This window comes from Gilliamella sp. CG13, from assembly GCF_046635805.1.
GTDB lineage: Bacteria > Pseudomonadota > Gammaproteobacteria > Enterobacterales > Orbaceae > Gilliamella > Gilliamella apicola_I.
Genome location: NZ_JBIDFM010000001.1, coordinates 711,369 through 769,039, shown reverse-complemented (window position 1 = coordinate 769,039; position 57,671 = coordinate 711,369). Strand labels below are relative to the sequence as shown.

General features: G+C 34.5%; 63 protein-coding genes and 1 tRNA gene (1 of these 64 only partly in view). 21 read left to right on the top strand and 43 right to left on the bottom strand.

What is annotated here, in order from left to right; translation table 11 throughout:
* From ACGH6R_RS03525 to ACGH6R_RS03490, 8 genes are all read right to left on the bottom strand, one after another.
* On the bottom strand, nt 1–15 hold the 5' portion of the coding sequence (locus ACGH6R_RS03525) for a glycosyltransferase family 2 protein (protein ID WP_411598915.1). Its footprint begins 1,737 nt before the window's first position; only the first 15 of its 1,752 coding nucleotides appear in the window; it begins with the start codon at nt 13–15; the stop codon falls past the left edge of the window.
* Nucleotides 6–383, bottom strand: coding sequence for a 3-hydroxyacyl-ACP dehydratase FabZ family protein (locus ACGH6R_RS03520; RefSeq protein WP_411598914.1), 378 nt, complete (start codon nt 381–383; stop codon nt 6–8). Before ACGH6R_RS03520 ends, ACGH6R_RS03525 begins: the two co-directional genes overlap by 10 nt.
* Entirely contained in the window at nt 376–1,761 is a 1,386-nt protein-coding gene (locus ACGH6R_RS03515) for an AMP-binding protein (RefSeq protein WP_411598913.1), read from the bottom strand. The genes ACGH6R_RS03520 and ACGH6R_RS03515 overlap by 8 nt, the downstream gene beginning before the upstream one ends.
* Complete coding sequence (locus ACGH6R_RS03510; RefSeq protein WP_267351637.1) at nt 1,731–2,084, bottom strand: hypothetical protein; 354 nt, start codon at nt 2,082–2,084, stop codon at nt 1,731–1,733. The genes ACGH6R_RS03515 and ACGH6R_RS03510 overlap by 31 nt, the downstream gene beginning before the upstream one ends.
* Before the next feature lie 222 nt (nt 2,085–2,306).
* A complete protein-coding gene (locus tag ACGH6R_RS03505) occupies nt 2,307–2,555 on the bottom strand; it encodes an acyl carrier protein (RefSeq protein WP_267351635.1) in 249 nt (82 codons plus the stop codon).
* 4 nt (nt 2,556–2,559) lie between these two features.
* Complete coding sequence (locus ACGH6R_RS03500) at nt 2,560–2,823, bottom strand: phosphopantetheine-binding protein (protein WP_065559113.1); 264 nt, start codon at nt 2,821–2,823, stop codon at nt 2,560–2,562.
* A 26-nt stretch (nt 2,824–2,849) separates the two neighbouring features.
* Nucleotides 2,850–3,644, bottom strand: a complete 795-nt coding sequence (locus tag ACGH6R_RS03495) for a lysophospholipid acyltransferase family protein (RefSeq protein ID WP_267351631.1) — start codon at nt 3,642–3,644, stop codon at nt 2,850–2,852.
* On the bottom strand, nt 3,626–4,345 hold the full coding sequence (locus ACGH6R_RS03490; protein WP_267351630.1) for a beta-ketoacyl synthase chain length factor: 720 nt from the start codon (nt 4,343–4,345) through the stop codon (nt 3,626–3,628). The genes ACGH6R_RS03495 and ACGH6R_RS03490 overlap by 19 nt, the downstream gene beginning before the upstream one ends.
* Before the next feature lie 152 nt (nt 4,346–4,497).
* Here ACGH6R_RS03490 and ACGH6R_RS03485 point away from each other — a divergent pair, with 152 nt between their 5' ends.
* From ACGH6R_RS03485 to ACGH6R_RS03470, 4 genes are all read left to right on the top strand, one after another.
* Nucleotides 4,498–5,565, top strand: a complete 1,068-nt coding sequence (locus tag ACGH6R_RS03485) for a class I SAM-dependent methyltransferase (protein ID WP_411598967.1) — start codon at nt 4,498–4,500, stop codon at nt 5,563–5,565.
* Between the two features lie 37 nt (nt 5,566–5,602).
* On the top strand, nt 5,603–6,001 hold the full coding sequence (locus tag ACGH6R_RS03480; protein ID WP_267351626.1) for a hypothetical protein: 399 nt from the start codon (nt 5,603–5,605) through the stop codon (nt 5,999–6,001).
* A 387-nt stretch (nt 6,002–6,388) separates the two neighbouring features.
* On the top strand, nt 6,389–8,089 hold the full coding sequence (aspT, locus tag ACGH6R_RS03475) for an aspartate-alanine antiporter (protein ID WP_267359133.1): 1,701 nt from the start codon (nt 6,389–6,391) through the stop codon (nt 8,087–8,089).
* Between the two features lie 29 nt (nt 8,090–8,118).
* A complete protein-coding gene (locus ACGH6R_RS03470; protein ID WP_411598912.1) occupies nt 8,119–9,714 on the top strand; it encodes a bifunctional aspartate transaminase/aspartate 4-decarboxylase in 1,596 nt (531 codons plus the stop codon).
* A gap of 282 nt (nt 9,715–9,996) precedes the next feature.
* Here ACGH6R_RS03470 and ACGH6R_RS03465 read toward each other — a convergent pair whose 3' ends face one another.
* The 9 genes from ACGH6R_RS03465 to ACGH6R_RS03425 all read right to left on the bottom strand — a co-directional run bounded on the left by ACGH6R_RS03465 (nt 9,997) and on the right by ACGH6R_RS03425 (nt 17,767).
* Nucleotides 9,997–11,001, bottom strand: coding sequence for an aldo/keto reductase (locus ACGH6R_RS03465; RefSeq protein WP_411598911.1), 1,005 nt, complete (start codon nt 10,999–11,001; stop codon nt 9,997–9,999).
* A 29-nt stretch (nt 11,002–11,030) separates the two neighbouring features.
* On the bottom strand, nt 11,031–11,822 hold the full coding sequence (locus ACGH6R_RS03460) for a serine/threonine protein kinase (RefSeq protein ID WP_411598910.1): 792 nt from the start codon (nt 11,820–11,822) through the stop codon (nt 11,031–11,033).
* A 25-nt stretch (nt 11,823–11,847) separates the two neighbouring features.
* Nucleotides 11,848–11,943 (bottom strand): hypothetical protein, encoded by a 96-nt coding sequence (locus ACGH6R_RS03455; protein WP_411598966.1) that lies wholly within the window; start codon nt 11,941–11,943, stop codon nt 11,848–11,850.
* A gap of 482 nt (nt 11,944–12,425) precedes the next feature.
* On the bottom strand, nt 12,426–13,607 hold the full coding sequence (locus ACGH6R_RS03450; protein ID WP_411598909.1) for an acetyl-CoA C-acetyltransferase: 1,182 nt from the start codon (nt 13,605–13,607) through the stop codon (nt 12,426–12,428).
* Nucleotides 13,608–13,661: 54 nt separating this feature from the next.
* Nucleotides 13,662–14,339, bottom strand: a complete 678-nt coding sequence (locus ACGH6R_RS03445; RefSeq protein ID WP_411598908.1) for an HAD family hydrolase — start codon at nt 14,337–14,339, stop codon at nt 13,662–13,664.
* Nucleotides 14,320–14,568: a tautomerase family protein gene (locus ACGH6R_RS03440; protein ID WP_411598907.1), complete on the bottom strand. Its 249-nt coding sequence runs from the start codon at nt 14,566–14,568 to the stop codon at nt 14,320–14,322. Before ACGH6R_RS03440 ends, ACGH6R_RS03445 begins: the two co-directional genes overlap by 20 nt.
* A gap of 1 nt (nt 14,569) precedes the next feature.
* Complete coding sequence (locus ACGH6R_RS03435) at nt 14,570–15,391, bottom strand: hypothetical protein (RefSeq protein WP_411598906.1); 822 nt, start codon at nt 15,389–15,391, stop codon at nt 14,570–14,572.
* A 15-nt stretch (nt 15,392–15,406) separates the two neighbouring features.
* Entirely contained in the window at nt 15,407–16,156 is a 750-nt protein-coding gene (locus tag ACGH6R_RS03430; protein WP_411598905.1) for an AfsA-related hotdog domain-containing protein, read from the bottom strand.
* 705 nt (nt 16,157–16,861) lie between these two features.
* Nucleotides 16,862–17,767 carry a DMT family transporter gene (locus tag ACGH6R_RS03425; RefSeq protein WP_267377996.1) on the bottom strand — a complete coding sequence of 302 codons (906 nt, stop codon included), beginning with the start codon at nt 17,765–17,767 and terminating at the stop codon, nt 16,862–16,864.
* A 337-nt stretch (nt 17,768–18,104) separates the two neighbouring features.
* On the opposite strand from ACGH6R_RS03425, the gene ACGH6R_RS03420 reads away from it, so the two are divergent.
* Together ACGH6R_RS03420 and ACGH6R_RS03415 are read left to right on the top strand one after the other, a co-directional pair.
* Nucleotides 18,105–18,995 carry a LysR family transcriptional regulator gene (locus tag ACGH6R_RS03420; protein ID WP_411598904.1) on the top strand — a complete coding sequence of 297 codons (891 nt, stop codon included), beginning with the start codon at nt 18,105–18,107 and terminating at the stop codon, nt 18,993–18,995.
* Nucleotides 18,996–19,009: 14 nt separating this feature from the next.
* Nucleotides 19,010–19,918, top strand: a complete 909-nt coding sequence (locus ACGH6R_RS03415; RefSeq protein ID WP_411598903.1) for a LysR family transcriptional regulator — start codon at nt 19,010–19,012, stop codon at nt 19,916–19,918.
* 66 nt (nt 19,919–19,984) lie between these two features.
* On the opposite strand, the gene ACGH6R_RS03410 is transcribed toward ACGH6R_RS03415, so the two are convergent.
* Nucleotides 19,985–20,072, bottom strand: a tRNA-Ser gene (locus tag ACGH6R_RS03410).
* A gap of 192 nt (nt 20,073–20,264) precedes the next feature.
* On the opposite strand from ACGH6R_RS03410, the gene ACGH6R_RS03405 reads away from it, so the two are divergent.
* From ACGH6R_RS03405 to ACGH6R_RS03380, 6 genes are read left to right on the top strand one after another with little or no spacing between them, the layout of a single operon-like run.
* Nucleotides 20,265–20,582, top strand: coding sequence for a TusE/DsrC/DsvC family sulfur relay protein (locus ACGH6R_RS03405; protein ID WP_411598902.1), 318 nt, complete (start codon nt 20,265–20,267; stop codon nt 20,580–20,582).
* Between the two features lie 21 nt (nt 20,583–20,603).
* On the top strand, nt 20,604–20,897 hold the full coding sequence (gene ftsB, locus ACGH6R_RS03400; RefSeq protein ID WP_267351592.1) for a cell division protein FtsB: 294 nt from the start codon (nt 20,604–20,606) through the stop codon (nt 20,895–20,897).
* Between the two features lie 11 nt (nt 20,898–20,908).
* Complete coding sequence (gene ispD / locus ACGH6R_RS03395) at nt 20,909–21,625, top strand: 2-C-methyl-D-erythritol 4-phosphate cytidylyltransferase (RefSeq protein ID WP_267351590.1); 717 nt, start codon at nt 20,909–20,911, stop codon at nt 21,623–21,625.
* Entirely contained in the window at nt 21,616–22,092 is a 477-nt protein-coding gene (ispF, locus tag ACGH6R_RS03390; protein WP_267359168.1) for a 2-C-methyl-D-erythritol 2,4-cyclodiphosphate synthase, read from the top strand. The genes ispD and ispF overlap by 10 nt, the downstream gene beginning before the upstream one ends.
* 30 nt (nt 22,093–22,122) lie before the next feature.
* Nucleotides 22,123–23,145: a tRNA pseudouridine(13) synthase TruD gene (gene truD, locus ACGH6R_RS03385; RefSeq protein ID WP_411598901.1), complete on the top strand. Its 1,023-nt coding sequence runs from the start codon at nt 22,123–22,125 to the stop codon at nt 23,143–23,145.
* A 5-nt stretch (nt 23,146–23,150) separates the two neighbouring features.
* Nucleotides 23,151–23,777, top strand: coding sequence for a protein-L-isoaspartate(D-aspartate) O-methyltransferase (locus tag ACGH6R_RS03380; RefSeq protein WP_267351587.1), 627 nt, complete (start codon nt 23,151–23,153; stop codon nt 23,775–23,777).
* A 175-nt stretch (nt 23,778–23,952) separates the two neighbouring features.
* Here the strand turns inward: ACGH6R_RS03380 and pnuC are convergent, their stop codons facing one another.
* Together pnuC and nadR are read right to left on the bottom strand one after the other, a co-directional pair.
* Complete coding sequence (gene pnuC, locus ACGH6R_RS03375; RefSeq protein WP_267351585.1) at nt 23,953–24,648, bottom strand: nicotinamide riboside transporter PnuC; 696 nt, start codon at nt 24,646–24,648, stop codon at nt 23,953–23,955.
* A gap of 2 nt (nt 24,649–24,650) precedes the next feature.
* Nucleotides 24,651–25,886: a multifunctional transcriptional regulator/nicotinamide-nucleotide adenylyltransferase/ribosylnicotinamide kinase NadR gene (gene nadR, locus ACGH6R_RS03370; protein WP_267378015.1), complete on the bottom strand. Its 1,236-nt coding sequence runs from the start codon at nt 25,884–25,886 to the stop codon at nt 24,651–24,653.
* A gap of 195 nt (nt 25,887–26,081) precedes the next feature.
* Here nadR and ACGH6R_RS03365 point away from each other — a divergent pair, with 195 nt between their 5' ends.
* Together ACGH6R_RS03365 and recD are read left to right on the top strand one after the other, a co-directional pair.
* Nucleotides 26,082–27,662 (top strand): DUF4139 domain-containing protein, encoded by a 1,581-nt coding sequence (locus ACGH6R_RS03365; protein WP_411598900.1) that lies wholly within the window; start codon nt 26,082–26,084, stop codon nt 27,660–27,662.
* A 23-nt stretch (nt 27,663–27,685) separates the two neighbouring features.
* Nucleotides 27,686–29,542, top strand: a complete 1,857-nt coding sequence (gene recD / locus ACGH6R_RS03360; RefSeq protein WP_411598899.1) for an exodeoxyribonuclease V subunit alpha — start codon at nt 27,686–27,688, stop codon at nt 29,540–29,542.
* 213 nt (nt 29,543–29,755) lie between these two features.
* Here the strand turns inward: recD and ACGH6R_RS03355 are convergent, their stop codons facing one another.
* From ACGH6R_RS03355 to trxB, 12 genes are all read right to left on the bottom strand, one after another.
* On the bottom strand, nt 29,756–30,481 hold the full coding sequence (locus tag ACGH6R_RS03355) for an amino acid ABC transporter ATP-binding protein (RefSeq protein ID WP_065559141.1): 726 nt from the start codon (nt 30,479–30,481) through the stop codon (nt 29,756–29,758).
* Nucleotides 30,478–31,179: an ABC transporter permease subunit gene (locus tag ACGH6R_RS03350; RefSeq protein ID WP_411598898.1), complete on the bottom strand. Its 702-nt coding sequence runs from the start codon at nt 31,177–31,179 to the stop codon at nt 30,478–30,480. Before ACGH6R_RS03350 ends, ACGH6R_RS03355 begins: the two co-directional genes overlap by 4 nt.
* A 1-nt stretch (nt 31,180) precedes the next feature.
* Nucleotides 31,181–31,915 carry an amino acid ABC transporter permease gene (locus ACGH6R_RS03345; RefSeq protein WP_411598897.1) on the bottom strand — a complete coding sequence of 245 codons (735 nt, stop codon included), beginning with the start codon at nt 31,913–31,915 and terminating at the stop codon, nt 31,181–31,183.
* A gap of 151 nt (nt 31,916–32,066) precedes the next feature.
* Nucleotides 32,067–32,975, bottom strand: coding sequence for a glutamate/aspartate ABC transporter substrate-binding protein (locus ACGH6R_RS03340; RefSeq protein WP_411598896.1), 909 nt, complete (start codon nt 32,973–32,975; stop codon nt 32,067–32,069).
* 225 nt (nt 32,976–33,200) lie between these two features.
* Entirely contained in the window at nt 33,201–34,742 is a 1,542-nt protein-coding gene (lnt, locus tag ACGH6R_RS03335; protein WP_411598895.1) for an apolipoprotein N-acyltransferase, read from the bottom strand.
* On the bottom strand, nt 34,735–35,607 hold the full coding sequence (corC, locus tag ACGH6R_RS03330) for a CNNM family magnesium/cobalt transport protein CorC (RefSeq protein WP_411598894.1): 873 nt from the start codon (nt 35,605–35,607) through the stop codon (nt 34,735–34,737). Before corC ends, lnt begins: the two co-directional genes overlap by 8 nt.
* A gap of 105 nt (nt 35,608–35,712) precedes the next feature.
* A complete protein-coding gene (ybeY, locus tag ACGH6R_RS03325) occupies nt 35,713–36,177 on the bottom strand; it encodes an rRNA maturation RNase YbeY (RefSeq protein WP_411598893.1) in 465 nt (154 codons plus the stop codon).
* 14 nt (nt 36,178–36,191) lie between these two features.
* Nucleotides 36,192–36,662: a 23S rRNA (pseudouridine(1915)-N(3))-methyltransferase RlmH gene (gene rlmH / locus ACGH6R_RS03320; protein ID WP_267351570.1), complete on the bottom strand. Its 471-nt coding sequence runs from the start codon at nt 36,660–36,662 to the stop codon at nt 36,192–36,194.
* A gap of 4 nt (nt 36,663–36,666) precedes the next feature.
* The gene (rsfS, locus tag ACGH6R_RS03315; RefSeq protein WP_220217275.1) at nt 36,667–36,984 is read right to left on the bottom strand and encodes a ribosome silencing factor; all 318 of its coding nucleotides are present in this window, start codon (nt 36,982–36,984) and stop codon (nt 36,667–36,669) included.
* A gap of 178 nt (nt 36,985–37,162) precedes the next feature.
* Nucleotides 37,163–38,794: a heme ABC transporter ATP-binding protein/permease CydC gene (gene cydC / locus ACGH6R_RS03310; protein WP_267378030.1), complete on the bottom strand. Its 1,632-nt coding sequence runs from the start codon at nt 38,792–38,794 to the stop codon at nt 37,163–37,165.
* Nucleotides 38,788–40,503: a heme ABC transporter permease/ATP-binding protein CydD gene (cydD, locus tag ACGH6R_RS03305; protein ID WP_411598892.1), complete on the bottom strand. Its 1,716-nt coding sequence runs from the start codon at nt 40,501–40,503 to the stop codon at nt 38,788–38,790. The genes cydC and cydD overlap by 7 nt, the downstream gene beginning before the upstream one ends.
* Before the next feature lie 16 nt (nt 40,504–40,519).
* Nucleotides 40,520–41,473 (bottom strand): thioredoxin-disulfide reductase, encoded by a 954-nt coding sequence (trxB, locus tag ACGH6R_RS03300; protein ID WP_267378033.1) that lies wholly within the window; start codon nt 41,471–41,473, stop codon nt 40,520–40,522.
* A 398-nt stretch (nt 41,474–41,871) separates the two neighbouring features.
* Between trxB and ACGH6R_RS03295 the strand changes: the two genes are divergently transcribed.
* Entirely contained in the window at nt 41,872–42,057 is a 186-nt protein-coding gene (locus ACGH6R_RS03295; RefSeq protein WP_267359188.1) for a hypothetical protein, read from the top strand.
* Between the two features lie 65 nt (nt 42,058–42,122).
* Here the strand turns inward: ACGH6R_RS03295 and ACGH6R_RS03290 are convergent, their stop codons facing one another.
* Together ACGH6R_RS03290 and ACGH6R_RS03285 are read right to left on the bottom strand one after the other, a co-directional pair.
* Nucleotides 42,123–42,773, bottom strand: coding sequence for an NAD(P)H-dependent oxidoreductase (locus ACGH6R_RS03290; RefSeq protein WP_411596901.1), 651 nt, complete (start codon nt 42,771–42,773; stop codon nt 42,123–42,125).
* 8 nt (nt 42,774–42,781) lie between these two features.
* The gene (locus ACGH6R_RS03285) at nt 42,782–44,032 is read right to left on the bottom strand and encodes an AmpG family muropeptide MFS transporter (RefSeq protein ID WP_220216675.1); all 1,251 of its coding nucleotides are present in this window, start codon (nt 44,030–44,032) and stop codon (nt 42,782–42,784) included.
* A 226-nt stretch (nt 44,033–44,258) separates the two neighbouring features.
* Here ACGH6R_RS03285 and ACGH6R_RS03280 point away from each other — a divergent pair, with 226 nt between their 5' ends.
* The 6 genes from ACGH6R_RS03280 (at nt 44,259) to rplI (ending at nt 48,100) form a co-directional block, all read left to right on the top strand.
* Nucleotides 44,259–45,248 carry a 2-hydroxyacid dehydrogenase gene (locus tag ACGH6R_RS03280; RefSeq protein WP_267351759.1) on the top strand — a complete coding sequence of 330 codons (990 nt, stop codon included), beginning with the start codon at nt 44,259–44,261 and terminating at the stop codon, nt 45,246–45,248.
* A 55-nt stretch (nt 45,249–45,303) separates the two neighbouring features.
* Nucleotides 45,304–46,377, top strand: a complete 1,074-nt coding sequence (gene mltB, locus ACGH6R_RS03275) for a lytic murein transglycosylase B (RefSeq protein WP_411598891.1) — start codon at nt 45,304–45,306, stop codon at nt 46,375–46,377.
* 343 nt (nt 46,378–46,720) lie between these two features.
* Nucleotides 46,721–47,104: a 30S ribosomal protein S6 gene (gene rpsF, locus ACGH6R_RS03270; RefSeq protein ID WP_065559156.1), complete on the top strand. Its 384-nt coding sequence runs from the start codon at nt 46,721–46,723 to the stop codon at nt 47,102–47,104.
* Entirely contained in the window at nt 47,091–47,396 is a 306-nt protein-coding gene (gene priB, locus ACGH6R_RS03265) for a primosomal replication protein N (protein WP_411596968.1), read from the top strand. The genes rpsF and priB overlap by 14 nt, the downstream gene beginning before the upstream one ends.
* Before the next feature lie 4 nt (nt 47,397–47,400).
* Complete coding sequence (gene rpsR / locus ACGH6R_RS03260; RefSeq protein ID WP_025314965.1) at nt 47,401–47,628, top strand: 30S ribosomal protein S18; 228 nt, start codon at nt 47,401–47,403, stop codon at nt 47,626–47,628.
* A gap of 22 nt (nt 47,629–47,650) precedes the next feature.
* The gene (rplI, locus tag ACGH6R_RS03255; protein WP_267351555.1) at nt 47,651–48,100 is read left to right on the top strand and encodes a 50S ribosomal protein L9; all 450 of its coding nucleotides are present in this window, start codon (nt 47,651–47,653) and stop codon (nt 48,098–48,100) included.
* A gap of 155 nt (nt 48,101–48,255) precedes the next feature.
* Here the strand turns inward: rplI and ggt are convergent, their stop codons facing one another.
* The 9 genes from ggt to ACGH6R_RS03210 all read right to left on the bottom strand — a co-directional run bounded on the left by ggt (nt 48,256) and on the right by ACGH6R_RS03210 (nt 57,356).
* Nucleotides 48,256–49,959, bottom strand: coding sequence for a gamma-glutamyltransferase (gene ggt / locus ACGH6R_RS03250; RefSeq protein ID WP_267378040.1), 1,704 nt, complete (start codon nt 49,957–49,959; stop codon nt 48,256–48,258).
* Between the two features lie 290 nt (nt 49,960–50,249).
* Nucleotides 50,250–51,611 carry a PTS cellobiose transporter subunit IIC gene (celB, locus tag ACGH6R_RS03245; protein WP_411598890.1) on the bottom strand — a complete coding sequence of 454 codons (1,362 nt, stop codon included), beginning with the start codon at nt 51,609–51,611 and terminating at the stop codon, nt 50,250–50,252.
* Nucleotides 51,612–51,625: 14 nt separating this feature from the next.
* Entirely contained in the window at nt 51,626–52,117 is a 492-nt protein-coding gene (locus ACGH6R_RS03240; protein WP_411598889.1) for a hypothetical protein, read from the bottom strand.
* A gap of 12 nt (nt 52,118–52,129) precedes the next feature.
* Complete coding sequence (locus ACGH6R_RS03235; protein WP_411598888.1) at nt 52,130–52,471, bottom strand: PTS cellobiose transporter subunit IIA; 342 nt, start codon at nt 52,469–52,471, stop codon at nt 52,130–52,132.
* A 2-nt stretch (nt 52,472–52,473) separates the two neighbouring features.
* Complete coding sequence (locus ACGH6R_RS03230; RefSeq protein WP_411598887.1) at nt 52,474–54,483, bottom strand: BglG family transcription antiterminator; 2,010 nt, start codon at nt 54,481–54,483, stop codon at nt 52,474–52,476.
* Between the two features lie 150 nt (nt 54,484–54,633).
* Entirely contained in the window at nt 54,634–54,951 is a 318-nt protein-coding gene (locus ACGH6R_RS03225) for a PTS cellobiose transporter subunit IIB (protein WP_220216684.1), read from the bottom strand.
* Nucleotides 54,952–55,002: 51 nt separating this feature from the next.
* Nucleotides 55,003–56,439 (bottom strand): 6-phospho-beta-glucosidase, encoded by a 1,437-nt coding sequence (locus ACGH6R_RS03220; RefSeq protein WP_411598886.1) that lies wholly within the window; start codon nt 56,437–56,439, stop codon nt 55,003–55,005.
* Between the two features lie 278 nt (nt 56,440–56,717).
* Nucleotides 56,718–57,002 carry a YciI family protein gene (locus ACGH6R_RS03215; RefSeq protein ID WP_411598885.1) on the bottom strand — a complete coding sequence of 95 codons (285 nt, stop codon included), beginning with the start codon at nt 57,000–57,002 and terminating at the stop codon, nt 56,718–56,720.
* A 126-nt stretch (nt 57,003–57,128) separates the two neighbouring features.
* Entirely contained in the window at nt 57,129–57,356 is a 228-nt protein-coding gene (locus tag ACGH6R_RS03210; RefSeq protein WP_220216686.1) for a ChaB family protein, read from the bottom strand.
* Nucleotides 57,357–57,671 lie beyond the last annotated feature (315 nt).

Sequence of the window (57,671 nt, the reverse complement as noted above, 5' to 3'; positions counted from 1 at the left end):
TGACGCTACTGACATAAGGTTAGCTTTCCTGAACTAGCAACTTTATGACTATTATTGTTGGTAATAGTATAGTTAAATTCAAGTTTATTGGATTGTTTATGCCAAACTAAATTTAAAATAATAGGATCATTAGGCAAAACAGGGCATTGAAATTTGACAAGATCGATTGATATTAGATTAAATTTTCTACCAAAGATTTGATTAGCATAATAAATCGCCCAGTTTAGTTGAACAACGCCCGGTAATAATGGTTGAGACGGAAAGTGTCCTTTAAACCAGAAAAGATCATCTGGAACAGTAAATTCAATGCTTGCTTCAGTTTTAGTCAAATGATCTATTTCGCTAACATTGGTTATTATTTCATTTACATATTTTTTATTCATTATTCTTCTTTAACGCATTAAACAATGCTTTTAATTCAATGTAACTGGATTTTCCTTGAGAATTCTTAGGAAGAAACTCAACAAATCGCCATCTTTTGGGCATTTCAATTAATGATAATGTATCTTTCAATAAAAGTCGAAAATATTGTGTTAATTTTAAATGACTGTAGGTTTGCAAAAGTTTTTTATGGCTTGGCGTTAATTGAATAACGGCACCAAGTATTGTTCGATTATTTTGTTCTAATGGAATAATTATTACCTGTTCAACTTCGTTAAGTTGATTAATTTTATTTTCTATATGGGTAAGTGAAACTCGATTTTCAGAGATCTTAATTATTTTGTCTTTCCGTCCCGATAGATGAAAGTACTTATTACTGACTATTTTAATTTTATCATTCAGAACTTCAGGTTGATCTAATAATGGCGTGTATAAAATGGCTTGTTGCCAACGTTGATCATACTCAATTAGCATAGAAGAAAAAAGCGTCCATGGCGTATTCGGCTGGGTTTGTTGTCGAGTAGCGATAATACCGGTTTCACTTGAACCATAGATTTCATTTGGTAAAACGCCTAAATTTTCGAAACAAAATTGTGATTCTTGATAACTTAATTTACCTGCGGATGAAATCACTTTATCACAGTTTATCACGGGTAAATGATTATCTAACGTTTTAATAATCGATGGAGTTGTGATGTAAATAATACGTTTATTCTTGAATGTTGCCAAATGTTCTTGATAAAGCACGGGTTCACAAACAAAGGGTATTTTACAGCACAGTGATAACATGATTTTAAACGTTAATCCGTACATGTGTTCATGTGACACAGATGCAATGACAAGATCAGAAGTTGATTTTCCCCAATCTTTATTAAGTATTTCAATTTCATGTTGTAACTGATAAACCGATTTTTCAATAGGTTTTGGCAGACCCGTTGAGCCAGAGGTAAAGAGCGTTAATGTCTGTTGTTTAAAATCATAAGTTAATTGCTGTTTTTCATTGCAAAAATTTGCTAATGGTAATTGATTAATATTGATGATCTTCTTATCGATAAATTGACTGCTATTCAGCTCGTTATCGGTTAAAAGAGCGGTGTAGTATTGGTGCATCTCTTGATGAGATGGATTAAGGAGTAGAGGCTGTTTTCCTGAATAAAATAATGCCAATAATCCCGCTACGAAATTAAAACTATCATGCATTGATAATGCCCATAATTGGTTATTATCGTGTTTTAATGCATGGCAAATTTCGAATACTTTGGTTTTAAGATCCGCAACGGTTAAAGGTTGTTTGTGTCTAAATGCGATAACTTCTTGTTCTGATCGCAGTAACTGCTGTGATAATAGATTTAACGTTGAAATTTTTGACGGATTAGCCATTCCATTCCCATACAAATTCCGATTAAAAGGTAGCTAATTAAGCCATTATAAATTGTCCACCAATACATGTTTTCAAGTAAGCATGTTATTAAGGCGACAGAGCCATTAAAAATAAAAAATAGACTCCAAAAAATAGTCACATTACGTTTATAACGTATAGCCTGATCGGGTAATTGTGGATTGTTCATTCTGGCAAATTTTTCAATTATTGTTTGTGGTTGAGTTAATGAGTAACTAAATACAATAAAAAATATCAAATTAACGGCTACCGGATAAAACAGTAGGAGTTGATATTTTGAAAATAGCCAGCTAATTACGGTCAACAATAACCCAAAACATGTTACAACTATGCTTAGCCATTTAATATTTGAAAATAGTTTTGGTAATGTAATTAACCTAAAAACAAATAAAAATATCAAATAAAAAATAGCTAATTCAACATGTTGGTAGTGTAGTGATAAGTAAATAATAAATGGATAAAAGACAAATAAAATATTGGTTATCTTGTTTATTATTGACTTAACTTTGTTCATATTATTATTTTATTATTGATTATTAACTAGTTTGTTTACTGCTTCAACAACATCTTGGACTGTTCTTACCGATTTGAATGTCTCAGGATCAACTTTTTTACCAATCTTTTTTTGTAGATGAACGACTAAATCAACAGCATCAATACTATCAAGATCTAACTCTTCAAAAAGTTTTGATTCGGGTTTAATATCGTCTGGCGATAATTCGAAAAGTTGTACAAGTGCAGATTGAACTTGTTCAAAAATTTGTTGCTTGTCCATATATTTAGGCTCCTTGTTGTTGAGACACGATAAAATCAGCTAATGTTTTAACAGAATAAAACATTTTTTTGGTATCATCACTTTCAGCGGATAATACAATACCAAATTGGTTTTTGATTGCTAAACCCAGTTCTAACGCATCAATAGAGTCTAAGCCTAAGCCTTCACCAAATAGGGGGGCTTCAGTATCTATATCCTCAGGAGTGATGTCTTCTAAATTTAATACATTAATTATTAACGTTTTAATTTCATTGTGTAGTTGTTCCATTAAAGTACCTTTATCTTTGCTATAACTTAACTATTCTCAGCCTTAATCAGGACAGAGGTTAAATATCGTGTTAATTTTCTTGCTGCGACGGTTGTATTTGGCTCGACAAAATCATCAATCGAAATTTTTTCACCAACCGTAACGTTGAATGATGTTTTTTTGATAGGGATGTCATACCATTTTTGTTGTTTTATCAAAAAAGGAGGATCGCACTGGATATGAATAAGCCGAATATCGGCATGGCAACGTAATGCAATATTTGCTGCACCTCGTTGTAATTTCATCGGTTGATCTGGAACGGTTCGAGTTCCTTCTGGGAATATGAGTATTCGCCCATTATTGGATAATATTTGTTGGCATTGTGGTAATATCTTTTCCGATTCCGCATTTAATATATATCCGGCTGTTTTGATAATACGACTAATAAAAACGTTATTTAATAATGCGCCTTTGACTAAACAATCGCAACGTGGCATAACAGAAACTAACAGTACCACATCAAGCAAAGAAGGGTGGTTAGCCACAATTAGACAATTTTTATCTTGTTTCAGTTTTTCTAGTCCATCAAATTGATATTGAATAATCCCTAATGATTTTATAATGCCGATAAAAATTTTAAAGCAAATACTTATACTATACTGAGCAACTGTTATTCGGTCGTTTTTATTCCAAATAGCTAGTCTTAATAAACTAAACCAAAAAATTGATAAGACAACAAAACCAAAAACGCCAAACAATAGGAAACCAAATGCTATTGCGAATAATCGCCAACATTGATTTAAAGTATAGATTTTTTTTGAGGTTACTGATTTAATGTCCATTGCCAATCTTGAGAATTTCCTTGAATAATAAAATGTTTTTGTTTACACAAATAAGCGTGTAAAAAAGCGATTGATTGAGGATAAATAGGTTGGTAGACCTGTGATGATTTATCGATGCTTTGACAACTTAATTGATCACCGCTTGTTAATATATAGCCAACGGCATAAGCAGGAACATGATAATTAATCTGTTTTTGATAGGTTTCTGGAACAAAACCATCAAAATCGACAAGCAAGACCTTTTTGTTACCATGATGTAAGATTGAAAATGCTTCAATTAACCCCTGTTGAAAGCTGTCATTGTGTGCAGAAATTGAGCTAATAGGTATACTTCTATTACTGATGATAGTGACTAATCCCGATGCCGTATTATGCACAGAAAGTGCGAAATCGGTCGGTGAAATATCATGATTTTGATTCATCGAAGTTAGGATTTTATGGGTTCTTTCCAATTCACCATGTTGGCTGGTGAAAATCGCTAAATCCAAATGATGATTGTCAATCAGTTCAAGTCCAACATCCACAGCTAATCGAGAGCCCATACTCATTCGACGGGCTTGCATCATCGGTATTTTTTTCGTTTTTGGTAAGGGCATATCCCAATTATGATTAAAAGATGTTGACCATAATTCCCAGTCAGATTTTGTTGAGAGACCAGAAGATAAAGCAAACCAATTTTCAATGGTAAAAGAAAAATTCATTTTTATTTCAATTTTTTAGCATTTTAATTATTTAATTCTTTACTTAACACTATTTTGTAATATTATTACAAAAAAATATCCTTTAACGGATAATTTACTAATACAATACATTAAATCAACAAAAAGGCAATAGATTGACTGGACAAGAAAACATTAGATATGGATATAACGAAGATAAATACTCTGCGTTAGAGGCGATAACGGAAGCACAAAAAATCGCATTTTCGCCTATTTTATTTCAAGCTGTCCTTTGTATGAGAGATAAAGGAATATTAGCAAGTATAGACCGAGCAAGTACTGACGGAATAACGGTTGATAAAATCATTAAAGAGATTGATTTATCTGAATATGCAATTCAATTATTACTCGATATTGGTTTAAGTATGCATGTCATTTATCAACAGCATTCCCGTTATTTTTTGGCAAAAATTGGTCATTATTTATTGCATGACAAAATGACGAAAGTTAATCTTAATTTTACTCAAGATATTTGTTATGAAAGCATGCGCTATCTTCAATCTGCTCTTGAATCGGGAAAACCAGAAGGTTTAAAAGTTTTTGGTGATTGGTCAACCATATATCCTGCCTTACAAGTGTTACCTGAAAAAGCCAAAAAAAGCTGGTTTGAATTTGACCATTTCTATTCTGATCATTCCTTTCCTGCCGCTTTTTCACATATTGAACAATTAAATCCAAAGCATATTTATGATGTGGGTGGCAATACCGGTAAATGGGCACTTTTTTGTGCTAAACAAAATCCGAATATTAGAATAACGCTTTTGGATTTACCGCAGCAAATTCATGTTGCCAAGCAAAATATTCAACAAGCTGGTTTATCTGATCGGATTGAGGGCTTTGAAGTTGATTTATTGAAAGATGAGATTTTACCCAATCAAGCTGATGTTTGGTGGATGAGTCAGTTTCTTGACTGTTTTAGTCGTGAACAAATTACTCGCATTTTAACACTAATTCATCGCAGTATGAAAGATGATGCAACGGTTTGCATTATGGATTTGTTTTGGGATAGGCAGACATTTGAGGCCGGTGCATTAAGTCTGAATGCCTCGTCTTTATATTTCACCTGTTTAGCAAATGGCAATAGTCGTTTTTACCATTCTAAAATATTTTATCAATGTTTAAATGAAGCAGGGTTTCATGTTGAAAAAGATATTGATGGCTTAGGTTATGGACATACGTTGTTAATTTGTAAAAAACGTTAAATCAAAAATTAATCACTTTTATTCAAGGAGTAAACAAATGAAGTTTTTTAAGTTGATAATAGCCACTTTTTTTATCTGTCTATTATTTGGTTGTGCCAATAAGTATGAGGCACCAAGAACAGTTGAGTCATCATCGCAAGGTTTGAGTAAAGAGCAGGTTAAAAATGCTATTTTAGCGGTGAATAAAAAACGTGATACTCGATATGGTATTTGGAAACTAGATTTAATTGATAACAACAATATTCGTGCATCGTTATTAAATCTAAAATATGAAGCTACCATGAATATCAATTTCTCTTCGGAAGGCTATAAAATTCAATATAAATCAGTTAGCCCAAATTTAATTAATAAGAAGGGTGAAGTTCATCGTAACTATAATCGTTGGGTCAATGATCTAGATTATAGAATTCGCCAAAATATCTTCAAAGTCCAGTAAATAAAATCAATTTGGAATGGAATTTAATCTCAAAATAAATTTGTCCAAAATTGATAAAAATTAAGCTCACTTTATTGTGAACTTAATAATTACCTATTTTAGTGCGTTATCATTTTTTTATGATAACGCACTAATCTTCTAAAGTATTCTCGAATTAGTTTAAATAAGTTATTACAGTAAAAATTCCTTATTTTCAAAAAGGAACAAAAAAAATTTTTTACCATTTTTCTAACGATGATATCAATTGTTAAAATTAACTTTCTATTCTTTAAATAGCAGTTTAATATATTAATGTATTCATAAAAATTAGTGAATATTCTTCAAATTCCTTTTTATATCTTTTCATATATTCTTAATTCATCATTTTAGCACTTGAGGACAATGATTATGTTTCAATGGCTTTCAAATTGGATTTTAGATGGACTCAAACACTCACCAGAAATATTATTATTTCTCTCATTGAGTTTAGGTTATTTAATTGGTGGGATTCGTATCGGTAAATTTCAGCTGGGTGGCGTAGCCGGTTCATTGCTTGTCGCTGTAGCACTGAGTGTATTTGGTGTAACTGTTGATGCTGGCGTTAAAGCGGTACTTTTCGCACTATTTATTTATGCTGTTGGGTTTGAAAGTGGCCCCCAGTTTTTCCGATCTTTAGGTATTAAAACATTACGAGAAATCTTTTTAGCACTTTTCATTGCGGTTGCAGGTTTTGTGACTGTCGTTGTTTTAGCAAAAATATTCGATTTAGATAAAGGGTTGGCAGCCGGTCTTGCCGCAGGGGGATTGACACAATCTGCTATTATGGGTACTGCTTCTGATGCGTTAACTCAGCTTGGTTTAAGCGCAGAAGAGCTAAGTCGTTTACAAGGTAATGTTACCATTGGCTATGCTGTAACTTATATCTTTGGTTCCCTTGGTGCCATTATTGTTTGTGTTAATATTTTACCTAAAATCATGGGTAGAGATATCAGCGATGATGCAATTAAGGCGCAGGCTGAACAACTTCATGGCTCGATGTTATTAGGTGCTAATCAAAATTTTGCTTTATCTGATATTAGTGGTCGTTTGTATCGGGTGACAAATAAGATCAATCAAAGTGTTTCTGATATTGAAAAAACGGTAAATGGCATTAGCATTGAACGAATAAAACGAGGCAATAAAATTCTTGAGGCAACACCTGAAACAGTGATTAAAGCTAAAGATATTATTTTAGTTGTTGGTCACCGTGATGCCATGATTCAAGCGAATGATCTTTTGGGTACAGAAATTAATTCTGCATCAGGAATGGATGTGGTGATGAATACTCAAGATGTTGAAATGCGTAATTCTCGTTATGTTGGTGAGAATTTAACACAAGTACTTTCATCTGACGAAGTAATCAGTTTAAAACATGGTATCTATTTAGTTGCGATTCATCGCGATGGTCAAAGCCTTCCATTAAACAATGATATTGTTTTAAAACTAGGTGATGTGATAACCATTTATGGGGCGGATAGTGATCTTCGACGTGTTATAGATCGAATTGGTGCACCGATTACCAAAAGCGAAAAAACAGATTGGATATTTCATGGTTTAGGTCTTGTCGTTGGGCTGATTATTGGATTAATTGTAATTCGTGTTAGCGATATTCCAATTACCCTAGGCGCAGGTGGTGGTGCATTACTTTCTGGTCTCTTATTTGGTTGGTATCGATCTTTCCATCAAACCGTAGGCAATATTCCAACTGGCGCTTTGCAACTTTTAAAAGATTTTGGTTTAGCAGGCTTTGTCGCTGTCGTGGGTTTAAGTTCTGGTCTTCAAGCAATCGATACCATTAAAGAACAAGGTTTATCACTGTTTTTAATCGGAGTTGTGGTCACTCTGTTACCGATGTTACTGGCGATTTATTTTGGTAAATATGTACTTGGTTATAAAAACTCTGCCGTATTTGCCGGTGCTTTAGCGGGTTCACGAAGTGCTAATCCAGCCTTTGGTGAAGTGCTAAATAAAGCAGGCAATTCAACACCGACTAATTCTTTTGCTATTACCTACGCACTGGCGAATGTATTCCTAACTTTATTAGGTCCATTGGTTGTGGCTTTTGTTTAAGCAAATACTCAAATTAAAGGTAAAAGATTATGAAGAACAAATCAGATTACGCAAAATATGCTAATTTAAGTCCTTTTGAATTAAAAGATAACTTAATTAAACTTGCCCAAAGCCATCCTGATCATGCTATGTTAAATGCAGGACGAGGTAATCCTAATTTTTTAGCAACTTGGCCGCGTCAAGCTTTTTTCCAGCTTGGTGTTTTTGCGATTCAAGAATCAGAAATGTCTTATTCTTATCTCAATGAAGGAGTAGGTGGTTTTCCAATTAAAGATGGATTAACAGGGCGTTTTGAGCATTTTATTCGTCAAAATTACAATACCCCTGGTGTTCCATTCTTAGGTAAAGCATTTTCGTATATTCGTGATCAACTTGGTCTTGATGAAAATGCATTTTTACAAGAAATGATAGAAGGAATTTTAGGTTGTAACTATCCTGTTCCTGATCGAATGCTACGGTTCAGCGAAAAAGTCGTCAAATCCTATGTGTTAAGACAAATGGGGGCAAGCTATCTAAATATCGATGATATCGACCTTTTTGCAACCGAAGGTGGTACAGCCGCCATGGCTTATGTTTTCAATTCGATGAAAGAAAATGGTTTGATTCATAATGGCGATAAAATTGCAATTGGTGCACCAATTTTTACCCCTTATCTTGAAATTCCAGCCTTAAATGATTATCAATTAGTTGAAGTATTAATTAATTCGGATCCTAATTTAAATTGGCAGTATCCTGAATCTGAATTACGCAAATTAGAAGATCCTGCTATTAAAGCTTTCTTTCTTGTTAACCCTTCCAATCCACCATCCGTAAAAATTGATGATAAAAGCTTAAAAATTATAGCTGATATTGTTAAAAAACGTCCTGATCTCATTATTTTAACGGATGATGTGTACGGTACATTTGCCGATGATTTCCAATCTTTGTTTGCTATTTGCCCTAAAAATACCATTTTAGTTTACTCATTCTCTAAATATTTTGGGGCAACCGGTTGGCGTTTAGGGGTAATTGCAACCGCACAAGATAATGTCATTGATAAAACAATTCGATCATTGCCAAGTAAAGCAAAACAAGTTTTAAATAAACGTTATAGCTCAATTGTTACCGATCCTGAAAATCTCAAATTTATTGATCGTTTAGTTGCTGACAGTCGTGCAGTTGCATTAAACCATACAGCAGGACTTTCAACACCTCAACAAGTGCAAATGGTATTATTTGCACTTTGTGAAATGATGGACACGGATGAGAGCTATAAAACAACGTTGAAAACATTAATACGTCGTCGTGCGGCTTCGCTATATCAGCATGTGGGTCTGAAACATAAAACAGATGGAAACAGTGTTGATTATTATACGCTAATCGACCTTGAACACATTTGTCGTGAACTTTATGATGATAAATTTGCAAAATGGATTCTTAAAAATAAAAATCCTTCTGAATTGCTATTTAGAATTGCTGATGAAGCGGGTGTGGTGCTATTACCGGGTAAAGGGTTTGCTGTACAACATCCTTCAGCTCGTGCCTCATTAGCTAACTTAAATGAGTATCAATATGCGGCAATTGGCTTATCGATGCGTAAACTGGCTCAAGAGTATTATGATGAATACAAAGGCAAGAAAAAATAGAAAACGAACTTAATCGTTATAATAAATCACATAAAAAGCCCTAATTATTCGGGCTTTTTTTTTATTTAATATCTAATATCAAAATTTTAATAATGAACAAAATAAAATAGCGTTTATGGATATTCCAAACTGATTATTTTTTAATGATTTTTATTATCTCTATGCGGTATAAAAATAATATTTAAGCAATAATTGTGTATCACCTGTTACCTATATTGCTGATTGATTGTTTCAATAAAGCAACATTAGGCTCTCATTGTTCAATGCTCAGTCAGAGTATTTTTAAAAGATACTTTTCATACCTTCTGGTGTATAGCGGTCTCCTTTAATATCAATACGATTTTTTAAATCATTGAGAATGGTAAGATCTTCTTTTTCAAGCGTAACAAAACAGGCATTAACATTTTCGAACAAATATTTTTCTTGTTTTGTACCAGGAATAGGAACAACACCTTCCCATTGCGCAAGCAACCACGCTAAAGCAATTTGACCACTTGTACAATCATATTTAATTGTCATCGGTTTTAGTGCATTTAATAGGAGTTTGTTGTGCTCTATGTTCGCATCTAAAAATCTTGGGTTAGTTTTACGAAAATCACCGTCTGCAAAATCTTTTCCTGACTGATATTTTCCTGTCAAAAAACCACGCCCAAGCGGAGAATAGGGAACCAGTCCAATATTTAACTCTTTTAATAGCGGTAATAGATTATCTTCAATATCCCGAGTCCAAAGTGAATATTCAGTTTGAACAACATCGACTGGAAAGACTGAATGTGCGCGGATTAATAAATCTTTAGGTACTTCACAAAGACCAACATGCTTAATTTTTCCCTCTTTTACTAATGTTGCCATCGTCTCCATTGTTTCCTCAATGGGGTTTTCGGGATTGATTCGATGAATATAAAAGAGGTCGATTTGTTCAATACCTAATCGTTTTAAAGATGCTTCACAGCATGATTTTATGTATTGAGGAGCATTATTTATTTTTCTTTCATAGCCAATAGTATTGTTTCTATCTATTCCACATTTAGTTGCAATGCATATTTGTTCTCGTTGTGATGAAGTTAATTCTTTTAGCAATGTTCCAATGAGTAATTCGTTTTGCCCACGACCATACATATCAGCTGTATCAATCAAGGTTATGCCACTATCCACAACGGAATGTAGCAACCTAATTGAGTGCTGATCATCAGTAGGGCCATAGAACTCACTCAGTCCCATAGCTCCATAACCTATTGCACTGACACTAATATCTGAGCCTAACGTTCTTTGTGGTAATTTATGCATTTAAAAGTTCTCCAATTTGTCCGTCATAATTAATCATTATTAAACCTATATACCGCTCCATCTCCCCATGTTCCTATATAATAATGATTATTGTATAAAGCTAATGCTACAGCACCTGATAACGATGAAACTAATGTATCTAATTTTTTAGTTTTTACATCAATCTGACGTACCATATTGGCTCCATTATCAATTACCGCAACCACACTAGGCGAAACAGTGACAATACCAACACCTGGTCGAGTAAATCCACTACCTAACTCAGTTTTATTGCCATTCGGGTCAATCATTGTTAAACGACCGCTATATTGAGAAACCACTAAACTATTATCAGGAAGTTGTGTGACGCCGACTGGAGTAGATAATCCTCGTACGATAATTTCTTTCTGACCACTGTTCAAATTGAGTGATACTATTTCACCCGTCGAACGATTGGTAATAAGCAAATTTCCAGAATTTGAAAATGCAATGCCTGTCGGAGTATGATAACCGTCAGAAATTTTTTGAGCTTCTCCATTTGCGGTAATTTTTAAAATATAATCATCACTATAAGAAGATACATAGATATTATCTTGTTTATCTATGACAATTCCAGCGGGTGAGGAAATATTCGAATAAACGGTTTGTTTGTTGCCTTTAGTATCTATTTTAACCACTGAATTACCAGACCAATTGGTCACATACATCGCCCCAGAACTGTCAAAGGCAATCCCAGTAGGAGCATTAAATGACTTAGAAACAGTTTTTAATTGGGCCATACTCATCGCTCCATAAAAAGTGGAAAAGATAAAAATGAGGGTAGATAGTAAAAATTTTTTCATAATAGGTATTCTCCTTAAAATTGTTTTAATAACCGATTGATGCTCCACCATCAAGATTGATTGAAGCACCGTTGATATAACCAGCTTTTTTACTGAATAAAAATACAATGGCATTGCCTATATCATTGACATCAGTAAACGGTTAAAAATAATGCCGACACTAAAAGCGGAAATCATTACTCCCATTGCTTTAGGAAATTTTCATTAGGTGTATTCTTAGCTGTATAGGCAAACAATGTAGCCGGAACTGACGATGCAAAAAAACTATTAATGACATAATGATTAAATAGAGATTGAAGAATTCGTCGATACTGGATATACCAAGACAAATAATGGTCTCAATACTTCCAAACACCACTAATAATTTTGTTGATACTTAATTTGATAAAGGACCATAAATAAAAAAAGTACATAGCATAAAAAAATAAGATAATCTAAAAATACTTCTTGCATCTAAAATATCAATATTAAAACATTTTGAAATTTTCTGAAAAATGAGTTGTCTGATATAAACTGAACCGACCAAAATTACAATGATTACGACAGAAACAAGAATACTTATGATTATTTATTCTTGTTTCTGTAATGATTTCATAATCTGATTTATCTTTTGTTTCGATGAATACTCATTGCTACACCTTCGCCACCACCGACACATAATGCTACGATACCGACATTGAGTTTCTGTGATATTAGTTGATGTATAAGTGTAACCAAGACACGACAACCTGATGCACCAATTGGATGTCCTAATGCAATTGCACCACCGTTAACATTAAGTTTATCGTTAGGTAACGCTAATACTTTTTGGACAGCTAAAGATTGCGAAGCAAATGCTTCATTACATTCAAACAGATCGACATCATCAATAGACATACCTGTTTTCTTCAAACAAGCTTCTATGGCACTAATCGGACCCAGCCCCATTACAGAAGGATTGATACCAGTATTGGCAAAAGCAGATATCGTGACCATAGGTGTTAATCCTAAAGACATTGCTTTTTGTTTACTGCATACTATTACTGCTGCTGCACCATCATTAAGGGATGATGCATTACCAGCAGTGACAACTCCCTCTTTTTTGAAGACAGGTTTTAATGTTGATAATTTTTCCAGTGTTGTTTCTCTCGGTCCTTCATCTTTATCAATCACGACTTCCCCTTTTTTGGTGGCTAAAGTTATTGGAATGATTTCATTGGCAAAACAATTATTCTGTATTGCATTTAAGGCTTTCTGATGCGAGGACAGTGCAAAAATATCTTGTTCTTCACGAGTAATATGATGACTTTCTGCAATATTTTCAGCTGTTACCCCCATGTGATACTGATGAAAGGCATCGGTTAATCCGTCATGAACGAGTGTGTCAATTAATGCCGAATTCCCTAAACGGTTACCTTTACGAATTCCTTTAACAGCATGCGCTGCGGTTGACATGCTTTCTTGTCCTCCTGCGATGATCATTTGCGCATCGCCATTTCTAATTGCTTGAACAGCTAAATTGATAGCCACCAAACCCGAACCACAGACTTTATTCACCGTTAATCCCGTTACTTTTTCGGGTAAACCTGCTTTGATCGCTGTTTGTCTTGCTGGATTTTGTCCACAACCAGCGGTTAAAACTTGTCCCATAATGACTTGATCGATTTCGTTAGCAGGAATATTCGATTCTTTTAGCATATTTTTAATGAGCATTGCGCCTAATTCTGTTGCTGGTATGTCAGCAAAACTACCAAGAAATGCTCCAATAGCGGTTCTATTGGCTGCTACAATTACAATTTCTTCCATATTAAAATTTCTCCAATCTAAATGTTAATTATCTTTAACATTGCTTTTTTTAAATCATAAAACTTGCCAGTTATTTTGTTTGGCAAGTTGTAACATCGTAGGATGATCGCCGACGTAAACAGAATGACCGACACAAGACAACATATTTAAATCAGAAATATCGTCTCCATACCCGTAGCTACTGCTTAAATCGATTTCTTGTTCTAAGGCAAATTTTTCGATTGCGGTGGCTTTACCCGCTCCAATAGTTTGTATCCCTGTAATTTCACCTGTTAAAATTCGCTGTTGGTCAACAACTGGATTAACACACAAAATGTCATCGACTTTTAAATATTCAGCAATCGGTTTTAAAAGCGGTAGCATTGACCCAGAAACAAATACTGTTCGTTCGCCTCTAGTTTGATGTTGATGTAAACGATCAACTGTTTTTTGAATAAAGGCATTGTTGTTGACAACATTTTGCTCAAACCAAATCTTACCGATTGAAAATAGTTCATCCATGCTCATACCCGAAAGTAATTGGTAGTACATGGAATTGAGTTCTTCTCTTGGTCGATTGTTAGCTCTTGCTTGTTTGAATGCGTCATCAAATTGAACTTTGAGATCATGAAGTTTTTTTACTTCAGACAGATATTCAAAAAAATTAAACATACTTTTGATCGTTATAAGTGTTTCATCCACATCAAAAAATGCAGCTATAGCTTGATTTGTATTACTTTTTGTTTGCATCATGCTCAGCGTCCTTACTTATATAAGCCCTGCTTTTGGTTAGAAAGTTAGGATCAGTTCCTATCACGCCTGCATCTGACCACCGTGAAGGGGAAACTTCTTGAAGGCTAATCGAGATTTTATCGATAGGGCAACCTAAAATTTTTTGCGTCGCAACTGTTATTTCTTCGAGTAATTTTTTAGCTTTTTCATCATCAGATATCGGCCAGCTGATAATATTGAAATGTGGCATGTTATTTCTCCTTAATTGGGGTTGTAATTAAATGGTCAAATAAATCTATTTGACTCAATTTGAGTTGGGCATGGACATCGCCTCCTAATCCGAAATATCCAATTGCACCGCCATAAGACTGTTGTGAACTCATGAACAGGACAATGACGTTGATAATTCGATTACTGTCTTTTTCATGTTTTGGAAAAGGATTGTTCAAAATGGCATAATAGTTAGCAAAACCGTTACTATCAGTCACAAAAACATTAGGAATTCCTAAAGGCCCAGGGCGAGTTAATTCTTGCGGATTAAGATCTTTTTCTCTTAAGCTCATTACGGTGTAAAGGCTATTTGGTATTAAGTTTTTAAAACAAAAATCAAATCTAGCAACGGAACCATCAATGGTTACATCAAGTGTTCCTTGCGCTTTTAACCAATCACTCAGTACAATTTTATTGAGTTTTCGAAGTCCGTCATTTTCCCGATAGTCATAGATATAACCATTACTTAATGGAAGACTAAAGCGTTGGATTTGTGAAGGATTAGGGCATTGTTTCGGTGCAAAGACTATTGGATAATTATTTAAAGGTAGTGAAAGTGGTAATGAAAAAAATTCTATTTCTGCGAGTCTTTTTTCGTTTTTAATATCTAATTCTTCAAGAATTGTATAAGCACTTGTTTCCCCAAATTTGGGTAATTGGCTTTTTTTGGCCCCCCCCCATGAGATTGCATTATCCTCCTTGATTAAATTTAGCACAACAACAAAGTTACCGTGCTTATTAACTACTTCAGAAGGCGGATATAAGGGACCTTGAGTTGTTGGAATTAATTGGAATTTTGACACAAAGCTTTCCTTATTCTATGCCATAAAACTTTTATATTCAGTCAAATATAGATCCAAAGTATCTTGAGCTAACTTTGATTCTCTTTCTAAAAGTTCTTTCGCTGGATATACCACGTAACTGGTCAACATTGTGGCGCAAATTTTATCTGCCTGTTTAAGCGTTACTTTTGCTTTCAGTTTAGACCGATAATCATTTTGGTCTATGTCGAGAAGTTCGAAATGAATAATGGCAGGTAAAGGAAATAAAAAGTTTTCAAAATTGACATTCATTTCATTGATGACAAAATAGGTGTCTTTTTTATTTTCATTTGCGAGAAAAAATTCTTCTGTTATTGCAATGAAAGTTTGTCTGAAAGCTTCAGTGATAATCATTCCCTGTACATGACTACCAGTTTGATGATCACCCATAAGCATATTTCTTTCATCAAGAATAAAAGGTAATTCGAAATTAGATTGATCCAATTTTTTTGCTTGACCGATTAGCACGTTATAAGTGTTGTGTTGATGAGTATAAATATTCGGTGCAAAATTATTACCATAAAATGAAAATAATGAATTCAAATCCAAATGTTCAGGGCTATTGTTGCTAATGTTAAATTTTCTTACTTCATCATTTTTACACCCTAATCCAGGGAATAAATGTTTTTTATTGTTAAAAACTTTTGCAGGCATTTGTGCCATTATGGCAAGTTGGCTTAACGTAATCGTTCCATCAAGTTTTGCAAATTCATTGAATTTATCACCAACAACGACCAATTTATTCAAAATGATTCTCCTTTTAATTAATAGTATAAATCTATTGGAAAGAAAATTTTAATAGATTTTTGTGCAAAGTCCTTTTTTATAGAAACTTTTATTACTGATAAGATATTTTGCTTTTTTAAAAACAAATTCATGAATTTCCTTTTTTATTTCTTTTTCACAGGATAACGATTTATTAATAAATATAGATATGGCATATTTTATTTCCTTTATTTATTGGCATACAAAAGTGATCATTAGTTGTACAAGTATGTAAAGACTAAATGGAAATAACAAAATACAAAAATACTTATTTTGTGATATGAAATTGATATCAAAGAGAATATTTTCTGTGTTAAGTCGATTGAATTTGATTGGAATTATTAAACTTTAACTTGATGATTTAATTGACAATTAAATGTTTTTCTTAATATGATTTCGTGATGATGGTTAGAAATTTAGAATGAAAGGCAGTGTGTTATACACAAATCATTCAAGAGAGTGTGTTTTGATATTGACGCAAGGATTTGAATAACTAAATTCCATTTGTCTGATCTAAAAAGATGGGTATTGAGTTTTATTATGATTAATCTGTTATCGCCATATTATTGTATTGTGATACTCTGAATTGCCATGACAAAACTCGCTAATAAAGATATTTGTTCAATAATGTGGTCAGTTGCCACACTATTAAATCAGTTTGTGAATATATTTATTACATCGTTTTGATTAATCCTTTTTCATAACAGTTTTATACGCACCTGTTGCACCTATAACGCCACCAATCACCATGAAAGCACCGATTAACTGTAAAGCAGTTGGTATCAAGCCATTTATAAAAGCCAATAATAGAGTAAAAACGGGGACTAAATTGAAAAATACAGACGTTTTTGCCGCACCAAGATTTTTTATACCGACGTTCCAAAATAAATAAGCCAGTACTGAACCAATTATTCCCATGTAAATAAGTATTAAGTGATGACACAATGAAATATTAATGATTGCATTCACTAAATTACCCTGAAATATTGTAAATAGAACAATGCCTACTGTACCTATTAACATGGTAAAACTTGTGGTTTGTAGTGGTGTTGAGTTGCTGATAAATTTACGACATCCGACAGTATAGATTGCCCAGGCTAAATTACCCAATAAAATGATTAAATCACCACGGTTAAAATGCAACTTGATAATATTATTAATATCGCCATTACTTATAACAAAAATCACACCAACCAAACTTATTAACATGCCAATTACTTGTGACCATAACACTCGATATTTATCAACAATTGACGCAATTAACGTTGTTGTGATAGGTGACGTTGCCATGATAAGTGCACCATTAATCGGAGATGTTGTTTGTAATCCTATAAAGAAAGCCAAATTGAATCCGGTGATACCACATAAACCAAGAAGAGTATACGGTTTCCAATTTGATTTAAATGCAATGATATTATTTTTATCTTTAATAAGCATAAAAATAAAAATGGCAATAGCGGCGATAATAAAACGTTCAGATGCAGCTGTAAGAGGGGTGACAGATGCCACAACAATCGAGCCCGCATTAAAATTAGAACCCCAAAAAAAGGCAGATAAAGTGACAAGTAAAAAAGCTAACTTATTGTTTTTCATTTTGTTTCTCTTATTTTTGAAAAATTATCTAAACTATTGAAGGCATTAACAATTTATTGGTAGCAATTAATTAATACATCTTAAATTTCCTTTTTTAATGCAGTTTTTTAATAATGTTTGTAATCTTAACTAGCAAAAACTTTAGGCCCTTGTGATAAAACATTGTTAATAATTTGATGATAAGTTTTACTTTCCTTTTTAAGAAATAAATTAGCTCATAAATTGTTTTTTATCTTTAAAATCAAAAAATTATTAATAAATCAAATAAATTGTATATCATTTTATTGATAATTCATTTATAGTACAATGATCAAAATTACAACATTAAATTTCAAAAATGAAATTATCAATCGATGACTTATTCATATTTGTTAATGTAATTAAAGAAGGTAGTATCGTTAAAGCGTCAACTAAGCTTTCAATACCATCTCCGACAATCAGTAGGCGCTTAACTGAGTTAGAAAAAGCTATTGGTGGTCTCTTGATGTTCAGAAGCAGTAGAAAAATAACGCTGACTACATTGGGACAAATGTATATTGCTAAATTTACCAACTTAGTAGAGGAGTTTGTCGAAACAGCTGAAAATTTAAATGATTATTATAAAAAATTATCGGGCACAATTAAAATAACAGCACCAATAAGCCTAACACATCAATGGTTTGGTAAGTGTATTTTTTCTTTTATGAAAAAATACCCGGATATAAAAATAGATTTAATGGCAACTAATAAAGTTGTCGATTTGGCTGATTTGAATATTGATCTTGCTATCCGAGTAGGAAATCTAACCGATAGCAATTGGGTAGCAAAAAGAATTTTATTATCCAAAAATATATTGTGTACCTCTAAAGAATATTTGAAACGAATGGGTGGTTGCGTTCATCCATTTCATTTATTGGATAAAAATTTAATCAATATTAGTCATAATTTAAGTTGGTCATTGACCAATAAAAATAAACATGAATATTATGAAGTGAGGTCAATTCCATGTTTAGTCATGGATGATACGGAACTGATCATTGAGGCTGCAAAAGAAGGAATGGGGATTTGCTTTGTCCCTTCTCAGTTTGTCAAAAATAGTATATTAAAGGGGGAGTTGGTACAAATATTACCAGAATGGATTGGCAGCACTAGACCTATTTATTTAATATTTAAGGATAGAAATTACATGCCTAATAGAGTAAGAATTTTCAAAGAACATATTGAGAATTATGTGGATTTAAATATATAGAGGTTTAAGGCATAGTGGATATTTATAGTAAAAGGTTACCTACTATAAAGCAGTTACAGTATTTCGTAGCAGTTTGTGAAGAACGTAGTTTTAGAGGAGCGGCTGAAAAGCTAGGCGTAAGCCAACCACCGCTTTCAATTCAAATCAGAGATTTAGAAGAAAAGTTAAAAGTCACCCTTTTTTTGAGAAATTCTCATAATGTGGTTTTAACTAGAGAAGGAGAAGATCTCAAATCCAAAATAACATTATTATTAAATGAGCTTTGTTCAATAACCAAATCGTTCAAATCGCGGGAGGTAAAAAAAGTAGTGCTTGGGGCAACTAAAACTCTTTGTTTTGACTTTATTCCTTATTTTAAATTATTTTTGTCGGATTTTAGTGAAGAAATCGAGATTTACAAACACAACTATACATCTAAGGAACTTTTATTAGAATTACAAAAAGAAAATATCGATTTTGCTTTTGTTTCTGATTATCAAATAAGAGATATCAACGAAAACTCGCAATTAGTCTATAAAGAGCCTATGATTTTAGTTTTACCTAATAGTCATCCATGTAGTAAGCAAGAAAGAGTAAATCTTAATGATGTAACTGATTTACCACTCTTTTGGTTTAAACAATACTTGAACCCAGTTTTTTATGAGCAGTGTGAACGAGTATTCAAAACGCTCAAGCTTCCTATTGTACGGCGTGCAAAACTACAAGATAATTTATCAATGTTACTTGAAGTATCTTTAGGTAAAGGTATGATGCTTTTGCCTCAGTCAATGACACAAGCGAAAGTGGAGGGTGTTGCATATAAAAAGTTAATTAGGAGTCAAGATTTAAAATTAAAAATCGATATTTTTCTTATTTGGCGAAAAAATTTAAGAAAAAATTCCACCACTGATGCAATAATTAATTATTTTAAAAAATCAGAATAAAAGTTAGAAAAATCGATTTAGACCTGAATTCCAATGAATATGGAAACGTTGATTCTTTGAAGAAGATGGCGGAAGCGCAGAGATTCGAACTCTGGGAGGGTCGCCCCTCGCCGGTTTTCAAGACCGGTGCTTTCAACCGCTCAGCCACACTTCCGCAATGGCTGTGAATATTAAAGGAGTCGGACTTATTTGTAAATAGCTATTTTTGAAAAAAAGCTTGTTTGCTTTAATTTTCGTCAATTTTAAGCATTATTGGCTCCATACTGTGACTTTAAACATCAAAATTAGTGTTGGATTGCATATAATTGAGTATAATATCCAGAAAATAAAACAGCGTACTAAAAAAATGTTAGAACAGATAAAAACAGATGATAACGGTTATTTAAAAAATTGGCAGGATTGGTCTGTTGAACTTGTGCCAGAACTGGCGTTACAAGAATCGATCGAATTAACTCAGGCGCACTGGGATGTTATCTTGTTTGTTCGTGATTTCTATTTGGAATATAAAACGTCACCTGCGATTCGAGCATTAGTCAAAGCATTAGAAAAAAAATTTGGACCAGAAAAAAGCAATAGCCGTTACTTATATAAATTATTCCCAAAAGGACCAGCAAAACAAGCAACGAAATTGGCTGGATTACCTAAACCAGTAAAATGTATCTAGATTAAAGGTAAAATTAAACGTATGAGGCAATGGAAAATAGTATTAATATTGCTGGTGTTACTTGGTTATCTGCAATACTCTTTATGGTTTGGAAAAAATAATGTCTATGATTATCAAGAAAATGTGCAAATGCTTGCAAGCTTGCATGAACAAAACAATAAACTTAAAGTCCGTAATGAACAGATGTTTGCCGAGATTAATGATTTGCAACGTGGTTCAGAAGCTATAGAAGAGCGAGCACGTAGCCATTTAGGCATGGTTAAGCCTAATGAATATTTTTACCGAATCATTATCGACTCAAATTCTCATCAATAATAAGGCATTATGTGAACAACACGAGTAATATTATTGCAATCGTTCCGGCAGCTGGGATTGGTAGCCGAATGAATAGCCAAACGCCTAAACAGTATCTTAAAATTGGTTCAATGACCATTTTAGAACATACATTACAAAAGTTACTATCTCATCCACGAATAGGCAAGATTATTGTTGCTATCCATGCTAAAGATCATCTTTTTGCAACTCTACCTATTGCAACTCATCCTCGAATTCATGTTGTCAAAGGTGGTTCAACTCGTGCTGATTCAGTCTTAGCTGGGCTACAGGTTTTAAATGATGAACAATGGGCTTTAGTGCATGATGCAGCCAGACCTTGTGTTGATCATAATGATATAAATCGTTTGATAAACACCGTGGTTGAAACACAACAGGGTGCTATTTTAGCAACGCGTATCAGTGATACTGTCAAACGAGCTTACCAGACCAATGACAACGTTATCGAATCTTCAGAAGATCGTACGTATTTGTGGGGGGCTGCAACGCCTCAACTATTTAAGGTTGGTGAGTTGAAGTCTTGTTTACAACTTGCTTTAAATAATCATGTGCCAATTACTGATGAAGCCTCAGCGATTGAATATGCTGGTGGACATCCTCTATTAGTTGAGTGCCGTCGGGATAATATAAAAATTACACATCCAGAAGATTTAGCTCTGGCCTCATTTTTTTTAACTAACCAAATGCAAAAAGGTGATTTATGCGAATAGGGCACGGATTTGATGTTCATAAATTTGGAGGGGAAGGGCCCATCACCTTAGCTGGTGTAAAAATACCCTATCAATATGGTTTGGTTGCACACTCTGATGGTGATGTTGTGTTACATGCGATTACTGATGCGCTAATTGGCGCATTAGCACTAGGCGATATTGGAAAACTTTTTCCTGATACTGATTCTAAATATAAAGGTATTGATAGTCGAATATTACTCAAAGAGGTCTATGGCATTGTTCAAGCAAAAGGTTACCAGTTGGTCAATTTAGATACCACTATTATTGCACAAGAACCCAAAATGCGTCCTCATGTTGATCAGATGCGAGTTAATATTGCTGAAGATCTCAATGTTCATTTTGATCAAATCAGTGTTAAAGCCACCACGACTGAACAACTAGGTTTTACTGGGCGCAAAGAAGGTATTGCATGTGAAGCGGTAGTATTACTCTCTCAAAAACGTTAAATTGATTCATTTACTTAATAGGCATTACACGTGTTAGCAGAACTTAATTTTTTATATGGAAAGCCGAAAACAACGGGACAATACAAGCAACAATATGAAGACTTTGTGGTAACAGAAGATCTTGGTTTTGAATTAACCGGCGAAGGTGAACATGTTTTAGTTTATCTTGAAAAAAAAGATTGTAATACTATTTTTGTTGCTGAACAGTTAGCTAAATATGTCGGTATTTCGCCAAAATTGGTGAGCTATGCAGGGCTTAAAGATCGACATGCAGTGACTCGGCAATGGTTCAGTTTACATATGCCAGGAAAGGAATCACCTGATTTTACTGATTTTGATTTGGCAGGCTGTCAAATTCTAAAGGTTACAAGGCATAATAAAAAATTAAAAATAGGTGCGTTAAAAGGTAATTATTTTAATATAAAACTCACTAACTTAAGTGATACTATTGAACTTGAATCAAAATTAGCTTCCATTGAGCAACATGGCGTACCCAATTATTTTGGCGAACAGCGCTTTGGTCGAGATGATAATAATATAATTCAAGCATTAAAATGGGCTAATGGTGAAATTACCGTTAAAGATCGTAAAAAAAGAAGTTTTTATCTTTCGGCAGCACGAAGTGCGATTTTTAATGATGTTGTTAGTAAACGTATCGAACAAGGTCTGCATCAAACCGTTTTAGAAGGTGATATTTTGCAATTAGCCCAACGAGGAAGTTGGTTTGTTGCGCAATCAAATGACCTTTCATTGTTACAATCTCGGTTGTTAAACGGGGAAGTTAATATTACTGCGCCAATGATAGGGGATTCTCAACTTGGTACTCAATCTTGCTCACTTGAATTTGAGCAAAAATGTTTAGTCAACTGGTCACTATTTACTGAATTATTTAAAAAAGAGCGTCTTGAAACCTCAAGACGTTCGATATTATTGCGTCCTCAGCAACTTAATTGGCAATGGATAAATGATAATAGTATTGAGATTAACTTCTATTTAACATCAGGTTGTTATGCAACAAGTGTAATACGAGAATTGATTACAGGAAATGAGTAACTAACATGCAAAGTTTAAAAATGCAGTCTCTAATTCAATTATTGCGTCAGCAAGGAATCAAAGATGAACGTGTATTAGCCGCGATAGCCTCAACACCTCGAGAGCATTTTATTGATGAAGCCCTTTCTCATCAAGCTTATGATGATCGTTCTTTGCCCATTGGTAGTGGACAGACTATATCACAACCTTATATCGTTGCCCGAATGACTGAATTGTTAAAGCTTGAACCCGATTCAAAAGTTCTTGAAATAGGGACGGGTTCAGGTTATCAAACGGCGATTTTGGCAAAGTTAGTTGATCACGTTTGTTCGATCGAGAGAATCAAAAGTTTACAATGGAATACTAAACGTCGTTTAAAACAACTCGACATTCACAATATTGCTACTCGACATAGTAATGGTTGGTTAGGGTGGCCAGAGCGTGGTCCCTTTGATGGGATTATTGTTACCGCAGCCGCTTCTGAAGTACCAATTAATCTTGTTAAACAATTAGCAGATAAAGGTCGATTAGTGATACCCGTAGGAGTAAACCATCAAGTTTTACAATTAATTGAGCGTAGTGGCGATAGTTATATAACGAAAAATATGGGCGAAGTAAAATTTGTACCTTTGGTAAAAGGTGAAATTGAATAATGGCTGTTTATTTATGTTAATGCCAATATTTCGATAGGTTAACTTCAAAAATTAAAATATCAATTTAGGTTTATCTCATTGCTAGTCAAAAAAATAGAAAATAAGTTTATTATTTTCTATTTTTTGCTTATTAAATTATCCATTTAACAACAATCTGCTAATGATAAACAATATGTTAGGTCGTTTGTTTTGATTCAGATTGTTTCCATTCACAAATCCCGTAAATGGCATTGAACAGGTAGATTAAGTATTGCGTTGCGATTACGATATTATTTGTATATATATTTAACCCAATTACTAACACATTTAATATCACCCATAAATACCAATTGAATGAATAACGCATCATTAATAGTAGTTGAGCTACAACGCCTAATCCGAAGATAAAACAGTTTGTAATTAATTGATAAACGGTATTTTCAACACCAATTGCGTTGGTTAAGTAGACGTTGAAAAATACTGCTGCGATTAAAAAAATCAGGGTATATAGAAAAGCATTTTCACTCAACGAACGCACTTTAACATTTTTATGTGAGTCTTGATTTTTTTCCCAAGTGATTAACCCAACAATATGCGATCCAAAATAGTAGAAAGTTGGCAAGCCTGCACCAATATTGTTACCCAAGTAGTTGGCATAACATTCAGCAACCACTGCCAGCATACCGATAACATTTCCCATATTTTTGCGTTTAGCCAATAAAATAACACATAGTAGCCCACAAAAAGCACCAACATAAGAGACAAAATAACGTAAATTCAAATGGGTAAAAGGATCAGTATATAAAAAGGCTAACGTAACACAAAGTACACAAAATAGAGGGTAAAATTTATTACGTCCAATAAATATAGCAAGATGACTTAATTTATTCATAATTAATACTCTTTATCATTAATAAGTTGATTAACCAATTCAATACAACGTAAATAGCGTTCTTCGTAATCAGGCGAATCAATTGGAATATATTTGATATTATTTTTTTCAAGAATTGAGATAAGTAATTGTTGAAAATCTTTACGTTGTTTTGGACTGCCTAGTGAACGTAGTCCGTCAGCAACCCATGGTGTGTTATTACCTAACAATATCACTAAATCAAAACGATAGTTGTTGATCATCGCCTGTAGGAAAGGGTGTTCTTTACCTTCATATTTTTTACAAAAAGCTTGAGTGGTGACAAAATCAGTGTCAATAAAAGAGACCTTATTGGCATGCTTTATTGCGAAATCAATATATTGTGCGTGACCTAATGCGATTTTATCGTAATCAGCATACTGTAAAGCACGTTCATCCCCCCCAAGCTGTGAAAATACATAATCACGACCATATTCCCATGCACTAGTCGTATTGAATACATTGGCGAGTTTATTAACCAGTGTTGATTTTCCACTGGATTCTCCGCCTAAAATAGCAACGGTTCTAACAAAAAATGGTCTTACTTCAGTCGGAATATATTGCCAATTTTGCAGCGGTGCTTGACGGATTTGAGTCCCACTGACTTGCATAAATTTCCGTTCTGGATCGATAAGTACTGTTTCTAAATCGAATAAATCTTTATACATAGCGACATCTTGAGGTTCACTCGAGTAGACACAATTGGGTTTTATGCCTTTTTCTCTAAATAGTTTTTTGACACGATCACTCCACTCAAGCCAACCGTTTGGATACGCAGGAATTCCATCTTCTTTTAATAATTCAATATGGATATTTTTTTGATACTTAAACGTTTGCAGTAACCAACGAATACGATCATTGATTGTTGGTTGGCGAGACATTGCACTTTGTTCAAACAGTGCCATATCACGAATAGTATCTGAACAGAGCACAACATAAAGTTCATCGACTTGACTAATCGCCCGTTGAATTAAATGAATATGACCAGTATGTAAAGGGTAAAATTTACCAAATATAACACCGACTTTTTTATTTATCGTCGATTCCTCTATTTGTAAATAGTGATGAAGGGATTGTAATTTTTGTGCGCTAGGATTTTTAACCTTATCATTGATAAGTTGACTTAAATAACCTTTGGTCATTTTACAAGCATCGGCAACGGTTTGTAGGGATAAATTTTTTCGCTTAATTGCCTGTTTTAGATAGCTAAAATTACTCATAGCAACACCTCTCTTTTTGTGTTTTATATCTGTAACATAATTTATATTAATTTTATGAAATGTTCAATATATTAAACAAAAAAATAATATCAAAAAATATTAGATTTTTTTATTAATTAAGACAAAATAGTCATGTCCTCGGGAATAGTTCAATTAAATGAAAAATCTAAATTTATTATAAACAAAGGAAAAACAATGAAAAAATTATTATTATTAAGTGCGTTAATATCAAGCAACGTATTAGCCGCTAATGACGTGATACTCAATAAAGTAACGTTGTTTCTAAAAGGTGCTGAATTACAAGGTCAGTCGATAGTTTCATTAAAAAAGGGTGAAAATGCAATTGTTTTAACAGGTATTGCCAATGGGGCAAAAGCAAATTCGATAAGTATTGGATTTAATAATAACAACGTAAAAGTATTGTCGACTTCATTAAATAAGAACTATGTTGATAATGATGAACAAAATCATGATACCAAACCATTACTTGAAAAGTTACAGCAATTGCAGGAAAAATATGATATTACTGCAATTCAATTAAAAGCTGTATCTGAGCAAATCAACCTTTTACAAGGAAACCATTTAGATCAACTCACTAAAGTGACTAATGATAATGTAAACGGAATGAAAAATATATTGGATTTTATTAAAGCCAATTTAGTGTCTGCATTGAGCGAACAATACACATTAGAAAAAGAAGTCCAACAACTTGAACAACAAATCGAACAATGTCAGGAAGAATTTGAAAAGTTAGCAAGAACAACAAAAAACTTAACGAATGCAATTGATGTTAAAGTGTACTCAGATCAAGATATCACGTTACCGATTACTTTATCTTATGTTACCAATGAAGCAAGTTGGAATCCCACTTATGATGTACGTGTTGATGATATTAATTCCCCAGTACAATTAACTTATAAAGCTGAAATTCATCAAAACAGCGGTTTAGATTGGAAAAACATTGATTTTAAATTATCCACCTCAAATCCTAGCGAAGGAATAACAGCCCCTAATTTATCTCCTTGGTATATAAAAACCAGTAATCCCGATATGGGTGATTACAGGCTAGGTATTGGTTATCCATTGTTAGAAGATAGAGATGATATGATGTCATTGAGTCATACAAATACTGTAAATAATGCAACGATTAACACTTTAGGTATAAGTACTATCTTTGAAGTTATCTTACCCTATACTATCAAATCAAATACTAATGATAATATCCTGATCTTACAAAACAGAGAGGTTGTAGCAAATTATCATTACGTTGCAACACCAAAAATCAATAACTATGTCTATTTACAGGCACAAATAACAGATTGGGATAGACTCAATCTTTTACCAGGAAAATTGACAGTTTTTTTCAATGGTAGTTATATTGGCGAAAGTTTTATCGATACCAAATATATTAAAGATACTCTCGACATCGCTTTAGGACGTGATAAAAATATTTTGATCAATCGTAATCGCAATGTGAATGAAACATCTAAACCTTCTTTCTTTGGTAATAATATTTCACAAAAATATGCTTATACCATTGATGTAAAAAACAGTAAATCATTACCGATAGATATTATTGTTTATGATCAGTTACCGGTAATCTTAAATAAAGCCATATCACTGGATGATGTTAAATATGGTAATGCGGACTATGACAAAGATACAGGTAAGCTTACGTGGAAATTTAACTTAAATCCAAACGAAAGTAAAAATCTTAATTTAAGTTTTAAATTATCTTATTCAAAAGATGATGTTGACGATATAATTGGATTATAAATCAGTTAAAACAGAAACTACGCATGGTAAACGAGTGGTTAAACCAATTTAAACAAGACAGTCAAATTAGTTTACTTGACATTCATTTGGCTGCATTTTTAAGTCATAAAGCAAAATTAAATGATGATCTCACACTTAAACGCTTTAGTTATATGGTGCTATCACTAAGTAAAGAGGTAAGATTAGGGCATGTTTGCCTTGATCTTACTTTATTAAATCAGTCATCCATTGATCCTAAATTATGGTTAGATTTAGAATCCCCTCAAGATGTTGATTGGAAACATACACTCAAACAAGCTCAAAATAATCAGGTTGTGAGTGATGGACTTACGCTAACGCCACTAATCTTTATTAACAACAAACTCTATTTTCAACGAATGTGGTTAGATGAAAAAAATGTTGCATACTATTTTAATCATACAACATTTAATGAAAAAACAGATAGCAGCGATAATTTCAACACCATACTTGATCAATTGTTTACCGAACATCACACCGAAATAGATTGGCAAAAAGTCGCTGTTGCGGTGGCATTAACACGTAAAGTTGCGATCATTTCAGGGGGGCCTGGGACAGGGAAAACCACAACAGTTGCCAAAATTTTAGCCGCCATTTTACAAACACAACCTACCGCTCGAATTGTCACGACAGCACCCACAGGTAAAGCGGCCTCAAGACTGACTGAATCACTAAGCCAAGCCTTAAATAAGCTTCCTTTTGAATCTTTAAATAATAAAACAGAAGCAATAACCTTACATCGATTATTAGGTGCAAAAGCGGATAACCGATCATTTACCTATCATAAAAAAAATCCACTCAATTTAGATGTATTAGTCATTGATGAAGCATCTATGGTTGATTTAAATATGATGGCGAGAGTGATCGAGGCATTACCGCCATCAGCGCGTTTAATATTATTAGGTGATAAAGATCAGCTCTCATCAGTTGAAGCGGGTGCTGTATTTGGTGATCTTTGTCATTTTATTGAGAATGGATATAGTGAGTCAAGAGCATCAGAACTGAGCCAATTAACCGGATATGTCGTTCCTTCTATACCCAGTGTCGCTTCTATTACCGATAGTATTTGTCTGTTAAAAAAGAGTTACCGATTTAATGAATCTTCTGGGATTGGACTATTAGCTAATGCAGTAAAAGAAGGATATGACAGTAAAGTTAGCCAGTTATTAGGCGATGAAATATTGGATGACATTAATTATCATCCTTTGTCATCAAAATCATCTTATCAAGCTTTATTACACGATAGTGTAAAACATTATCAGCATTATTTAGATGCGATAGTGCACCATGGCAATAATGATATAGCTTTAATTCTAGAAAAATTTTCACAATATCGTTTATTGTGTGCTGTCAGGGATGGTTTATTTGGTGTACAAGGTTTAAATAAGCAAATTGAAGCGTTATTAATTAAGAAGAAATTAATACAGCCAAAGCATAAGGACGGCTGGTACATCGGTCGACCGATTATGATTTTACGAAACAGTACCGCTTTGGGATTGTATAATGGTGATATTGGTATTACGCTCACCGCTGAACATGATAAGTCAAAATTACGGGTCTATTTTCCTTTTTCGGATGGATCAATTAAAGGTTTTTCACCTTATCGATTGCCAGAACATGAAACCGCCTATGCAATGACGATTCATAAATCGCAAGGATCGGAGTTCGATCATGTAAATATTATTTTACCTACTGATTATTCACCATTGTTGAATCGTTCTTTACTTTATACGGCGATTACTCGAGCGAAAAGAACGGTAGCGATTTATGCTGAAAGTAAAATTTTAGCGTTATCGGTAAAAAACCAAATACATCGTGAAAGTGGTTTAGCGCAGCAAATTAAAGGAAGTAATAAAAAATAACGCCAAGTATATTATTTGTTTGAAATGATCTAATATAATAACTTTGAGCCATTTACAATCTTCTTAATGGAAATCAAAAAGATAAATAGAATTACACTTTAAAAGGATCAGTCATTGTTTGTTTGAAAATTTAAGACTGTATTGCTCAGCTTAAAAAGAGAGAAATTAAAAAAGCACTTGATGAAATAACAAGTGCTTTTTTGTTTTTAAATATTAATGAATAATCTTTGCTAAAAAGTCTTTAGCACGATCTGATTCTGGGTTACTAAAGAATTGCTCTTTAGATGTATCTTCAATAATCTCGCCAGCATCCATAAAGATAACACGATGTGCCACTTTTCGAGCAAAGCCCATTTCATGGGTCACCACCATCATGGTCATGCCTTCATAAGCTAGTTCGACCATGACATCTAACACTTCATTAACCATTTCAGGATCAAGTGCTGAAGTCGGTTCGTCAAACAACATGACAATTGGATCCATACAGAGTGCACGTGCAATGGCAACACGCTGTTGTTGACCGCCAGAAAGTTGCGCAGGATATTTGTTGGCATGTGCAAGTAAACCAACACGATCTAACAATGATAATGCTTTTTCACGCGCTTCTTTTTCAGATCGTTTTAACACTTTGATTTGTGCTAACGTCAAATTCTTTAAAATCGTTAAATGTGGGAACAGTTCAAAATGCTGAAACACCATCCCGACTTTAGAGCGTAATTTTGCTAGATTAGTTGATTTGCTGGTCACTTCAGTGCCATCAATAATAATTTTACCCTTTTGTACGGGCTCTAAACCATTAACCGTTTTAATCAGCGTTGACTTACCTGATCCAGAAGGACCACAAACCACGACAACTTCACCTTTACCAACTCGTGTAGTACAGTTTTTTAATACCTGAAATTGTCCATACCATTTTGATACATTTTCTAAGGAGATCATCGACTTATCCCTTTTTTGAAATAATTAACTAAACATGAAGCAGTAAAACAAATTATAAAATAAATTGCTGCTGCAAAAATAATCATAGAATATTTGACTGTGCCGCCTTGCACACTACCAATTTGAGTGACACTTGCACCAAACAGGTCAATTAAGCTCATTACATAAACCAAAGACGTATCCTGGAATAAAATAATTCCTTGAGTTAACAGTAATGGAATCATTGATCTGAATGCTTGAGGTAAAATAATCAAACGCATGGATTGGCTTTTTGTCATTCCTAAAGCATAAGCAGCATGATATTGACCTTTAGCAACAGCACTAATTCCTGCTCGAATAATTTCAGAATAATAAGCGGCTTCAAAAAGCGCAAAAGCAATCATAGCCGAAGCAATACGCACGTCTGCATCAGGTGGAAGTTTAAACAAATGTTTAATAACCTGTGGTAGTGCCAAATAGAACCATAACAGCACTAATAAAAGTGGAATGGAACGGAATAAATTGACATAGCACTTGGCAAAAACATTCAATATTTTAATATTTGATAGACGCATTAACGCCAGTACCGTTCCCCAAACTATACCAAAAACAACGGCAATAAAAGTAATTTTGGTTGTTAACCATAATCCACTTAATAATAATGGATAATTTTCGATGACCAATGAAGGGATATCGGCAATCCAATTAATTAACTGCATATTATCCTCCTTGACTCATATTTGGTAAGCGCATGTGTTTTTCAACATTTCGCATAATAAAAAGAACCGCATAGTTTATCAACACGAAAGCAAGCGTTACGCCACATAACACTTCAATAATACAGTTTGTTGCATCATTGATACGTTCGATTTGTCCAATTAAGTCGATCAACCCAATTGTAGAAGCAACGGATGAATTTTTAATAATATTGGTCATCTCGGAAGTTAATGGCGGAATTATGCGCCGATAAGCATTCGGTAATAAAATATAACAATACGCTTGTCTGTTTGTTAAACCAAGAGCAATTGCCGCATATCGTTGACCTTTTGGCAATGTTTGAATACCTGTTCTTACCTGCTCAGCGATACGTGCAGAAGTAAATAATCCCAACGCAATTGCGGCGGTAATAAACGCACTGATATTTGGGGATAGTTCCGAAACAAACCATGTTTTGAAACTTCCACTTAATAATTCAGGAAATAACATATACCACAAAAACATTTGTACCAATAAAGGAATATTACGGAATAGCTGGACATAGCAAGCAGCAAACTTGTTTAACAGCTTGTTGTCTAATGTTCGGCAAATACCAACTAATGATCCCAGTATAAATGCAATGATCCATGCGGTGATTGCTAACGAAACTGTCACAAAAACGCCATCGAGTAGCCAGTTTAAGTAAATACCGTCTCCATAAGGTGTCGGTTCAAAAAATAGCATCCAATTAAAGCTCATTATGGAATCACAAAGATGTTTCCAAAAGGCTGTAAAATGTTCCAAAGCTAGTATTCGATTAAAACTCATAATATATTTAATTCACATAAATTAGATTATGTACTAAATGTTTTCACATTTAGTACATGGGATTAGAAAGAGAAGAAAAGTGTTAATCTAATGCTTTATCATTAGGATTTGCAAATAACTCAACCATTTTTGGTGAAATTTCAAGTTCCATATTGGCCCCTTTTGGTGGCACAGGTTGAGTGAACCATTTGTTATATGATTCTAATGCTTTTCCGGATGTTTGAGCATCAGCAATTGCTTTATCCATTAATTGCTTAAATTGGACATCACCTTTTCTTAACATACAACCATAAGATTCATATGAAAGTGGTTCGCCAATAATTTTCCATTCACTTGGATTAATGGCACGAGAACGCTCTCCTGCTAATAAAGCATCATCCATTAAAAATGCTGCTGCTCGACCGGTTTCAAGCGCATTAAAAGCATCACCATGATCTTTTGGTGTAATAATACGAATATTTAATTTTTCCTTATTGTTGATTTGATTTAAACGGATTTCTGACGTTGTTCCTGCCGTAGTCACAACATTCTTACCTTTAAGGTCTTCAATACTATTAATATTGCTATCTGCTTTAACTAAAAAGCGCGTGCCAACAATAAAGATGGTATTTGAAAAACCAACCGTTTTTTGACGCTCAAGATTATTGGTTGTTGAGCCACATTCAAAATCATATGTGTAGTTCTTTAGTAATTGTATACGAGTTTTAGACGTAACCGGTAAATATTTTACTCTAAGATCAGGCATATTTAACTCTTTTTTGACGGCGTCAACAATCAAGTTAGAGTAATCTTGTGAATAGCCAATAACTTCTTGATTTTTACCATAGTAGGAAAATGGAATAGAAGATTCACGATGACCAACAACAATCACACCACTATCTTTAATTTTGGCTAATGTGCCAGTCAGTTCTTCAGCAACTGCTGAACCACTTATTAGACCTAACATTGCAAATGATAACGCTAATTTGGTTAATTTTGTTTTTATGTTCATACTCATCTCCTACTGTTTAATTTGTATCATATTAAATATATTTAATATTTTTACAAAGGGCGTATATTATAACTTATTTTTTACTATAAAAGTACTTTTTACTGTTTATTTATATATCATTGGAGCTAGATGCGAACAATTGTGACCAAAATTTTGTCACAACTGAACGAAGTAATTTTAATCAGAATTAGTTAGATTTAAGCAATAATTATGCCAGTCTCAACATCACTTCCTTTTTTTTATAAAAAAAGGAAGTGTCATAAGAAGCATGATAATTAAATAAGGTCTGTTTCCCCATCTTGCATAAGGTGTTAAACCGATTGTAGGGGATAAGGTTTGAGATAACACTGATGTTTCAAATTGAGGTAATTGTTGGATGATTTTACCATGATGATCGATAATGGCTGTGATGCCATTATTGGTACTCCTTATCAAAGGACGACCAAACTCTAATGCTCTGGCTTGTGCCATTTGAAGATGTTGCTTAGGCCCAATACTGTCACCAAACCAAGCATCATTAGAAACGGTCAGTAAAAAGTCAGTATCAGCAGAAAAATTTTGCCATATTAAATCAGACAAAATCACTTCATAACAAATCACGGTAGTAAATTTAAACCCTTTCATTATTAATGGGGCCTGCTTTATGTCACCTGATTGCATCGATGACATGGGAATACCCAATAGATTCGTAATCGGTTTAAGTACGGATTCCAATGGAGTGAATTCACCAAATGGCACTAAGTGGTGTTTTTGATACCGATTATTGGTTGGATATTCATAAGGTGTTTTATCACCTAATACCAGTAGCGTATTATAAACATTACCGTCATCATCATATCTTCCTCCATTGAAACGATAATCGATGATACCAACGGCGATTTCTGTCTCATTTGCTCTGGCTTGGTTATCAAGATACTGCAATAATGATTGTTGATTTATTTCAAAATCTGTAATACTGGCTTCTGACCAGATAATGATTTTATCTTTTCCAAAATTTGCTTTGGTTAATTTGGTATAGGTATCAATAGTTTGATTTAGTTGTTGATGAGTCCACCTTAATGATTGTGCTATATTACCTTGTATCAACGCAAAATTAGCCACTCGGTGTTTATCTACCTTAGTCCAATTAATCTGATTGAATAAAAATGGTGCAATCGAGAACGCAAAAAGTGCAATTAATGCACCAAAAAAGTGCTTTGTGAAAGCTTTTTGTTTAAGTCTAAACAAACAATATGTTATTAAACCACTTAAAATGGTGGTTAATAATGTTACACCATTTATACCAATAAGGGGAAAATAAGCTCGTAATGGGCTGTCAAGTTGACTGTAACCTAACTCAAGCCATGAAAAACCAGTTAAAATATAACCACGTAAAAATTCAGTTAATTGCCAAAAAATAGGAGCAGCAAAGACTAGCTGTTTCAATGAAAACGGCGGTGCAAATCGTTTTAAGCAGCTAAGTAATAGCGCAAAAAGCATTGGATAAAGTGACAGGTAAAGGATCAAAAATCCTAAAATGATTAATGCCACAGATGATGGCAATTCGCCGTACTGTTTAATACTAATATAAATCCAATGCACACCGGCTGTAAAATAGCCGATTCCCCAGCAAAGCCCTATCAGCATCGCTTGCTTTTTAGACTTATTAGCTATGAGCCATAACAGTCCTGCAAAGGATATAAATGCTAAAGGCCAAATATGAAAAGGAGCATAGCTGAAAACAGCGATACTCCCGAAAATTATAGCTAATGCCAGATGTTTAAGCATTTTCAGGTAACTCTAGATTAGGAACGGTTGCCCCTTCAGGAATAGTGACATGAAGCTGAATGATCCGTCGACGATCGGCAATGGTCACTTTAAATTGATAACCATCAATAGTGATACTTTCGCCTCGTAAGGGTAAACGTCCAAAATGTTGCATGACTAACCCCCCAATGGTATCCATTTCTTCATCACTAAAATCGGTTTTAAAAACATCGTTGAAGTCTTCAACAGGTGTTAGTGCTCGAACAGTATAGACTTGAGGGGATAAGCGACGAATATCACGATCTTCAATCTCATCAAATTCATCTTCGATATCACCAACAATCAACTCTAAAATATCTTCAATGGTGACTAAGCCAGAAACACCACCAAATTCATCGATAGCTATAGCCATATGATAGCGTTCCATTCGAAACTCTTTCAACATATGATCAACACGTTTGCTTTCTGGCACAACAACAGTAGGGCGTAAAATTTTTTTCAGATCAAAATTATCCACACCTTGACGAATAAACATAAGAAGATCTTTAGCTAACAAAATACCTTCAATGTGATCTCTATCTTCACTTATGACAGGATAACGAGAGTGTCCATGTTCAGAAATAATATTCAAACACTCATCAAGCGTGTAATTATCTTTAATTGTTACAATTTGAGAACGAGGAATCATAATATCGCGAACACGCTGTTCTGCAATATCCATTACTCCTTCGATCATGTCGAGAGTATCAGGATCAATCAGTTCGTTTTCTTCGGCTTCACGAATTACTTCAATCAGTTCTTCTTTATCTTTGGGCTCTGAATTGAATAACTGACTTAACCATAAAGTAAACCCTTTTTTAGGGCTCCGGTGATTATCATCACTCATTTGCTTGATTCCTTAGTTATTTTGCATGATGTAAATTATTCTTATACTCAGCTTAGTTAATGTGAATTATAAATTGAATGAGAATAGTGTAATGATTTGTTTTAATTAGTCAATGGGTTGATAAGGATCATCAAATCCTAACTGTTTCATAATATCAATTTCGATACTTTCCATTTCTTCCGCTTCTTCGTCAACAATATGATCATAACCGAGTAAATGCAAACAGCCATGCACTATCATGTGAGCCCAATGCGAAATTAATAATTTATGTTGTTCTTGTGCTTCTTTTTCGACGACTTGTTTACAAATAATGAGATCACCTAAAAGTGGCACTTCAATATCAATTGGCGACTCAAAAGGAAAAGATAACACATTGGTCGGTTTATTTTTTTGTCGATAGGTATGATTTAATTGTTGGCTTTCAGCTTCATCAACAATACGAATCGTTATTTCTGCTTGATCCATAAATTGAGGCAGAATAACGTTTAACCACTGCATGATTTGTTGTTCAGTGGGAAGGCGATCAGTTTGCGTTGTTGCTATTTGCAGATCTAAGATAATTTCACTCATGATAAACTCTGTCATTATTCACGATGATAAGGATGATTAGTGGTTAAACTCCAGGCTCGATACAGGCTTTCAGCCACAATAACTCGAACAAGAGGATGAGGTAAGGTAAGGGGGGATAATGACCAGCTTTGTTCTGCTGCTGCTTTGCAAGCTGGTGAAAGTCCTTCAGGCCCACCAATTAATAAACTGACATCACGTCCATCTGTCTTCCAACGTTCCAATTGCTCGGCTAAATTATGAGTAGTATAAGGTCTACCGGGAATGTCTAGCGTGACAATACGGTTACCTTTGCCACAAGCACTAAGCATCGATTCGCCTTCTTTATCTAAAATACGAACGATATCGGCATTTTTAGTACGTTTTCCTGCCGGTATTTCGATTAATTCTAAAGGCATATCTTTCGGAAAACGAAAGCGATAATCATCAAAAGCTGTTGTGACCCAATTAGGCATTTTAGTGCCAACAGCGATGAGCTGTATTTTCACCTAATTAACCCCAAAGTTTTTCAAGTTCGTAAAGTTGACGACTTTCTTCTTGCATGATGTGCACAATCACAGAATCCATATCAACAACAACCCAGTCAGCATCATTTTGTCCTTCACTGCCTAAAACCAGATATCCATGTTTTTTGGCTTCATCAATTAAATGCCCTGCAATTGAAGACACGTGGCGATTTGATGTTCCCGTACAAATGACCATGTAATCAGTAATACTTGATTTACCTTTCACATCAAGAATAACAATATCCTTGCCTTTTAAATCATCAATTTTATCTGTAATGAAATCCTGTAATGACTGTTGCAAAATAAACTCTCTATCAATCAAAATAAAGCACTAGTATAACATATTTTTAAAAATTGCAGTGTAGATAAGCTATCGGCAAAAGTCATCTTACAAAATATTTAAATATCTTAATTGGTTTATCACTTGTTGAGGTTTGACTGTTTAACACTTTAAACAGTCAAAATATGAGACATTCGCTAAACTAGAGCGAAATTACTCGATCAAATAACGGATTATCAATTAAACGATGTGTTACCATAAGTAAAGTTTTACCTTTACAGGATTGTTGGATAAGTTTAATGATCTGCTGTTCCGTTTGTTGATCCAAGCTTTCGGTCGGTTCATCCATTAAAATCAAGGGTGAATGATGCAGTAATGCTCGAGCAATCCCAATACGGCGAATTTCACCACCCGATAACGCACGCCCACCTTGCCCAATAAGTAAATCGAGACCTTTTTCCGTGATAAGTAATTTATCCAGCTCAACTTGATGTAAAACATCTATCAATTGCTGATCGGTAGCCTGCTCATTACCAATCAGCAAATTTTGCCGTAACGTATCGCTAAAAATGGTAATAACTTGCGGAACGACAGCAATAGCTTGGCGAAGTGTTTTTTCATCCAACTGGTTAATAGGGGTATCATTCAAATAGATTGACCCCGAATTGAGTTCCCAAATGCGATTAATCAGATTGAGCAGTGTTGATTTACCAGAGCCGGTTTTACCAATCAACCCAATATGCTCACCAGATTCAACCGTTAACGAAAAATCCTTTAATATGATAAAAGGTTGATTTGGATAACTAAAATTAACTTTATCAAAGTGTAATTTAGCCATTGTCAAATCAAGTGTTTTACCTTCTTTCACAAAGGTAATTTCAGGAGTTTGACTAAAAATAGCCGTTATACGGGATGCCGATGCGATGACTTGCCCTAAAAATATAAAGGCATTAGGAATGGGCATTAAAATTTCTGCACTGGCAAGACAAACAAATACAAATAAGGCAACTAATGGCGAAAGTGTATATTGAGTGATCAGCCATAATACCAGCAGTGTTAAAAAACCTGAGATTAATAAAATTAATGCACTCGATAGCGCCATTAACGTTGATTGACGTTGTTGATTACTAAGCCACTGTGATTCAAGTTCATCAAGTTTATCACGATACTTTGCTTGGGCATTAAATAAAGTGAGTTCAGCTTGTCCTTGTAAATAGCTAATCAGTTGTGAACGATAATCGCTTTGCTGTTTTGCCAATGTCTCGCCTAATTGTTTACCGGCATAATAAAAAATTACAGGTACAGTAAGCAAAGTCAGCGTGAGAATAATGGTAATGATGAGCGCAATAGGTAGATTAATGTAACTTAATCCGATAAATAAAATTGCGATCATTATCAATGCAGTTACAATGGGTGAAAAAAGTTTTAAATAAAGGTGATCAAGCGCATCAATATCGACAATAAATCGATTAAGCAGATCCGCTTTTTGATATTGTGCTAATTGATTGGCACTTAATGGTAATAGTTTGCGAAAAGCTAATGTCCTTAAGTAAGCAAGAATTTTGAAGGTTGTATTATGATCAACTAAACGCTCCATATAGCGTGCTGCCGTTCGGGTAATCGCTGCTGCCCGAACCCCAGCAGCAGGAAGCATATAATTGAAAGAATACAAACCAGCTACCCCCACAAAAGCGGTTGACGCTAAAAACCAGCCAGATAAAGAGAGCAAAAACACACTTGCAAACAGGGTGAGAATCGATAAAGATAATCCAATTAAGATTTGCCAAAAATAGTGTTTATACAGAGCAATGTATGGACGCAAAATTGCTAGCATGTGATCTCCTTAACGTTACAATTTAATTGACCATGAGCCAGTTGCCAAACTTGATCTGCGTACTGCATATCGTCCGACTGATGGGTAATTGTAATCGTATTAGGGGCAATATTATGTCGTTCTAAATGATTAATTGTTTCTTGATCTAAGCTTGCTGTAGGTTCATCTAAAATCAATAATTGGCAAGGCTTTAGCATCGCTCTGGCTAAAGCCACGCGCTGTGCTTGTCCAATCGATAACCGGATAGCATCTTCGCCAATAAGGGTATCTAATCCTTCAGGCAGTTTAGCTACAACGTCAATAAGCTGTGCTTTACAAATGACAGCTTGAAGTTCTTCATTACTGGCAAGCGGATTACCAAGTAAAATATTATCTCGTACAGAACTATTTAAAAGATAGGGATGTTGACCAATCCAACTGACTTGTTTTTGCCAATCAGTGATATTTAACTGATTAAACTCAATCCCATTGATTTTTAATGAACCTTGATAAGGCAAAAAACCAAGTAAAACTTGCATTAACGAACTTTTCCCCTCGCCACTGGTTCCTATTAATGCTAATTTAAAAGGCGCCTTTAGCGAAAATGATAAAGGGCCAACAATAGGGTGTCGCTCATTAGATAACACGATTAAGTTATCTGCTTCAATAGATTTTAATGGCTCATTAAAGGGAATCGATTTTACTTGATGTTCAGCATTTATTGATGAATTTTCATCATTTAAAAAAGATTCAATATTATCAGCGGCAGCAATAGCTTCGGCTTTCGCATGATAGTAAGTGCCTAAATCACGTAAAGGCTGAAAAAATTCTGGCGCCAAAATTAACGCAAAAAAACCAGCGAAAAGCGTGACTGTGCCATTATAAGAACCAAAATCAAACTCGCCTAAATAAGAAAATCCAAAATATACCGCCACAATGGCGATTGAAATCGAGGTAAAAAACTCTAAAACGGCAGAAGACAAAAAAGCGACTTTTAAAACTTGCATCGTTTTAACGCGAAAATCTTCGGATGCACGCTTAATCTCTTGAGCTTGTTTTTCGCCTTGATTAAACAGCCGAATGGTATTTAGACCTTTTAATCGATCTAAAAAATGACCGCTTAGATAACTCAATGCTTTAAAGTGGCGACGATTAATATCCGCAGCACCCATACCCACTAAAATCATAAAAATCGGAATTAATGGGGCTGTAGCGAGTAAAATAAGTGCTGCTGCCCAATTAAAAGGGAAAATTGCGATACAGATTAAAATAGGTACCATACTCACTAAACGCATTTGCGGTAAATAGCGGGCAAAAAAATCTTGGAGATTATCAACTTGTTCAATAATTAATGTACTCCATGCACCGGTGGTGCTTCGATTTAGATAGGCAGGGCCCAATTTTTCAAGCTGATTGATTAATTGATGACGAATCTGTTTTCTAACTTTTTTGCCTAAAATAAAATTAATTTTCTCTCGTAAATAAAGTAAACCAGCGCGGACAAGAAACACAATAACCAAACAACCAAAATAAGGCAAAATGTCAAAAAATCTGTGTTGCTCAATAATTAACTTTTGTAAGATCGTTGCCAACAAAGCCGCTTGAAAGATCACAAAAATGGTTAACAAAAACCCGGTTAAAGTCGAGGCACGCAAGTCAGATTTATATCCTTTTGCATGCTGCTTTAGCCAATTTAATAAATAAGTCTGACGTTGTTTATCTAATGACATGAATATCAATATTTTTCTATTTTAAATTATCTAAATAGTGCTCTGCATCCAATGCCGCCATACAACCCGTACCTGCCGAAGTAATGGCTTGCCGATAAATGTGATCCATCACATCGCCTGCTGCAAAAATTCCTTCGACACTGGTTTGTGTTGCTCGCCCTTCAGTACCGGATTTGACTTTGATATAACCATTTTTTAACTCAAGTTGTCCTTCGAAAATCTCGGTATTTGGTTTATGACCTATGGCGATAAAAACGCCCATAACAGCGACTTCTTCACTGATATTGGGATCTTGAGTACTTAGTAACCTGACACTCGTTACGCCCATATTGTCGCCCAAAATTTCATCAACAATGCGATGAGTATGTAAAATCACTTTTCCCTGTTGTACCTTTTCGTGCAATCTATTCATTAATATTTTTTCTGCTCTAAAGGTATCACGACGATGAATTAAGTGAACTTCACTTGCAATGTTAGCTAAGTAAAGTGCTTCTTCGACAGCTGTATTACCGCCACCGACGACAGCCACTTTCTGATTACGATAGAAAAATCCATCACAAGTCGCACAAGCTGATACCCCTTTACTTTTAAAAGCTTCTTCAGAAGGCAAGCCTAGATATTGGGCAGACGCACCCGTTGCAATAATCAATGCATCACAATGATATTCTGTTTCACTGCCATAAAGCTTATAAGGCTTACTGCTAAAATCGACACGATCAATTTGATCGAAAATAATCTCTGTATTAAATCGTTCGGCATGTTCTCGCATTTTGACCATTAATTCAGGGCCTGTTAAATCAGGTGCACCTGCTGGCCAATTTTCGAGTTCTGTTGTAGTGGTAAGCTGTCCGCCTTGCTGTAATCCGGTAATTAAGGTAGGGGAAAGGTTAGCACGTGCGGCATAAACCGCTGCGGTATATCCAGCTGGACCAGAACCCAGTATTAACAAACGTACATGTTTAGTCTTCATCTTTAAAATCCTTACTCATTTTTGTTCTGGCATCTTATTGTCAATTTTCGTGCAGAAAATTTTTTAATTACTGACAGCCAACAAACAGTCTACCAATTGATATTAACGATATTTCTGGCTCACAAGTCTATCATTATCGATCTCATTCTGGCAAAAAAATTGATTATTGTAGCGATAGGTAGACACAATATATTTATTTAATTGGTTAAAATGCGATTATCTTTTTCTTTTCGGTTTTTTTAATTGAATTTAAGTTTTTTAAAACAACATTTGTTTTATTTTTATCTTTTTTGCCTTTAAAATGTGTTTTTTTCTTATTCAAAACCTGTTACTTATTTTGATAACTATTATTCATTATTTTTAAAGATGAAATCCTAGCAAGATGGAGGGAAATGAAAGTGAATAATCCTTCAAAAGAAAACGTAGAAGCCGTACTACGAAAAATCAATTGGGCGCAAGAAATATTAACGTCATTACAACAAAATATTACCGATCCACAAATTGGCAATATTTTATCTGGCGTGGTGTTTATTATGGATTCGGCATCAACAGATGCCGAAACCTTATACCAATCGGTTAAATAAATTCGGTGTTGTTTTTTTCATTTTGTTCCTTCCGTCGCCATTAGGCACGGAAGTTTTTTTTAATTTTATAAATACGTTGTAAGATCTTTTAGTGGCCAGCGAATTTTTGCTGTTGGCTCTTTTAATCGATAACCAAACGCTAAACCAAGTCCAATACCATAAGATTCAGCACTAAATTGCGGCATGTATTTTTCAAGTATTTGCACAATTTTGTCGTATTCAAATCCCCCAATAGCACACGAATCAATACTTCGATACGCTGCCGCTGTTAGCATATTGGCACAAGCAAGATAATCTTGCATTTCTGACCAATGATTAACGGTTAATCCATTTGCTAAACCATGCTCATAAAAATTGATGAAATATTGACATGCCGTATCGATTGCAGTTTGATCATTAGCATTCGGTAATCCACGGGCGACAGTACGACGCAAATATTCACTTTGTAATGTAAAATTATTGGCTTTACGATAAAGCACAATGACAAAATGTGAACAACTAGTTACCTGTTCTTGATTGTAACAAGCAGCACGTAATTCCGTTTTGATTTTATCATCATCCACCACGACAAAATGCCAAGGCTCAATACCAAAAGAAGACGGTGATAATCGACCCGCTTCTAAAATGTATTCCATATCGGCCTGAGCGATTTTTTTCGTGTCATCAAACTTTTTACATGCATGCCGAAAATTCAATGCTTGAGTTAATTGATCCATATTCTCTCCTAAGTTTTTTTATTCCATGGCGCAACTACAAAAAGTAATAACATTCCTGGTATAGCAAGAAAAAAGCACAACCAAAAAAAATTAGTCCAGCCTAAATAAGAGGTTAAAAAGCCAGACATAGAATTGATTAATGTTCTCGGTATAGCTGAAAAACCTGTTAATAAAGCAAATTGGGTTGCTGTGAATAGTGGGCTTGTATTTTTAGAAATATAGGTAACCAATGCTGTTGCACCCATACCCACTCCTATTGATTCGCAACTGATTACAATCCCCAACATAATTAATTGTTTATAGGTTATTGATTGAAAAGGTCCTTCACAAGATAAATAAACAAAACCTAAAATTGAAAACATCTGAACAAAACCAGATATCCATAACGAACGATTCAATCCAAATTTTGATATAAATACACCACCAATTAATGCCCCCAAAAGGCTAGGCCATACGACAGCATTTTTAGCTATAGTACCAATATGCCTCATTTCAAACTTCATATCCAAATAGAAAGGTGTCGCTAAAGATGTTGCAAGACTGTCCCCGAGTTTGTACAGAGCCACAAAAGATAATACAAATAAAACTTTTGGGAACGATATACGCTTAATAAATTCAATTATGGATTGCACGAAAACGGATTTATCCGATGGAATGTAATTATTATGCATTGGTTCCTTTAACATCATTGTAATAACTAGCATTGGAACAATGAAAGCTGCAGTGAAAGCAAAAACTTCAATCCAAGATAAATAATCAGCAAGAATTAGAGATAAACCACCAGGAATAAATCCAGCAATTCGATAAACGTTAATATGTATGCTATTTCCGTTACCAAGTTCATTATCACTTAAAATTTCTCTTCGATATGCATCGATAGCAACATCTTGTGTTGCTGAAATAAATGCAGTCAGTAAACTAAGGAACACAATGATATCAATATTGTTTTTCGGTGTCAGAAAACCGTAAATAGGTATGATGAACAATAAGCTTAATTGTGTTAAAAGCAACCATCCTTTGCGATATCCAAGCGAAAAAGGTGAAATACGATCTAATAATGGTGCCCAAAGAAATTTTAATAAATACGGTATTTGTGTTAGTGTAAAAGCGCCAATTGTTTTAATATCGACACCACCAACTTTTAACCAAGCCGGAATTAATTGAATTATAAAGAAAAATGGTAATCCAGAACAAAAGCCTGTATAAACACAAAGCAACATTTTTCTATTTAAAAATGTACCAGTTAATTTCTTATTCATTATTTAACATTATTGGTTAGTTTTTTAGCAAAGTGCTATCATAACATATCATTGTCAAAATAATCACTAAGGTCAAAGCAAACAATTCATTCATAATGGCATTGAGCTGAAATTATTTTATTTAGGTTTACAATGTCTGTATAGTTTTAATAAAACTATAAAAAACAGAGACAACTAAACATGCGTTAATCACCATGAACAGAGGTGCAACAAAATGAAACATTCAATCAAAATTGCAGTTTTCAGTAGCAAACACTACGACAAAGAACATTTAGAGATTGCCAATAAAAAATTTGGTTTTAATATCGAATACTATGATCATAAACTCAGTCATAAAACAGCAGTCACAGCACAAGGTTATGATGCCGTTTGTGTATTTGTTAATGATGAAGTTGATAAAACCGTTTTACAAAAACTTGCGCATTGTGGGGTAAAAATCTTAGCGTTACGGTGTGCCGGATTTGATAATGTTGACATTGCTGAAGCCAAAAAATTAGGCATTACGGTTGTTCGTGTACCAGCTTACTCACCTGAAGCAGTAGCCGAACATGCCGTTGCACTCATGATGACGCTTAATCGACGTACTCACAAAGCCTACCAACGGACTCGCGATGCGAATTTTGCCCTTGATGGCTTAACTGGATTCAATATGCATAATCGTACCGCAGGTGTGATTGGTACCGGAAAAATTGGACAAGCAGTGATCCGAATCCTAAAAGGTTTTGGTATGAATATTTTAGCTTATGATCCTTTTCCAAATGATATTGCAGTCGAATTAGGTGCGCAATATGTCCAACTTGATGAACTCTATGCAAAATCCGATGTGATTACGCTTCACTGTCCAATGAGCCCTGAAAACTATCATCTACTTAATAAAGATTCATTTAAAAAAATGAAAAATGGCGTCATGATTATTAACACCAGTCGTGGTGGATTACTTGATGCGACAGCCGCAATCGATGCCTTAAAGCAAACCAAAATTGGCGCATTAGGAATGGATGTTTATGAAAATGAACGAGACCTCTTTTTTGAAGATAAATCGAATGATGTTATTTTAGATGACGTGTTCCGTCGATTATCATCGTGTCATAATGTGATTTTTACAGGGCATCAAGCTTTTCTAACGCAAGAAGCCTTATTGAATATCTCCGAAACCACATTAACCAATATCAAGCAGATTTCTCAAGGGCAACCTTGTCAAAACATTGTTGAATAGCATGAAATACATTATTATGCTGTTTATTATTTAACTCTTTAAATGTGGATGGGTTATGCAACGTATTGTCATTTTATTCAGTATGGTATGGTTACTTGTTGCTTGCCAAAGTAACAACTCGACAACATCGCCGATGCAACAACATCGAGGTCAATCAAATGTAGCGGGTGGTGTTTATCTTGAAAAAGAGCATGATCTTGTCATTGTCAACGATGCGCCATTGGCTATTGAACAAGAAAAGTTTATCGATAAAATGGTCAATAAACATGGCTTTGATCGGGAACAACTTCGAGAAGTACTAGCACAAACCACAAAACTTGATTGGGTTATAAATTTAATGGACAAACAAGCACCACAGTCGGGGCCTTCGACTGGCCCTAATGGTGCTTGGATCCGCTATAAAAATAAATTTATCACGCCTAGCAATTTGCCAAGAGGAGTAGAGTTCTGGCATAAATATGAAAAAGAGTTAGCGCAAGCTTATAAAGAGTATGGTGTTCCACCTGAAATTATTGTCGGTATTATTGGTGTTGAAACAGGGTGGGGTAGAGTCATGGGAAAAACAAAAATTATTGACGCACTCTCGACACTTGCTTTTTATTACCCAAGACGCTCGGCCTATTTTGCTAAAGAGTTAGAAGATTACTTAATTATGTGTCGAGATGAAGGTGTTGATCCTTTTGATTTAAATGGATCATTTGCTGGGGCAATGGGGTACGGTCAATTTATGCCATCAGCATTTAGAAATCATGCGGTTGATTTTAATCATGACGGTCATGTTGATTTGTGGGATCCGGTAGATGCGATTGGCAGCGTTGCCAACTATTTTAAAGCCTATGGTTGGCAAAAAGGAAAAAAAGTGGCTGTAAAAGCCGATGGACAGGCATTATCGCTTGAAACAGGGTTTAGTACCAAATATTCGATTGAAAGATTGGCCAAAGCAGGATTGAAACCACAAAGCACATTAGATGGCAATAAACAGGTTAGCTTGTTAAGGCTTGATATGGGCGATCGTTATCAATACTGGTATGGATTACCTAATTTTTATGTCATTACCCGTTATAATCACAGTAGTTATTATGCAATGGCAGTATGGCAGTTAGGCTTAGCCGTAAAAGCGGCAAAATAAGATTACAACATAAAGATAAACAATAAATGTTTTGCTATATTCAGGTCACCAAAGGGTGACCTTTTTAATTGGTAAAGAAAGCCGAGAATGAAAATATGATTAGACTTATCAAGAATTATTTAAGAATTTGCGTGAAGTATTCCTTAAATTTATTGTTATCAAACAATTATCATCAGTATTAGTCTGGCACAAAAATTTATTAAACTTAACATATTCATTTGTCAATTATGGTCAGTTGATATATAATGCCCCGTCGATTTCAACCGCCAAATTTTCATGTTCCTTGCTTTCAATGGGTTGCGGTTGCCCCGACAGAAAGCTGATTAATCCGTAGGGAGCGATAATGCGTCATTACGAAATTGTTTTTATGGTTCACCCAGATCAAAGTGAACAAGTACCGGGTATGATCGAACGTTATACTGGTACATTAACGACTGACGGTGGAAAAATTCATCGTTTAGAAGATTGGGGTCGTCGTCAATTAGCCTATCCTATCGAAAAACTGCACAAAGCACATTATGTGTTAATGAATGTTGAAGCGACTCAAGAAGCTGTTAACGAGCTTGAAGATAACTTCCGTTTCAATGATGCAGTCATTCGCAGTTTAATTATGCGTACTAAACATGCTGTAACTGAAACTTCACCAATGTTAAAAGCTAAAGATGAGCGTCGTAACGCTGAAGAAGATTTTAGCGAAGTAAACATGGACGATGATTCCGAAGAATAATCGTTTGGTGTTATCGGGTATTGTTACCAAGACCCCGATAAGAAAAATCAGTCCAAGTGGAGTGTCACACTGCCAATTTTATTTAGAACATGTTTCTGAACAAATTGAAGCAGAACTCACAAGGCAAGCATGGTGTATAATGCCCGTTATTGCCAGCGGACAACAAGAGTTAAGTTACATAAAAAAAGGCAGCAAAGTATTAGTGAGTGGCTTTATTAGTACACACACTAAACGTAATCAAACAAGTCAACTTGTGTTACATGCTGACCAAATTAAACTATTAGGAGAATAGCCAAATGGCACGTTATTTCCGTCGTCGCAAATTCTGCCGTTTTACTGCAGAAGGCGTTAAAGAAATTGATTATAAAGATGTTTCTTTATTAAAAAGCTATATCACTGAAAGTGGTAAAATCGTACCAAGTCGTATTACTGGTACTAGTGCAAAATATCAACGTCAATTAGCTCGCGCTATCAAACGCGCTCGTTACTTGGCATTATTACCATATACTGACAACCATCAGTAATTAGCAACAGAGGGAACATATAATGCAAATTATTCTACTCGATAAAGTTGCTAATTTAGGCAGCTTAGGTGATCAAGTTAATGTTAAAGCGGGTTATGCGCGTAACTTTTTGATTCCACAAGGTAAAGCAGTACCTGCGACTAAAAAGAATATCGAATTCTTTGAAGCGCGTCGTGCTGAATTAGAAGCAAAACTTGCTGAGACATTAAAAGCCGCTGAAGAGCGTGTTGCTGAAATTAATGCACTTGGTAAAGTGACTATTACTTCTAAAGCTGGTGATGAAGGTCGTTTATTTGGTTCTATCGGTACACGTGATATCGCTGATGCGGTTAAAGCTCGTGGTATTGAAGTATCAAAAAGCGAAGTTCGCTTACCAAATGGTGTATTACGTAACACAGGTGAGTTTGAAGTGTTATTCCAAGTACACAGCGAAGCTTTTGCTAAAGTTATTGTTGAAATTATTGCAGAATAATTATCTTCAAATCGCGATAAAAAGCCCGTCAATGAGACGGGTTTTTTATTTACTGTTTACCATACTTATCTAGAAAAAATCTAGGTGTAATCCTAATTATTGATAGCACAATTTACCCAACACATTGATTCTTTATGTAATCTTAAATTTATCCTTTAATTGACGATAATCGCTTGACCTCTACCACGAATATCTGACACGGCTTCTGGTTTATTATTATGAATTTTAATCACTTGAATATCTCCGCTAAAATCTTGTTGCACGAAGCGATACCCCATGTTTTCTAACTCTTTTTTAAACAAATTCGGTACAGTTGTTTGAAACCGCTCAACAAAAATCACATTGTTCGGCAATAATTGGTGGTGATAACGTACCGCATCCACTGCATCTTTTAATGACATCTTATTATCATAAACATTAGCCACGACTTGAAAAATAGAGGTAAAGATGCGCGAACCACCAGGGGTACCTATCACCATTTCTACATTATTATTTTTGATAAATAGGGTTGGAGACATGGATGACAATGGACGTTTATTGGGTTCGATGGCATTTGCATCATTACCGACCACACCGAATTGATTGGCAATACCGGGCTTGCTACTAAAATCATCCATTTCATTATTAAGTAAAATACCTGTACCCTTGACAACAATAGCCGAACCAAACCAACCATTTAACGTATAAGTATTTGATACTGCATTTCCCCACTTATCAACAATTGAAAAATGAGTTGTTTGTAACTTTTCATGTTGCCAGTCTAAACCCGGTTTCACTTGCTCAGTTTTCGAAATCGCAATAGGATTAACTTGTTTGGCACGTTCAACTAAATATTGTTGATCGATAAGTTTTGCAACGGGGACACTGATAAAATCAGGATCGCCCATGTATTCGGCGCGATCAGCAAAAACACGTTTTTCAATTTCTGCTAATAAATGGATATATTGCGCAGAATTGGGTTTCACATCTTTAAACTTGTCTGCTAATGTTTGCTTCATTAATAATAGTTGGATTAATCCAATACCACCTGAACTTGGTGGAGGAGCGGTTATGATTTGCATATCATGCCAATTGGCAATCAAAGGATCACGCCATTTAATCTGATAATTTGCTAAATCACATTCAGTAATAAAACCATTATTGTTTTTCATTTGTTGGGCGATCAGTTTGGCTGTTTCCCCTTTATAAAATCCGTCACGACCAAACTGCGCTATTTTATTTAAGACGTTACCTAATTCAGGTTGTTTAAATAGTTTATTGGTTTTCATATTACCAAAATATTGCTTAAAATAACCGTTGTTTGGCGCAGTCACAACCGCTTCTTGATAACGTTCAATAAGTTGCGGTGGGACAATAAAACCCTCATTAGCAAGGCGGATTGCTGGCGCCATCACTTCTTGCCAGGTTAATTGACCAAAGCGTTGATGAACAGCCCACATACCGGCAACCGTACCCGGTACACCAGAAGCTTGATGAGAATAAAGACTTAAACCAGGGCTCACTTCATTATTACTATCTAAAAACATGGTTTTATAGGCATTATGGGGGGCAACTTCACGATAATCGATAAAATAAGGTTTTCCATCCATCCAAAGTGTCATAAATCCACCACCGCCAATATTGCCAGCCTCAGGATAGGTCACGGCAAGGGTAAATGCAGTAGCCACGGCGGCATCGGCTGCATTTCCACCTTTTTCAAGTATTTCCTTCGCTGCCATAGCACCATAATTATCCGGTGAAGCAACTGCACCTGCTTCTAATTTTAGTTGATGAGTTTCAACAGCAAGCACTTGCTGAGATACCAATAAAAACAAAGCAAAACAGCAATACTTAATGAACAGATTTTTCAAATAGGACATACAACACCTCCTGCTAAATACATGATAACTTCCCCCACTTTTGTCGCTAGGCATCGTTATTATTAATGTGAAAAGCGAGTCAAAAATTGAAGTGGAGGAATAGATGAATATAGCATAGAAGATTCATGCATTGAGTAAATTATGTTCAGTGATTGTTAATGGACGTATTGATAATTCAACACAATTTTTAGTTTGCAATAACTCATCAAAAAAAATCACGATTAATGAATGATTAATCGTGACTTAAATTAACACTTATAAATTGATAAAACGGTTATACTTGTTTATTTTTAATCGGCTTCGCCAACTTCTTGAACATCATCAACTGGTTTGCCTTGCTCTTCTTTAAATAATTTATTGTCATAAAGTTTAACAAACGGAAGATAAATAAACAGAGCTAAAATAGCAGACAGTATCGCAACAATGGCCGCCTTATAATCTCCACCTGTCCCGATAAAGGCGCCTAATCCCATTGGTGACGGCCAAGGAACTAAAGCAATGATTGGATTCATAATACCCGAACTAATAGCAAAGTAACCTAATGTTCCACATGCCATTGGCGCTAAAAAGAAAGGTAAAGCTAAATAGGGATTATAAACAATCGGCATACCAAAAATAATCGGCTCATTAATATTAAATATGGCAGGAACAGCGGACGCACGACCTAAAATTTTTAACTGGCTTGATTTAGCAAAAAAAGCAATAAAAAACGTCATTAACAGTGTCGAACCTGAGCCACCTAAAATGACTAATGAATTATTAAATTCACCCGCGAATGGAATATGTGCACCTGCGGTATTTTCGGTCATATTGGCTAACATAATTGGCGTAATAAATGCCCCAATAATGCTTGCCCCGTGAATACCTACAACCCATAATGCATGGATTAAAAAAAGAATAACCATAATCCCTAACCAACTTTTGGTTAAGTTAGTCACAAACGTAAACGGAATACTGACAATATCAAAGATATCTGTCCCCATAAACACTAAAAAGCCATTTAAAATAATGATACAAAAAGCAATAACAAACGTTGGAATCAACGCCGTAAAGGAGCGTGAAACACCTAATGGTACGGTTTCGGGCATTTTAACAACCCAATTTCGTCTGACACATAAAAAATAAAGATGCGTGGCGACTATTGCCATGACAATAGCAATAAAGATCCCCGATGTGCCTAAGCGAAACACAAAAGGCGTTAAACGTAGACCATTAAACACAAGGTTACTTTGATCACTGAATAATGTAATCACCCCATTTTGCATGACTAATTCCGGTAAAGTCATAAAAAATGCAAAAGCCGATAACATTGCACCGTTAAGGGCATTCACTTTCAAACCTGTCTCTTCCGCTTCAATTTTGGTTAATTCATAGCCCACAACAAAATTAAAATAGAGCGCTAAAATACCGATTGTAGCGGTATTGGCAATCATGTACAGATCACTGACCCGAAAAAACGTATTTTCAAAAAAACCTTCTAAACCCGTGAATGTCATTGGCAAGGTATTAAAAACTAAAAACATAGAGCCAACAATTGAGAAAGGTACTGATGCCATACCGGCAGCCATTACCGCGCGCACAATTTTAAATTGTGATATTTTTGCCATTGGTGTCATTAAATACTTTTGTAAAAACGCAAATCCGGTATTCATTTTGTTTTCCTCATCTAATTAATAATTTCTTCATAAGCTTGGATTCGTTTAAAATGTTTATCCTCGTTACGTTGAATTTTTGCCAATCTTTTAAGCATTAAAAAAGCCATTACACCGCTCCCAATTAGTAGCCCCATGATCGTATTTAAAACAGATTGCGAATCTTTTAAAAATGGAAAAAAGAGATGAAATAAAGATGTATAAAGGGTGATAACTAACACGCCACACATTAAAAGCATCATTTGAAAAAATAACTTAGCAAATGGTAGAAAGTTATCATGATTGCGATAAAGCTTTACTTGTTCAAAAGCGGTTAATGCACCCAAAGTAAAAAGCGTAATAGGCAAAATAGCGGTGTAGGACTTTGAGCCAAGCAAAAAAACAGCCCAGTAAAGATTCAAAAATAGCAAAAAAGCAGTCGAGTAGCGAATCGCTAAAAAACGATTAAAATAAAGATTAGTTAAACTCAATTTTTTAGACTTATCAAATTGGGCGTTTATCATCATTGCTTAACCTCTTTACTTAGTCGATAGCTGATCACATTTTTGATATAAAAATGACATCTCAATTGCAATTTCACGCATTGTCATGGTTGTCATTAAATGGTCTTGAGCATGCACCATAATAATTTCCATTTCGATTTGCATACCATTGGCATAAGATTGCAGTAATTCGGTTTGAGATTGATGGGCTGCTAAAATTTCATGATTAGCCTCTTCAAGAAGTTGATTAGCCAGGTCAAACTTGGCTGCTCGCATTGCCTGAAAGGCTTCATGGATTTTGGTTTTGGCATTGCCGCTATGCAAAATAATATTAAAAGCGACTAGTTGAATATCTTCTGAGCTCATTTTTGAAATCATTGTTACGCTCCCTTTTCTATAAGTTTAATAAAGAGTGATTTAAATTCGGAAAAAGTTTGGCATTGTAATAATTGGTTTTGCATCGCTGAATCATCAATCAAATTAACGATTGCTTTTGTCATCATTGCTAAAGAAGGATTTTGATAAACAGACGGTGAAATAAGAAAAATAAAGCGAATATCAGGGTGATATTTATCCCAATAGACACCATGAGGAATCAGCGCAATCCCCATTTTAGATAATCTTCCGACAGGAACAGCAGGATGCGGTACTACAATGTTAGGACTAAAAAAGATATCTCCTAACGCCATTCGTTTAGCCATTTGTTTAATCATCTTTGATTTATAACAACAGGCTTCATTGACCGCTAAACGCTCCAATAAAAGATCTAAAATATCGTCTTTCGTAAATGGACATTGACAATAATAAAAATAATCAGCAGTTAGCTCTTCAACGACTTGCTCAAGATAGGACAAATGGCTTTTTTCATTGACCATATGAGTCGATGACATCGTGTTCAGATTGGATGAAGTTATGACATGACGTGAAGAAAGATAACGCCGAATTTTTTGCACATCTTCTTCAGTAAAAAAGACAGAAACATGAAAAACCGGAATTTTAAAGACTTTGGCAGAAAGATCGACTGAAGAGATAATAAAATCGACTTCGTTTAACATGTCGGGTTCAATTTCATAATAGCCTCGGGTATCAATAATTTTAATACGCTCATCAAATTCACACTCGACCCGATTTTTTAAAAGCTGAGCGCTACCCAATCCGGTTGCACAAATAATTAATACTCTCATTTTTTGCGCATTTTTCAGTTTTTCAACGGAAGCTAAAAAGTGCAGGGCTAAATAACCCCATTCATCATCAGAAACAGTTAACTTAGTTAAATTAGGGAGTTGTTTAAAATAGTGCTTAACTAAGTCAAATAATTCGGGCGAGCAGGTTTTGATCTCATTCAGTAATGGATTTTCAAGTTTGATATTTTGCGCTAACCTTACTAACATCGGTTTTAAATGTTGAACCAAGCCATTTTTTAATTGCTCATCTTTCAAAAATTGATAGCCTGTTTCAAGCTGAATCTTAAGTAATAAATCGGTTAACATTAAGCTCAGTTGCGCATCTAAATCTTGTTGGATAAAGTTAGATTTACTCATCAAATGCAAGGTTAAATACATCTGTTCTTCTTTTGGAAAAGCAAAACCAATTACTGTCTCAATGCGATCAATTATTTTTTTCGCAACGTGAAATTCCAAGGAACTTTTAGTTGTTTCTGGCATATCCAAATTTTGAATGGTCAGACCAGATTGTAAACGTTTAATGCTTAAAGAAAGATGCAACACAATATTTTGCATCATCACATCGGACAATTTTATGTTTGCTTCACGACACTCATCTAAAATAATAATGGTTAACGTGTCAAAACTGATTGCATCACTAAACTTATTTAAATAAGTTAAACGCTGCAAAAAGTTGATGGATTCTTCATGAAAAAAATAGCTCATAATAAAATGACGTTTGGCTTTTTCTGCACCGTCCACATAAAACAGCCGTTTATTTTTCTTTAAAGTCAGTTCAAAAGGTTGAAGCTGAGTTTTTATTTCCAGCATATCTTTATTGAGTTGTGATGAACTAATAAATAACTGTTCGGATAATGCTTCAATATCGATTTTTTGACATTCCAGTAATAGCAGATTAAGAATGTAGTGTTTGCGGTGACAGACTTCTCGTATATTGGCTTGTTCTTCATGCCGATCTAATAAATGATGTTCAATCAAAAACGAATTAAACGCCGTTCTATCCAAGATTTGCAATTGATAACCATAGCCTTGTTTACTGACAATTTTGGCGCCATTACATTCAATCAATGCTTTTAAATCGTTAAGATAAGTACGAACAGTTCTATCGGATAATGATAACTCAGTTGCCAGCAACGCACTGCTTTTAAACTGATTTTTTGAGCCGACTAATAGGCTAATAAGATTGCGTTGTTTATTTTTAATCATTATCATCCACACCTATAACAGCTAAAAAGATAAAGAATAGTGTGGTTGCTTTAGTTTGCTAATCAGACACACTTTAAGCAACATCGCCGGGCGCCGACCCTAAAACGGTCATAAACGGCGCCCAATACTGAAAACAGCAATGATCTAAAACTATTGGATATTTTCCTCAATCAATTTCGCTAATTGTTCAATACCCGAAGGGGTAGGGATATAAGCTTGAAAAGGAATACTGACAACAGGCTTACCGACTTCATCGCCCAATTTTTTGAATTTATCTAACATCATCATCGTTTGTGGACTAATTAAAAACAGGGAAAAATCACTATTTTTAATCATATTACTGCCTTCGGTTGCTGAAACAGCATCAACTGAAATCGCCTTATTTTTATTGGTAAAATATTCGGTTGCTTTTTTTGCCATTAACGATGAAGACATACCCGCAGCACAAATAATTAACGCTTTTTTCATAGCTTCTCCTAAAAAGTTGTTATCCATAAAATGGGTTATAAATCAAAATTTTTATAAAACTTCACCATTTGACTCTATCACTTTTTTGTACCATGCAAATGAATCTTTGCGACTACGTTTTAACGTGCCATTCCCTTTGTTGTCCTTATCGACATAAATAAAACCATAACGTTTTTCCATTTCGCCCGTGCCTGCCGAAACTAAATCGATACAGCCCCAAGGGGTATAGCCCATTAAGTCAACACCGTCTTGCAAAACAGCCAACTTCATTTGCTTGATGTGTTCACGCAAATATTCAATACGATAATGATCATGTACTGCACCATTAGCCTCGACTTTGTCATAAGCACCAAAACCATTTTCCACGATAAATAACGGCAAATGATACATATCTGTAAACCAATTTAATGCGTATCGCAATCCTTCAGGATCGATTTGCCAACCCCAATCCGATTTTTTGACGTATTGATTACCGATCAAATCGGTTTTTTCATTAAATTCATAACGATCGTTGCCTGCTTTATGTCTGATCGCATTGGACATATAATAACTAAAGCCACTATAATCGACGGTGCCGTTTGCCAGTACCTCTAAGTCTTGGCTGGTTACATCTAACTTAAAGCCTTTATGTTGCCAATATTTGATAATATGATTTGGATATTGACCATGAACATGCACATCGGCAAAAAAGTATTTACGTTCCATGACTTTTTGCGCCATTAATATATCACTCGGCTTACAGGTTTCGGGGTAGATAGGTACAAAAGCAATCATACAACCGATTTGAAAATCGGGATTGATCGCATGACCAATTTGCACGGCTTTAGCACTGGCAACTAACTCATAATGAGCCGCTTGATACATAATTTCTTCACGATTATCGCCTGCTTGATAATAAATCCCTGAATTGGTAAATGGCGCAAAATCCTCATCAAAGTTGGCTTGATTATTAATTTCATTAAACGTCATCCAATATTTGACTTTATCTTTATAACGATCAAAACACACTTCGGCAAAACGAACGAAAAAATCGATTAATTTTCGATTACGAAATCCACCATATTCGGTGACTAAATAATAAGGCAATTCAAAATGAGAAAGGGTGACAACGGGCTCAATATTGTATTTTAGACACTCATCAAACAGATCATCATAAAATTTTAAACCGGCTTCGTTAGGGGCAAGCTCATCCCCTTTAGGAAAGATCCGTGTCCAAGCAATCGACGTTCTAAAACATTTAAAGCCCATTTCGGCAAAAAGTTTAATGTCGTCTTTATAATGATGATAAAAGTCGATGGCTTCATGATTAGGATAATACTTACCTTCAATAATTCCTTCGGTAATTTTACGATAACTTTTTGGCGAACCAACGGTCATGACATCGGCAACACTTATTCCTTTTCCACCCGCTTGCCAAGCCCCTTCTAATTGATGAGCCGCAACCGCTCCTCCCCATAAAAAATCTTTTGGTAAACCTCTATTATTCATAATCAAGCACCTATGTTTGTTGACGATTCAAATTTAGTATAAAAGGAAAAATAAAGAATTACTAACCAACATTTTCCGTATTGATAAGGAAAAAGAAGAGTGAAAAAATAATAAAGAAATAGGAATTTACATTTAGATAACGTAATAAATTGAGGATCAAAAAATCAGAATAGTAACCTATTAAAAAGCTGAATGGTAAAATTGAGAATCAATTTTGTCCGAAATAACCGCTAGGTTATAAATAAGGATTAAAAAATTTTTAAAATAATGGACTATCATTAGATAAACACTTCAAACTCCTTAGCAAACTTTGTAGGTATAAATTCTATGAGTTCATATTGTGCAATTTGATAAATATAAAATGGATCTTTTTGCATTATTGCTACTGCTTGTTCACGACTTTCCGCACGACAAACAATAATACCGCCAATACGAGGGACTTTACGGCCAGAAGCAATAAAATGTCCTGATTGATAATGATTTTCTAAATAATCGATATGTTGCGGTAAGTATTTTTCTACTTCATTAATAGGCTTTAGGTAGGTAATTGAAAAAATAAACATTTTAATCTCTTAGTTTAAATATAAATAAGCCAACCATACATGTTGGCTTGGATTATACTATTTTTAATTGAACATCAATTATACAGCATTATGGTTTGTTAAAATAAATATACAACATTAAAGTGACTATTTAGCGACCCATTTGCCGTTTTCATCTTTATGATAGAGCTTTTCAACTGCCGACCAAGCAACACGAAAGGCAACTTGCTCAGGCGGACTATTGTCTCGGCGTTTTTTCGGATCTTGGTATTCCTTAATCGCACTATTAAATGCCTCTTTAAATATATCTTGAGCATGTTCTGGCAGTACATGACGTACGGATTCAGGTAAATCATTGCGTGTTTTGTATGGCATATCACATTTCCTCTTTTAAATTATTCATGCAAGGCTGAAAACTTTAATTGGTCATCGTGTATTACTTTTTCAAAACAATTGACTCGATTTTGACTGTAGCCATTTTTCTGGCAAAAAACAAGCATAAAAAGTACTAGAAATTTTTACATTTTTGGATGAGTTGCATAATTAAACTAACATGATGAAATGAAATAATAAAGATATAATTGTTAATAAAAAGGAAGTAGAAAATTTTTTCTTTTTTACTGAAGATATCTTTAATTGACTAGATAATAGTTTTCTCGCTATAAAATCTAATGAATGCTGTCTTGTAAA

Bases quoted from the DNA above. Each gene is read 5' to 3' on its own strand.
- ACGH6R_RS03505 (WP_267351635.1), bottom strand. From the start codon at position 2,555: ATGGACAAGCAACAAATTTTTGAACAAGTTCAATCTGCACTTGTACAA.
- ACGH6R_RS03450 (WP_411598909.1), bottom strand. From the start codon at position 13,607: ATGGAAGAAATTGTAATTGTAGCAGCCAATAGAACCGCTATTGGAGCA.
- cydD (WP_411598892.1), bottom strand. From the start codon at position 40,503: ATGTCATTAGATAAACAACGTCAGACTTATTTATTAAATTGGCTAAAG.
- ACGH6R_RS03460 (WP_411598910.1), bottom strand. From the start codon at position 11,822: ATGAAAAAATTTTTACTATCTACCCTCATTTTTATCTTTTCCACTTTT.
- trxB (WP_267378033.1), bottom strand. From the start codon at position 41,473: ATGAAGACTAAACATGTACGTTTGTTAATACTGGGTTCTGGTCCAGCT.
- ACGH6R_RS03210 (WP_220216686.1), bottom strand. From the start codon at position 57,356: ATGCCATACAAAACACGCAATGATTTACCTGAATCCGTACGTCATGTA.
- corC (WP_411598894.1), bottom strand. From the start codon at position 35,607: ATGAGTGATGATAATCACCGGAGCCCTAAAAAAGGGTTTACTTTATGG.
- mltB (WP_411598891.1), top strand. From the start codon at position 45,304: ATGCAACGTATTGTCATTTTATTCAGTATGGTATGGTTACTTGTTGCT.
- ACGH6R_RS03520 (WP_411598914.1), bottom strand. From the start codon at position 383: ATGAATAAAAAATATGTAAATGAAATAATAACCAATGTTAGCGAAATA.
- pnuC (WP_267351585.1), bottom strand. From the start codon at position 24,648: ATGAATAAATTAAGTCATCTTGCTATATTTATTGGACGTAATAAATTT.
- ACGH6R_RS03445 (WP_411598908.1), bottom strand. From the start codon at position 14,339: ATGATGCAAACAAAAAGTAATACAAATCAAGCTATAGCTGCATTTTTT.
- ACGH6R_RS03465 (WP_411598911.1), bottom strand. From the start codon at position 11,001: ATGCATAAATTACCACAAAGAACGTTAGGCTCAGATATTAGTGTCAGT.
- ACGH6R_RS03480 (WP_267351626.1), top strand. From the start codon at position 5,603: ATGAAGTTTTTTAAGTTGATAATAGCCACTTTTTTTATCTGTCTATTA.
- ACGH6R_RS03380 (WP_267351587.1), top strand. From the start codon at position 23,151: ATGCAAAGTTTAAAAATGCAGTCTCTAATTCAATTATTGCGTCAGCAA.
- ACGH6R_RS03215 (WP_411598885.1), bottom strand. From the start codon at position 57,002: ATGTTTATTTTTTCAATTACCTACCTAAAGCCTATTAATGAAGTAGAA.
- nadR (WP_267378015.1), bottom strand. From the start codon at position 25,886: ATGAGTAATTTTAGCTATCTAAAACAGGCAATTAAGCGAAAAAATTTA.
- ybeY (WP_411598893.1), bottom strand. From the start codon at position 36,177: ATGAGTGAAATTATCTTAGATCTGCAAATAGCAACAACGCAAACTGAT.
- rpsF (WP_065559156.1), top strand. From the start codon at position 46,721: ATGCGTCATTACGAAATTGTTTTTATGGTTCACCCAGATCAAAGTGAA.
- ACGH6R_RS03470 (WP_411598912.1), top strand. From the start codon at position 8,119: ATGAAGAACAAATCAGATTACGCAAAATATGCTAATTTAAGTCCTTTT.
- ACGH6R_RS03515 (WP_411598913.1), bottom strand. From the start codon at position 1,761: ATGGCTAATCCGTCAAAAATTTCAACGTTAAATCTATTATCACAGCAG.
- ACGH6R_RS03440 (WP_411598907.1), bottom strand. From the start codon at position 14,568: ATGCCACATTTCAATATTATCAGCTGGCCGATATCTGATGATGAAAAA.
- ACGH6R_RS03365 (WP_411598900.1), top strand. From the start codon at position 26,082: ATGAAAAAATTATTATTATTAAGTGCGTTAATATCAAGCAACGTATTA.
- rpsR (WP_025314965.1), top strand. From the start codon at position 47,401: ATGGCACGTTATTTCCGTCGTCGCAAATTCTGCCGTTTTACTGCAGAA.
- aspT (WP_267359133.1), top strand. From the start codon at position 6,389: ATGTTTCAATGGCTTTCAAATTGGATTTTAGATGGACTCAAACACTCA.
- ACGH6R_RS03230 (WP_411598887.1), bottom strand. From the start codon at position 54,483: ATGATTAAAAATAAACAACGCAATCTTATTAGCCTATTAGTCGGCTCA.
- recD (WP_411598899.1), top strand. From the start codon at position 27,686: ATGGTAAACGAGTGGTTAAACCAATTTAAACAAGACAGTCAAATTAGT.
- celB (WP_411598890.1), bottom strand. From the start codon at position 51,611: ATGAATACCGGATTTGCGTTTTTACAAAAGTATTTAATGACACCAATG.
- ACGH6R_RS03405 (WP_411598902.1), top strand. From the start codon at position 20,265: ATGTTAGAACAGATAAAAACAGATGATAACGGTTATTTAAAAAATTGG.
- lnt (WP_411598895.1), bottom strand. From the start codon at position 34,742: ATGCTTAAACATCTGGCATTAGCTATAATTTTCGGGAGTATCGCTGTT.
- ACGH6R_RS03345 (WP_411598897.1), bottom strand. From the start codon at position 31,915: ATGAGCTTTAATTGGATGCTATTTTTTGAACCGACACCTTATGGAGAC.
- ACGH6R_RS03420 (WP_411598904.1), top strand. From the start codon at position 18,105: ATGAAATTATCAATCGATGACTTATTCATATTTGTTAATGTAATTAAA.
- ggt (WP_267378040.1), bottom strand. From the start codon at position 49,959: ATGTCCTATTTGAAAAATCTGTTCATTAAGTATTGCTGTTTTGCTTTG.
- ACGH6R_RS03290 (WP_411596901.1), bottom strand. From the start codon at position 42,773: ATGGATCAATTAACTCAAGCATTGAATTTTCGGCATGCATGTAAAAAG.
- ftsB (WP_267351592.1), top strand. From the start codon at position 20,604: ATGAGGCAATGGAAAATAGTATTAATATTGCTGGTGTTACTTGGTTAT.
- ACGH6R_RS03340 (WP_411598896.1), bottom strand. From the start codon at position 32,975: ATGAACATAAAAACAAAATTAACCAAATTAGCGTTATCATTTGCAATG.
- ACGH6R_RS03350 (WP_411598898.1), bottom strand. From the start codon at position 31,179: ATGCAGTTAATTAATTGGATTGCCGATATCCCTTCATTGGTCATCGAA.
- ACGH6R_RS03240 (WP_411598889.1), bottom strand. From the start codon at position 52,117: ATGATGATAAACGCCCAATTTGATAAGTCTAAAAAATTGAGTTTAACT.
- ispF (WP_267359168.1), top strand. From the start codon at position 21,616: ATGCGAATAGGGCACGGATTTGATGTTCATAAATTTGGAGGGGAAGGG.
- ACGH6R_RS03285 (WP_220216675.1), bottom strand. From the start codon at position 44,032: ATGAATAAGAAATTAACTGGTACATTTTTAAATAGAAAAATGTTGCTT.
- ACGH6R_RS03490 (WP_267351630.1), bottom strand. From the start codon at position 4,345: ATGAATTTTTCTTTTACCATTGAAAATTGGTTTGCTTTATCTTCTGGT.
- ACGH6R_RS03235 (WP_411598888.1), bottom strand. From the start codon at position 52,471: ATGATTTCAAAAATGAGCTCAGAAGATATTCAACTAGTCGCTTTTAAT.
- ACGH6R_RS03220 (WP_411598886.1), bottom strand. From the start codon at position 56,439: ATGAATAATAGAGGTTTACCAAAAGATTTTTTATGGGGAGGAGCGGTT.
- ACGH6R_RS03425 (WP_267377996.1), bottom strand. From the start codon at position 17,767: ATGAAAAACAATAAGTTAGCTTTTTTACTTGTCACTTTATCTGCCTTT.
- ACGH6R_RS03495 (WP_267351631.1), bottom strand. From the start codon at position 3,644: ATGGACATTAAATCAGTAACCTCAAAAAAAATCTATACTTTAAATCAA.
- cydC (WP_267378030.1), bottom strand. From the start codon at position 38,794: ATGCTAGCAATTTTGCGTCCATACATTGCTCTGTATAAACACTATTTT.
- ACGH6R_RS03355 (WP_065559141.1), bottom strand. From the start codon at position 30,481: ATGATCTCCTTAGAAAATGTATCAAAATGGTATGGACAATTTCAGGTA.
- rplI (WP_267351555.1), top strand. From the start codon at position 47,651: ATGCAAATTATTCTACTCGATAAAGTTGCTAATTTAGGCAGCTTAGGT.
- ACGH6R_RS03500 (WP_065559113.1), bottom strand. From the start codon at position 2,823: ATGGAACAACTACACAATGAAATTAAAACGTTAATAATTAATGTATTA.
- ACGH6R_RS03225 (WP_220216684.1), bottom strand. From the start codon at position 54,951: ATGAAAAAAGCGTTAATTATTTGTGCTGCGGGTATGTCTTCATCGTTA.